This is a genomic window from Umezawaea tangerina, assembly GCF_003002815.1.
GTDB classification, from domain to species: Bacteria; Actinomycetota; Actinomycetes; order Mycobacteriales; family Pseudonocardiaceae; genus Umezawaea; species Umezawaea tangerina.
The window spans coordinates 114002-169658 of record NZ_PVTF01000007.1 but is presented as its reverse complement, the minus strand read 5'-3'; the positions used below and the strand labels follow the sequence as shown (position 1 = coordinate 169658).

At 73.6% G+C, this 55657-nt stretch carries 56 protein-coding genes and 1 pseudogene (2 of these 57 cut by a window edge); 25 read left to right on the top strand and 32 right to left on the bottom strand.

The features are described from left to right. Window positions 1-487 carry the 3' portion of a GntR family transcriptional regulator gene (locus CLV43_RS23945; RefSeq protein ID WP_106189510.1) on the top strand. Its footprint begins 188 nt before the window's first position, so only the last 487 of its 675 coding nucleotides appear in the window; the start codon falls outside the window, past its left edge; it ends in the stop codon at window positions 485-487. Between the two features lie 9 nt (window positions 488-496). On the opposite strand, the gene CLV43_RS23940 is transcribed toward CLV43_RS23945, so the two are convergent. The 3 genes from CLV43_RS23940 to CLV43_RS23930 all read right to left on the bottom strand — a co-directional run bounded on the left by CLV43_RS23940 (window position 497) and on the right by CLV43_RS23930 (window position 6278). Continuing rightward, complete coding sequence (locus CLV43_RS23940; RefSeq protein WP_106189509.1) at window positions 497-1708, bottom strand: PP2C family protein-serine/threonine phosphatase; 1212 nt, start codon at window positions 1706-1708, stop codon at window positions 497-499. Window positions 1709-1827: 119 nt separating this feature from the next. Continuing rightward, window positions 1828-2115: an STAS domain-containing protein gene (locus tag CLV43_RS23935; RefSeq protein WP_106189508.1), complete on the bottom strand. Its 288-nt coding sequence runs from the start codon at window positions 2113-2115 to the stop codon at window positions 1828-1830. Next, the gene (locus CLV43_RS23930; RefSeq protein ID WP_106189507.1) at window positions 2115-6278 is read right to left on the bottom strand and encodes a SpoIIE family protein phosphatase; all 4164 of its coding nucleotides are present in this window, start codon (window positions 6276-6278) and stop codon (window positions 2115-2117) included. Before CLV43_RS23930 ends, CLV43_RS23935 begins: the two co-directional genes overlap by 1 nt. Before the next feature lie 206 nt (window positions 6279-6484). On the opposite strand from CLV43_RS23930, the gene CLV43_RS23925 reads away from it, so the two are divergent. After that, on the top strand, window positions 6485-6841 hold the full coding sequence (locus tag CLV43_RS23925; protein ID WP_106189506.1) for an STAS domain-containing protein: 357 nt from the start codon (window positions 6485-6487) through the stop codon (window positions 6839-6841). A gap of 19 nt (window positions 6842-6860) precedes the next feature. On the opposite strand, the gene CLV43_RS23920 is transcribed toward CLV43_RS23925, so the two are convergent. Further along, on the bottom strand, window positions 6861-7244 hold the full coding sequence (locus tag CLV43_RS23920) for an STAS domain-containing protein (RefSeq protein WP_170155982.1): 384 nt from the start codon (window positions 7242-7244) through the stop codon (window positions 6861-6863). Window positions 7245-7449: 205 nt separating this feature from the next. Here CLV43_RS23920 and CLV43_RS23915 point away from each other — a divergent pair, with 205 nt between their 5' ends. From CLV43_RS23915 to CLV43_RS23905, 3 genes are read left to right on the top strand one after another with little or no spacing between them, the layout of a single operon-like run. Next, on the top strand, window positions 7450-8349 hold the full coding sequence (locus CLV43_RS23915) for an AurF N-oxygenase family protein (protein WP_106189504.1): 900 nt from the start codon (window positions 7450-7452) through the stop codon (window positions 8347-8349). 3 nt (window positions 8350-8352) lie between these two features. Then, window positions 8353-9834, top strand: coding sequence for an FAD-dependent oxidoreductase (locus CLV43_RS23910; RefSeq protein WP_106189503.1), 1482 nt, complete (start codon window positions 8353-8355; stop codon window positions 9832-9834). Window positions 9835-9891: 57 nt separating this feature from the next. After that, on the top strand, window positions 9892-10620 hold the full coding sequence (locus tag CLV43_RS23905) for an alpha/beta hydrolase (protein WP_211304519.1): 729 nt from the start codon (window positions 9892-9894) through the stop codon (window positions 10618-10620). A 119-nt stretch (window positions 10621-10739) separates the two neighbouring features. Here CLV43_RS23905 and CLV43_RS23900 read toward each other — a convergent pair whose 3' ends face one another. The 7 genes and pseudogenes from CLV43_RS23900 to CLV43_RS23870 form a co-directional block, all read right to left on the bottom strand. Next, window positions 10740-11072: a hypothetical protein gene (locus CLV43_RS23900; RefSeq protein ID WP_106189502.1), complete on the bottom strand. Its 333-nt coding sequence runs from the start codon at window positions 11070-11072 to the stop codon at window positions 10740-10742. Further along, entirely contained in the window at window positions 11069-11500 is a 432-nt protein-coding gene (locus CLV43_RS23895) for a VOC family protein (RefSeq protein ID WP_106189501.1), read from the bottom strand. Before CLV43_RS23895 ends, CLV43_RS23900 begins: the two co-directional genes overlap by 4 nt. Continuing rightward, window positions 11497-11973, bottom strand: a complete 477-nt coding sequence (locus CLV43_RS23890; RefSeq protein WP_170155981.1) for an STAS domain-containing protein — start codon at window positions 11971-11973, stop codon at window positions 11497-11499. Before CLV43_RS23890 ends, CLV43_RS23895 begins: the two co-directional genes overlap by 4 nt. Window positions 11974-12300: 327 nt before the next feature. Beyond that, window positions 12301-13116 carry a GAF and ANTAR domain-containing protein gene (locus CLV43_RS23885; protein WP_245886896.1) on the bottom strand — a complete coding sequence of 272 codons (816 nt, stop codon included), beginning with the start codon at window positions 13114-13116 and terminating at the stop codon, window positions 12301-12303. After that, the gene (locus CLV43_RS23880; protein ID WP_106189499.1) at window positions 13083-13838 is read right to left on the bottom strand and encodes a GAF and ANTAR domain-containing protein; all 756 of its coding nucleotides are present in this window, start codon (window positions 13836-13838) and stop codon (window positions 13083-13085) included. Before CLV43_RS23880 ends, CLV43_RS23885 begins: the two co-directional genes overlap by 34 nt. 28 nt (window positions 13839-13866) lie before the next feature. Then, entirely contained in the window at window positions 13867-14595 is a 729-nt protein-coding gene (locus tag CLV43_RS23875; RefSeq protein WP_106189498.1) for an ANTAR domain-containing protein, read from the bottom strand. A 149-nt stretch (window positions 14596-14744) separates the two neighbouring features. Further along, window positions 14745-14903: pseudogene (locus tag CLV43_RS23870) on the bottom strand (acyl-CoA desaturase); the annotation flags it as partial. A 111-nt stretch (window positions 14904-15014) separates the two neighbouring features. On the opposite strand from CLV43_RS23870, the gene CLV43_RS23865 reads away from it, so the two are divergent. The 3 genes from CLV43_RS23865 to CLV43_RS23855 all read left to right on the top strand — a co-directional run bounded on the left by CLV43_RS23865 (window position 15015) and on the right by CLV43_RS23855 (window position 16293). Beyond that, window positions 15015-15248 (top strand): CsbD family protein, encoded by a 234-nt coding sequence (locus CLV43_RS23865; RefSeq protein ID WP_425445773.1) that lies wholly within the window; start codon window positions 15015-15017, stop codon window positions 15246-15248. A gap of 199 nt (window positions 15249-15447) precedes the next feature. Beyond that, window positions 15448-15909 (top strand): cupin domain-containing protein, encoded by a 462-nt coding sequence (locus CLV43_RS23860; protein ID WP_211304518.1) that lies wholly within the window; start codon window positions 15448-15450, stop codon window positions 15907-15909. A 12-nt stretch (window positions 15910-15921) separates the two neighbouring features. Continuing rightward, entirely contained in the window at window positions 15922-16293 is a 372-nt protein-coding gene (locus CLV43_RS23855) for a nuclear transport factor 2 family protein (RefSeq protein WP_106189811.1), read from the top strand. A 152-nt stretch (window positions 16294-16445) separates the two neighbouring features. On the opposite strand, the gene CLV43_RS23850 is transcribed toward CLV43_RS23855, so the two are convergent. The 3 genes from CLV43_RS23850 to CLV43_RS23840 are packed head-to-tail and all read right to left on the bottom strand — an operon-like array spanning window position 16446 to window position 20220. Beyond that, window positions 16446-18737, bottom strand: coding sequence for a xanthine dehydrogenase family protein molybdopterin-binding subunit (locus CLV43_RS23850; protein ID WP_106189497.1), 2292 nt, complete (start codon window positions 18735-18737; stop codon window positions 16446-16448). Beyond that, window positions 18734-19717: an FAD binding domain-containing protein gene (locus CLV43_RS23845; RefSeq protein WP_106189496.1), complete on the bottom strand. Its 984-nt coding sequence runs from the start codon at window positions 19715-19717 to the stop codon at window positions 18734-18736. The genes CLV43_RS23850 and CLV43_RS23845 overlap by 4 nt, the downstream gene beginning before the upstream one ends. Then, window positions 19714-20220: a (2Fe-2S)-binding protein gene (locus CLV43_RS23840; protein ID WP_106189810.1), complete on the bottom strand. Its 507-nt coding sequence runs from the start codon at window positions 20218-20220 to the stop codon at window positions 19714-19716. Before CLV43_RS23840 ends, CLV43_RS23845 begins: the two co-directional genes overlap by 4 nt. Window positions 20221-20370: 150 nt before the next feature. On the opposite strand from CLV43_RS23840, the gene CLV43_RS23835 reads away from it, so the two are divergent. Next, the gene (locus tag CLV43_RS23835) at window positions 20371-21321 is read left to right on the top strand and encodes a LysR family transcriptional regulator (RefSeq protein WP_106189495.1); all 951 of its coding nucleotides are present in this window, start codon (window positions 20371-20373) and stop codon (window positions 21319-21321) included. A gap of 4 nt (window positions 21322-21325) precedes the next feature. Here the strand turns inward: CLV43_RS23835 and CLV43_RS23830 are convergent, their stop codons facing one another. Further along, window positions 21326-22009, bottom strand: coding sequence for a DUF998 domain-containing protein (locus CLV43_RS23830; protein ID WP_245886894.1), 684 nt, complete (start codon window positions 22007-22009; stop codon window positions 21326-21328). 35 nt (window positions 22010-22044) lie between these two features. After that, window positions 22045-23235 carry an SGNH/GDSL hydrolase family protein gene (locus CLV43_RS23825; protein ID WP_106189494.1) on the bottom strand — a complete coding sequence of 397 codons (1191 nt, stop codon included), beginning with the start codon at window positions 23233-23235 and terminating at the stop codon, window positions 22045-22047. Between the two features lie 128 nt (window positions 23236-23363). Here CLV43_RS23825 and CLV43_RS23820 point away from each other — a divergent pair, with 128 nt between their 5' ends. Continuing rightward, window positions 23364-26603, top strand: a complete 3240-nt coding sequence (locus CLV43_RS23820; RefSeq protein WP_106189493.1) for an ATP-binding protein — start codon at window positions 23364-23366, stop codon at window positions 26601-26603. Window positions 26604-26651: 48 nt separating this feature from the next. Here the strand turns inward: CLV43_RS23820 and CLV43_RS23815 are convergent, their stop codons facing one another. Then, window positions 26652-27746, bottom strand: a complete 1095-nt coding sequence (locus CLV43_RS23815; RefSeq protein ID WP_106189808.1) for an acyltransferase family protein — start codon at window positions 27744-27746, stop codon at window positions 26652-26654. A 114-nt stretch (window positions 27747-27860) separates the two neighbouring features. Here CLV43_RS23815 and CLV43_RS23810 point away from each other — a divergent pair, with 114 nt between their 5' ends. From CLV43_RS23810 to CLV43_RS23800, 3 genes are read left to right on the top strand one after another with little or no spacing between them, the layout of a single operon-like run. Beyond that, entirely contained in the window at window positions 27861-28538 is a 678-nt protein-coding gene (locus tag CLV43_RS23810; protein WP_170155980.1) for a response regulator transcription factor, read from the top strand. Further along, window positions 28535-29911 (top strand): sensor histidine kinase, encoded by a 1377-nt coding sequence (locus tag CLV43_RS23805; RefSeq protein ID WP_211304517.1) that lies wholly within the window; start codon window positions 28535-28537, stop codon window positions 29909-29911. The genes CLV43_RS23810 and CLV43_RS23805 overlap by 4 nt, the downstream gene beginning before the upstream one ends. Then, window positions 29908-30405: a hypothetical protein gene (locus CLV43_RS23800; RefSeq protein ID WP_106189491.1), complete on the top strand. Its 498-nt coding sequence runs from the start codon at window positions 29908-29910 to the stop codon at window positions 30403-30405. The genes CLV43_RS23805 and CLV43_RS23800 overlap by 4 nt, the downstream gene beginning before the upstream one ends. 69 nt (window positions 30406-30474) lie before the next feature. On the opposite strand, the gene CLV43_RS23795 is transcribed toward CLV43_RS23800, so the two are convergent. Further along, on the bottom strand, window positions 30475-30996 hold the full coding sequence (locus tag CLV43_RS23795; RefSeq protein ID WP_106189490.1) for a nitroreductase/quinone reductase family protein: 522 nt from the start codon (window positions 30994-30996) through the stop codon (window positions 30475-30477). An 87-nt stretch (window positions 30997-31083) separates the two neighbouring features. Here CLV43_RS23795 and CLV43_RS23790 point away from each other — a divergent pair, with 87 nt between their 5' ends. The 4 genes from CLV43_RS23790 to CLV43_RS23775 all read left to right on the top strand — a co-directional run bounded on the left by CLV43_RS23790 (window position 31084) and on the right by CLV43_RS23775 (window position 34311). Beyond that, on the top strand, window positions 31084-31746 hold the full coding sequence (locus CLV43_RS23790; RefSeq protein ID WP_106189489.1) for a TetR/AcrR family transcriptional regulator: 663 nt from the start codon (window positions 31084-31086) through the stop codon (window positions 31744-31746). Between the two features lie 39 nt (window positions 31747-31785). Further along, on the top strand, window positions 31786-32565 hold the full coding sequence (locus tag CLV43_RS23785) for a M15 family metallopeptidase (RefSeq protein WP_106189488.1): 780 nt from the start codon (window positions 31786-31788) through the stop codon (window positions 32563-32565). Between the two features lie 85 nt (window positions 32566-32650). After that, on the top strand, window positions 32651-33556 hold the full coding sequence (locus tag CLV43_RS23780) for an NAD(P)H-binding protein (protein WP_106189806.1): 906 nt from the start codon (window positions 32651-32653) through the stop codon (window positions 33554-33556). Further along, the gene (locus CLV43_RS23775) at window positions 33553-34311 is read left to right on the top strand and encodes a CPBP family intramembrane glutamic endopeptidase (protein ID WP_106189487.1); all 759 of its coding nucleotides are present in this window, start codon (window positions 33553-33555) and stop codon (window positions 34309-34311) included. Before CLV43_RS23780 ends, CLV43_RS23775 begins: the two co-directional genes overlap by 4 nt. Window positions 34312-34335: 24 nt before the next feature. Here CLV43_RS23775 and CLV43_RS23770 read toward each other — a convergent pair whose 3' ends face one another. Continuing rightward, window positions 34336-36162: an ABC transporter ATP-binding protein gene (locus CLV43_RS23770; protein WP_106189486.1), complete on the bottom strand. Its 1827-nt coding sequence runs from the start codon at window positions 36160-36162 to the stop codon at window positions 34336-34338. A gap of 172 nt (window positions 36163-36334) precedes the next feature. On the opposite strand from CLV43_RS23770, the gene CLV43_RS50100 reads away from it, so the two are divergent. Next, entirely contained in the window at window positions 36335-36457 is a 123-nt protein-coding gene (locus tag CLV43_RS50100; RefSeq protein ID WP_281262177.1) for a hypothetical protein, read from the top strand. Between the two features lie 150 nt (window positions 36458-36607). Here CLV43_RS50100 and CLV43_RS23765 read toward each other — a convergent pair whose 3' ends face one another. Further along, window positions 36608-37438 (bottom strand): helix-turn-helix transcriptional regulator, encoded by an 831-nt coding sequence (locus CLV43_RS23765; protein WP_106189485.1) that lies wholly within the window; start codon window positions 37436-37438, stop codon window positions 36608-36610. 121 nt (window positions 37439-37559) lie between these two features. Between CLV43_RS23765 and CLV43_RS23760 the strand changes: the two genes are divergently transcribed. Beyond that, window positions 37560-38624, top strand: a complete 1065-nt coding sequence (locus CLV43_RS23760; protein ID WP_106189484.1) for an aldo/keto reductase — start codon at window positions 37560-37562, stop codon at window positions 38622-38624. 108 nt (window positions 38625-38732) lie between these two features. Here the strand turns inward: CLV43_RS23760 and CLV43_RS23755 are convergent, their stop codons facing one another. Continuing rightward, window positions 38733-39329, bottom strand: a complete 597-nt coding sequence (locus tag CLV43_RS23755; RefSeq protein WP_106189483.1) for a TetR/AcrR family transcriptional regulator — start codon at window positions 39327-39329, stop codon at window positions 38733-38735. A 47-nt stretch (window positions 39330-39376) separates the two neighbouring features. On the opposite strand from CLV43_RS23755, the gene CLV43_RS23750 reads away from it, so the two are divergent. Continuing rightward, window positions 39377-40249 (top strand): SDR family oxidoreductase, encoded by an 873-nt coding sequence (locus tag CLV43_RS23750; RefSeq protein ID WP_106189482.1) that lies wholly within the window; start codon window positions 39377-39379, stop codon window positions 40247-40249. A 52-nt stretch (window positions 40250-40301) separates the two neighbouring features. Here CLV43_RS23750 and CLV43_RS23745 read toward each other — a convergent pair whose 3' ends face one another. The 5 genes from CLV43_RS23745 to CLV43_RS23725 are packed head-to-tail and all read right to left on the bottom strand — an operon-like array spanning window position 40302 to window position 44322. Beyond that, window positions 40302-41642: a cytochrome P450 family protein gene (locus CLV43_RS23745; RefSeq protein WP_211304516.1), complete on the bottom strand. Its 1341-nt coding sequence runs from the start codon at window positions 41640-41642 to the stop codon at window positions 40302-40304. Then, window positions 41639-42238, bottom strand: a complete 600-nt coding sequence (locus tag CLV43_RS23740) for a GTP-binding protein (RefSeq protein WP_106189481.1) — start codon at window positions 42236-42238, stop codon at window positions 41639-41641. Before CLV43_RS23740 ends, CLV43_RS23745 begins: the two co-directional genes overlap by 4 nt. Further along, a complete protein-coding gene (locus tag CLV43_RS23735; protein ID WP_106189480.1) occupies window positions 42216-42569 on the bottom strand; it encodes a DUF742 domain-containing protein in 354 nt (117 codons plus the stop codon). The genes CLV43_RS23740 and CLV43_RS23735 overlap by 23 nt, the downstream gene beginning before the upstream one ends. Continuing rightward, window positions 42566-42973, bottom strand: coding sequence for a roadblock/LC7 domain-containing protein (locus CLV43_RS23730; protein ID WP_211304515.1), 408 nt, complete (start codon window positions 42971-42973; stop codon window positions 42566-42568). The genes CLV43_RS23735 and CLV43_RS23730 overlap by 4 nt, the downstream gene beginning before the upstream one ends. An 8-nt stretch (window positions 42974-42981) precedes the next feature. After that, the gene (locus CLV43_RS23725) at window positions 42982-44322 is read right to left on the bottom strand and encodes an ATP-binding protein (protein ID WP_211304514.1); all 1341 of its coding nucleotides are present in this window, start codon (window positions 44320-44322) and stop codon (window positions 42982-42984) included. Between the two features lie 337 nt (window positions 44323-44659). On the opposite strand from CLV43_RS23725, the gene CLV43_RS23720 reads away from it, so the two are divergent. From CLV43_RS23720 to CLV43_RS23710, 3 genes are all read left to right on the top strand, one after another. Next, complete coding sequence (locus CLV43_RS23720) at window positions 44660-46186, top strand: FAD-binding protein (protein WP_106189479.1); 1527 nt, start codon at window positions 44660-44662, stop codon at window positions 46184-46186. 95 nt (window positions 46187-46281) lie between these two features. Beyond that, window positions 46282-48780, top strand: coding sequence for an ATP-binding protein (locus CLV43_RS23715; protein WP_146174885.1), 2499 nt, complete (start codon window positions 46282-46284; stop codon window positions 48778-48780). A gap of 89 nt (window positions 48781-48869) precedes the next feature. After that, window positions 48870-49262, top strand: coding sequence for a hypothetical protein (locus tag CLV43_RS23710; RefSeq protein WP_106189477.1), 393 nt, complete (start codon window positions 48870-48872; stop codon window positions 49260-49262). Window positions 49263-49642: 380 nt separating this feature from the next. Here CLV43_RS23710 and CLV43_RS23695 read toward each other — a convergent pair whose 3' ends face one another. The 4 genes from CLV43_RS23695 to CLV43_RS23680 all read right to left on the bottom strand — a co-directional run bounded on the left by CLV43_RS23695 (window position 49643) and on the right by CLV43_RS23680 (window position 52894). Continuing rightward, on the bottom strand, window positions 49643-50554 hold the full coding sequence (locus tag CLV43_RS23695) for an ABC transporter ATP-binding protein (protein WP_106189475.1): 912 nt from the start codon (window positions 50552-50554) through the stop codon (window positions 49643-49645). Between the two features lie 67 nt (window positions 50555-50621). After that, on the bottom strand, window positions 50622-51005 hold the full coding sequence (locus tag CLV43_RS23690; protein WP_106189804.1) for a GntR family transcriptional regulator: 384 nt from the start codon (window positions 51003-51005) through the stop codon (window positions 50622-50624). 48 nt (window positions 51006-51053) lie between these two features. Further along, the gene (locus tag CLV43_RS23685) at window positions 51054-52022 is read right to left on the bottom strand and encodes an ABC transporter permease subunit (protein ID WP_106189474.1); all 969 of its coding nucleotides are present in this window, start codon (window positions 52020-52022) and stop codon (window positions 51054-51056) included. Next, window positions 52019-52894: an ABC transporter ATP-binding protein gene (locus CLV43_RS23680; protein WP_106189473.1), complete on the bottom strand. Its 876-nt coding sequence runs from the start codon at window positions 52892-52894 to the stop codon at window positions 52019-52021. Before CLV43_RS23680 ends, CLV43_RS23685 begins: the two co-directional genes overlap by 4 nt. Before the next feature lie 147 nt (window positions 52895-53041). Between CLV43_RS23680 and CLV43_RS23675 the strand changes: the two genes are divergently transcribed. Next, entirely contained in the window at window positions 53042-53257 is a 216-nt protein-coding gene (locus CLV43_RS23675) for a hypothetical protein (protein ID WP_106189472.1), read from the top strand. A gap of 7 nt (window positions 53258-53264) precedes the next feature. On the opposite strand, the gene CLV43_RS23670 is transcribed toward CLV43_RS23675, so the two are convergent. Both CLV43_RS23670 and CLV43_RS23665 read right to left on the bottom strand, forming a co-directional pair. After that, window positions 53265-54752, bottom strand: a complete 1488-nt coding sequence (locus CLV43_RS23670) for a DUF1707 domain-containing protein (RefSeq protein WP_146174884.1) — start codon at window positions 54750-54752, stop codon at window positions 53265-53267. A 77-nt stretch (window positions 54753-54829) separates the two neighbouring features. Then, window positions 54830-55450 (bottom strand): flavodoxin family protein, encoded by a 621-nt coding sequence (locus CLV43_RS23665; RefSeq protein ID WP_106189470.1) that lies wholly within the window; start codon window positions 55448-55450, stop codon window positions 54830-54832. A gap of 117 nt (window positions 55451-55567) precedes the next feature. Here CLV43_RS23665 and CLV43_RS23660 point away from each other — a divergent pair, with 117 nt between their 5' ends. Next, a protein-coding gene (locus CLV43_RS23660; RefSeq protein ID WP_106189469.1) for a hypothetical protein crosses the window boundary here: on the top strand, window positions 55568-55657 show its 5' portion. The gene runs 231 nt beyond the window's last position; 90 of the gene's 321 nt are visible here — the first part of the coding sequence; it begins with the start codon at window positions 55568-55570; its stop codon lies beyond the right edge, outside the window.

Sequence of the window (55657 nt, the reverse complement as noted above, 5' to 3'; positions counted from 1 at the left end):
GCTCACGCCCAACCGCGGGTTCCGGGTGGTCGAGGTGTCGCGGGCCGACCTGCTGGAGCTGGGCGAGCTGCTGCAGCTGCTGGCCGGGCTCGCCCTGGAGAAGTCGATGCGCCTGGGCGACCTGCGGTGGGAGGCGCGGGTGGTCTCCGCCCACCACGTGCTCGAGCACACGGCCCAGCTCCACCAGGACGGCAGCCCGACGGACGAGTGGGTGCGGGCGCACGCGGACTTCCACAACGCCCTCGGCGAGGCCTGCGGCAGCCCTCGGCTGCTGGACTACCTGCGGACGCTGCTGCACAGCTCCGAGCTCTACCAGCAGCTGGCGGGCACCCCGGACGTCGACATGGCCGAGCACGCGCTGGCCGAGGACCGCGAGCTCATGGTGCTCGCGACCACCCGCAAGACCGACGAGGCCCGCGCGCTGCTCGACCGGCACGTCCAGCGCAGCGTGGACTGGCTGCTCGACAACCTGCCCGTCGAGGACTGACCCGCCGACTCAGGGCAGCGGGCTGTGCCGGACCGCCAGCAGCGCGATGTCGTCGGGCGCGGGCCGGTCGCCCACGAGGGCGGCCATCACCTGGATGCAGGCGGTCTCCGCGGGCTCGGGCATGACGGCCAGCCGGAGCATCTCCAGCCCGCTGTCCAGGTCCTGCTCGCGGCGCTCCACGAGCCCGTCGGTGTAGAGGACCACGAGCGCGCCGCGAGGCACGTCGACGCTCCCGCTCCGACGGCCGGTGACGGCGAGGTCGTAGCCGACGGGCGGGCCGACCGGGGCGTCGACGAACTCCGCGGGGCGGCCCGGCACGGCGAGGACCGGCGGCGGGTGGCCCGCCAGGGCGAGGTCCATGCGGCGGGCCGCCGTGTCGATGACCGCGTAGGCGACCGTCGCCATGGTGTTGTCCTCGAAGTGGCTGGCCTTGCGGTCGAGCTTGCCGAGCACCTCGGCGGGGTCGGTGAACTCCAGGGCGTAGGCGCGCAGCGCGCTGCGCAGCCGCCCCATGACGATCGCGGCGGACAGCCCGTTGCCGACCACGTCGCCGATCACCAGTCCGATGCGGTCACCGGGCAGGTGGAACACGTCGTACCAGTCGCCGCCCACCCCGCTGTCGGTGCCGGGGACGTAGCGGGCCGCCATGTCCCAGCGGTCGGTGGCGGGCAGCCGTCCCGGCAGGAGGCTGTCCTGGAGCATGGCGGCCGCGGCCCGCGCGGAGCGCGACCGGTGCGCGTGCGCGGCGGTGGCGAGCCGGTCGGCGACGATCTGCAGCAGGTCGACCTCCTCGTCGGTGAACCGGCGGGCCGCGGTGCTGCCGACGTGCAGGACCCCGGTGAGGTCGCCCTGGGCGACCATCGGCACGCCCACCATCGACCGCAGACCCCGTTCCCAGAGCAGGGGGTTGACCACCGTGGACCGGTCGACGTGCTCCAGCCGCACCGGCTCCCGCCCGTGGGCCACCCGCCCCGCGAAGCCGGTCCCGACCGGGATCCGGACGCCCTGGAAGATCTCCTCCTCCAGGCCGATGGTCGCCTTGGCCACCAGCTGCTGGCCGCTGGGGTCGGTCAGCAGGATCGTGGCGGTGTCGATGGACAGCAGCTCCTGCACCCGCCGGAGCAGGACCTCCAGGAGCTTCTCCAGGTCGAGCTCCCGCAGCGAGCTGTCCGTCACCGCCTCCAGCACGCGCTGCCGCAGCCGTGAACTCCGAACGCCCATCCACCAACCTCGTCCCACCCGACCGTGCGCCTCCGGAGAACACTACGAGCACGGGGCGGTGCGGTGCGCACCTGTCCGGGGGAACGGACAGCGAGGCCGGTAACGCTTCGGGTACCCGCCTACGAGCCGCGGACGGTGACCATGGTGGCCAGTCCGGAGAAGGTCAGGACGGGCACCAGCACCGGTGAGGCGACGACCTCGATGCGGGAGGCGTGGGCGAACAGGACGCTCAGCCCCGCGCTGTCGAGGTACTCGCACTCGGAGAGGTCGACCACGAGCCGTCCCTCGATGCCGTCGAGGGCGGCGTCGAAGGCGTCGGTGTTGCTCATGTCGATCTCACCGACGACCTTCAGGACCGCGGCCCCGTCCGGGGCACGACCGGGCGTGAGGGTGAGTGGAGTGGTCATCAGGGGATCCTCAGGTGCATGTCGACGGTGGTGCCGTTCGGGCCGGGGGTGATGGTGACCTGCTCCATCATCGCGTGCATCAGGGCGACACCGCGCCCGCGGTGCGCGTTGGCCTCGGGCTCGGGCGCCTGCCAGCGGCCGGTGTCCGCGACCGTCAGGTGCAGGTCGCTGACCAGTGCCTCCGCCCGCAACCTGACCTCGTCGGGGGTCGTGCCGCGGTACCCGTGCTCGACGGCGTTGGCGCACGCCTCGCCCGCCGCGACCAGGACGCTCTGCACGGCCCGAGGGGGCAGCCCGCACTGGGCGAGCCATCCGCGCAGGGTCTTGCGGACCGGCGCGAGCCGGGAGGACTCGGCGGGGAAGGTCAGGTCCAGCGGGGCCGGGTGGCGGTAGAGCAGCAGGGCGACGTCGTCGTCGTAGCCGCCGGTGGGGGCGAGCCGGTCCATCACCTCGGTGGCGAGGTCGTCGAGCGCGGTGTCCCGGCCCGCCTGGACGGCCTCCCCCGCCTCGTCGATGCCCGCGGTCAGCGGACGGCGGCGGCGTTCGACCAGTCCGTCGGTGTACATCAGCAGGGTGGCGCGGGCGGGCAGGTGGCACTCCGCCTCCGGGCGCTGGGCACCGGGCCGCACGGCGAGCGGGGTCGAGCCCGCCTCGTCGAGCAGCCGGGTCGTGCCGTCGGGGCTCGCGAGGATGGCGGGCGGGTGCCCGGCGCTGGAGTAGGTCAGGCGACCGGTCTCCGGGTCGAGGATCCCGCAGAACACGGTGGTGCACAGCGCGCCCGGCAGGCCCGCGGCGAAGTGGTCCAGTGCCATCAGGGTGCTGGCGGGGCCCGTCTGCTGCAGGAGCAGGGCGCGGCAGGCGCTGCGCAGCTGCCCCATCACGGCCGCGGCCTTGAGACCGCGGCCCACGCAGTCGCCGACGACGATGCCGATGCGGCCGTCGGGCAGCGGCACGGTGTCGTACCAGTCGCCGCCGATCTCCAGCGGCTGGGCCGCGGGCTCGTAGCGGACGGCGAAGCCGTTGGGCAGCTGCGAGGGGCCGAGGATGGCGCGTTGCAGCGCCAGCGCCGTCTCCCGCTGCTGGTCGATCTGGTGGGCCCGTCCCAGGCCGTGCGCGAGGTGTCCGGCCAGCAGCGACAGCAGGACCTCGTCCTGGTCGGTGAAGGGGCGGCGGCCGTCCAGGTCCAGCCAGAGCGCCATCAGGCCCTCGGGGTGCTCCAGGGTGATCCCGGCGCCGCTGCCACCGTGGACCACGGGGCTCAGCACCGGGCGCTCGCGCAACGCGCCGAGCCGGGCGCGCGCCTCGACGTCCAGGTCGCCCCAGGACAGGTCGGGGTCGGTGCCCGTGACCGTCGGCGTGTCGCGGTCGCCGAAGACGACAGCGAGCACCCCGCGCGCCTGCCACAGCCCCTCGAGCTCCTCCAGGGCCCCCGACAGGGCCTGCGGCAGGCTGGTCGCCTCGGACAGGCGTATGCCCAGGGCCGCCAGCGCGGTGTCCCGCTGGATCGCGTAGTGCTCGGCGGTGACGTCGCGGAAGGTGCCCACGACCACGGTGCGCCCGGTGTCGGGGTCCTGGGCCGGGTTGAACATGACGCTGATCCACAGCAGGTGGCCGTCCCGGTGGGTCGCCGGGATGGTGTGGCTGCCCCGGTTGCGGCCGAGCAGGTCGGAGAAGGCGTCGGCGAACCGCCGGTGGCCGTCGGGGTGGGCCTCGGCGTCGGGCCACCACGGGTGGGCCGGCGTGTAGGGCAGGTTCTCGGGCCCGTAGCCGAGGATGTCGGTGAACGCGGTGTTGATCTCGACGACCGCGCCCTCCTCGTCGCAGACGAAGAACGCCTCCTGCAACGAGTCGATCAGCGCGGTGTGCCAGCGGGCGTGGTGGTGGCGCAGGCGGGACAGCTCCACGTTCGCCCGCACCCTGGCCAGCAGCTCGGCCGCGGCGAACGGCTTGACGAGGTAGTCGTCGGCACCGGCCTGGAGGCCCTCGATGGACGCCTCCTGCCCGGCGCGCGCGGACAGCAGCAGCACCGGCACCGCCGCCGTCCTCGGGTCGACCCGCAGCGCCGCGACCAGGGACAGCCCGTCGAGGCGGGGCATCATCACGTCGCTGACGACCAGGTCGGGCAGCTGGGCGCGGACCGCCTCCAGCGCCTCCACGCCGTCGGTCACGGCCCGGACGCCGTAGCCGGCGTCGGACAGCAGCCGGGAGAGGTACTCGCGCATGTCGGCGTTGTCGTCGGCGACGAGCACCGTCGCGGGCACCGCGGGGCCCGACGCGGTCGCCGCGTCGTCCGGCGCCTTGACGTCCGCGAGTGCCGCGTCGCCGTGCCCGGTGGGCAGCCAGCGCAGGGCCTCCTGCACGTACGGGGCGGCCGTGGTGGACACGGCGGTGGAGCCCGCGACGTCGGACAGCGCCTCGGCGGGCAGGTGGGCGGTGCCGAACGGCACCCGGATGGTGAAGCGGGTGCCGCTCCCCTCCGCGCTGTCGGCGGTGATGCTGCCGCCGTGCAGGCCCACCAGCTCCTGCACCAGGGCGAGCCCGATGCCGCTGCCCTCGTTGGAGCGCGAGCGGGAGTTCTCGATGCGGTGGAAGCGCTCGAACAGCCGGGGCATCTCCTCGGGCGGCACGCCGACGCCGGTGTCGGCGACCGTGACCACCGCCTCGCGGCCGTCCGCGCGCACGGCGACCCGGATCGAGCCCTCGAAGGTGAACTTCAGCGCGTTGCTGAGCAGGTTGAGGACGACCTTCTCCCACATGCCCTGGTCCAGGTGCACCGGCTCGGGCAGCGGCGGGCAGTCGACGTCGAAGTCCAGCCCCGCCTTGTCCACCGCCGAGCGGAACACGCTGGCGAGCTCGGCGGTGACGGCGGCCAGGTCGACCGGTTCGTAGCGCGCCTGCGTCCGGCCCGCCTCGATGCGGGAGAAGTCCAGCAGGGTGTTGACCAGCTTGCCGAGCCGCAACCCGTTGCGGTGCACGATCTCCAGCTCGCCGCTGGTGCGCGGGTCCGACTCGGCCAGCCGGTCGCGCAGCTCCGCCACCGGCCCCATGATCAGGGTCAGCGGGGTGCGGAACTCGTGGCTGATGTTGGAGAAGAACGCCGTCTTGGCCCGGTCCAGCTCGGCCAGCTCCTCCGCCCGGCGCTGCTGCGCCTGGTAGCTGCGGGCGGAGGCGATGCCCGCGGCGACGTGCCCGGCGACCAGGTCGACGAACCCGCGGTAGCCCTCGTCCAGCTGCCGGTAGCGGTTGAGCCCGGCCACCAGGAAGCCGTACGGCATGCCGCCCTGCTGCTGCAGCGGCACCACCAGCGCCTGCACCGGTGGCAGCGGCCAGCCCCCGGCGGGCAGCCCGTCGAACGCGGGCCCGTCGAGCTCCACCAGCGCGGACTCGCCGCGCGCCAGCTCCGCCGCGGGCCACAGCGCGTCGGGGACGCCGGCGGGCAGCACTTCGGGAGCGCCCGTGTGCCCGGCGGTGACGCCGGTGGCGCCCGCCAGCCGCGCGGAGCCGTCCTCGCCGAACAGGTAGGTGGCCGTGAACGGCAGGTCGCGCGGGTTGCGGGCGAGCTGGTCGCGGGCGAAGGCCAGGGTCTCCTGCTCGGTGCGCACCACGCTGGGGTCCGACCCCAGGTCCCGCAGGGTCGCCATCCGCCGTTCGGCGATGACCCGGTCGGTGTCCTCGCTGACCACGCACAGCATGCCCACCACGACGTCGAGGTCGTCGCGCAGCGGGCTGTAGGAGAACGTGTGGTAGCTCTCCTCGGGGTAGCCCGACCGCTCCAGGAACAGCAGCAGAGCCTGGTCCCAGGTTGCCTTCCCGGTGGTGAGCACGTTGTCGATGCGGGGGCCGATGTCGCCCCAGATCTCGGCCCACACCTCGTCGGCGGGCCGCCCGAGCGCCCAGGGGTACTTGCGGCCCAGCGTGTCGCGCCGGTAGGCGGCGTTGCAGAAGAACGTGAGCTGCGGGCCCCAGGCCATCCACATCGGGAACCGGGAGGACAGCAGGATGCTCACCGCCGTGCGCAGGCTCTGCGGCCAGTCGGCGGGCGGCCCCAGCGGCGTCCTCGTCCAGTCGACCGCCGCGAGGTCGGGCCCGACCTCGTCGTCGGCGGCGAACACCTCGGCCACCGCCGCCGTCGACTCGTGCCCGGCGTCGTCGGAACGCGTCACCGCAAACCCCTTCGTCCACGCCGACCACACCGGAGCCGATGCCCTGGCACTGGTGGCCGCCCAGCTCCCGCCACCACCGCGCGCCGGTGGGGCGATCCGTAGGATAGGTCAGCCGTCCAGGGTGCGCGTGATCGTGGCAGACCCCCGGAGCACGGGACATCGCCATCCGTCCACGATCCAGCCCGAACCGCGACACAGGAGCACCGGTGACCGACGAGACGTTCACAGTCACCCTCGACCAGCACCCGGCGGGCTCCACCGTGCTCCGGGTCGAGGGCGAGCTGGACCACCACACCGCACCCAGGCTGACCGAGCTGCTCGACACCGTCCCGGTCGGTCCCGGCGGCGGTCTGGTCATCGACCTGACCGGTCTCGCCTACTGCGACTCCACCGGGATCAGCGTGCTCGTCCTGGCCTACCAGCGTTCCCAGGCGGCCGACAGCCCGTTCGGCCTCGCCGGGCTCAACCAGGAGCTGACGCGCGTGTTCCAGATCGTCGGGCTGGACAAGGTCCTCCCGTTCCACCGCACGGTCGAGGAAGCCGTCGACTCCCTGCGGTCGTGAGGTCCCGCCCCGCGCCGCGCTAGGTACCGGACAGCGCCTCGGGCACGGTCCGGTACAGCTCCAGCGTCTGGTCGAGCATGGTGGCCCGCAACGCGCGCAACGGGTTGCGGGCCGGTGCGACCACCCGCAGCGGCCTGCTCCGGCGGACGCCGAGCAGGTGGTACTCCACCAGCAGCGACAGCCCGACCGAGGCGAGGAAGTCGACCCCGGTCAGGTCGACCACCACCGGACCCGCGGCACCCGCCGCGTCGCCGTACGCCGCGGCCAGCTGCTCACCCAGACCCGCCGCGGTGTGCGAGTCCACCTGCCCGGCGGCGCTCACGACGACGGCGTCGCCCCGCACCTCGCGCTCGACCCGCAACGGGTCGACGTGCCCGTCCTGACGACCATCACCGATCGACACCCGGCCTCCTGACACCTCTGTTCCGCCCACCGCAAACCTAGCCGTTCGGCACGCCCGCGGCTGGTCGCCGCGGTGCCGCGACCAGCACCGGGACGCCGAATCGCCCGGACGGTCCCAGCTCAGGGCTCGAGAGGAACGCGCGGTTCATGTTACCTTGAGTAACTGCAACTTCGGGTAACACCAACCTCGTCATCAGGGAGTCCTCGTGACCAGCGCAGATACCCAGGACCGAGACCGCCGAGCCGTCGCACGCAGGTTGTTGGAGTCGTCACGCGCGCTGTCCTACGACCCCGTCGAGGAGGTCGACTGGGAGACGCCGCTGGACAAGGGTTTCCACGGCGCGAGCCCGGAGTGGAGCACGCTGTACGGGACCTCCTACTGGGAGGAGATGTCGGCGGCGCAGCAGCGCGAGCTCACCCGCCAGGAGGCCGCCTCGGTCGCGAGCACCGGGATCTGGTTCGAGATGATCCTGCAGCAGATGGTCCTCCGGGACTTCTACGCGAAGGACCCGACCGACCCCGCGTTCCAGTGGGCGCTGACCGAGATCGCCGACGAGTGCCGCCACTCCGTCATGTTCGCGCGGGGTGCCGCGAAGCTGGGCGCGCCCGCGTACCGGCCGCGCCGACTGGTGGTCGAGCTGGGCCGGGTGTTCAAGACCGTCGCCGCCGGCGAGGCCGCCTACGCGGCGATCCTGGTCGCCGAGGAGGTCCTCGACGTCATGCAGCGGGACTGGATGCGCGACGAGCGCGTGGCGCCCTTCGTCCGCACCATCAACAACATCCACGTGGTCGAGGAGTCGCGCCACATGGAGTTCGCCCGCGTCGAGACCAGGGACCGCCTCAGGGGGGCGGGCCGGCTGCGCAGGCAGGTCAACGCACTCGTCGTGGCGGTCGCCGCGTACTGCATCGTCACCAGCATGGTCAGCGCGCGGGTGTACGCCAACGCCGGGCTCGACACCGAGCGGGCCCTGCGCGAGGCGGGGGCCAACGAGCACCACCGGGCGATGCTGCGCTCCAGCTGCTCGGGGCTGATGGGGTTCCTGCACTCCGCCGGCCTGCTCACGAAGGCCGCCACCTGGTTCTACCGACGCGCGAACCTGATCTGACCCATGGCCTACGCGATCACCCAGACCTGCTGCAACGACGCCTCGTGCGTGGCCGTGTGCCCGGTCAACTGCATCCACCCGACGCCGGACGAGCCGGACTTCGGCACCACCGACGTCCTGCACGTCGACCCGCGGGCGTGCATCGACTGCGGGGCCTGCGCCGACGCGTGCCCCGTCGACGCGATCTTCCCCGTCGACGCCCTCGCCGGCCCGCTCAAGCCGTACGCGCGGATCAACGCCGACTACTACGCCGACCACCCGCCCGCCGGGGCGTCCGCGCCGAACCTCCACGCGTGGGGGCCGCCGGTGTTCGCCCGACCCACCCCGAGCGACCTGCGACCGCTGGACGTGGCGGTCGTGGGCACCGGTCCCGCGGGCATGTACACCGTCCAGCACCTCCTGCTGCGCACGAGCGCCCGCGTCACCCTGTTCGACCGCCTTCCGGTCGCGGGCGGTCTGGTCCGCTACGGCGTCGCACCCGACCACCCGTCCACCAGGAGGATCGGCGAGTCCTTCGCGCGCCTGCACGACCACCCCCGGCTCCGGCTTCGGCTGGGCGTCGAGGTCGGGGTGCACGTCACCGCGGACGAGCTGGCGGCCCGGCACGACGCGGTGGTCTACGCCGTCGGCGCCGCGTCGGCCAAGCCCCTCGGGGTCCCCGGCGAGGACCTTCCGGGCAGCATCGCCGCCACGACCGCGGTGTCCTGGTACAACGGCCATCCCGACGTGCCGGACGACGCCGTCGACCTGTCGTGCGACCGCGTCGTGCTGGTGGGCAACGGCAACGTCGCGCTGGACGTGGCGCGGATCCTGACCGCCGACCCGGAAACCCTTGCGGGGACGCCGATCGCGCCGCGGGCGTTGGCGCGGTTGCGGACCAGCCGTGTGCGCGAGGTCGTCGTGCTCGGCCGCCGCGGCCCGGCCGCCGCCGCGTGCAGCGCGTCGGAGCTGCTGGCCCTCGTCGAACGCGACGGCGTCGACCTGGTGGTCGACGCGCAGGACCCCCGCACCGCGCACGCCGTCGACACCTCGGCACGGGACGGCAAAGTCCTTGTGCTGCACCGGGTCGCGCGGGAGGTCGTCGACTGGTCGGCGCCTCCCCCGGCCGACCGGCGTCGCGTCGTGCTCCGCTTCCACTCCGCGCCCGTCGCCGTGCTCGGCGACACGCGGGTGCGCGGGCTCCGCGTGACCGGCCCCGTCGGGGACGTGGAGATCGCCGCGGGCCAGGTCGTCCGGGCGGTCGGCCACCGCGGCACCCCGTTGCCCGGACTCCCGTTCGACGAGGACACCGGCACCGTCCCGCACACCGCGGGACGCGTCCGGGACCGGCCGGGGACCTACGTCGTCGGGTGGGCCAAGCGCGGGTCCACCGGCGGGATCGGCGCCAACCGGACGTGCGCTGAGGAGACCGTGGACGCGCTCGTCGAGGACGCCGCCGACGGCGGGCTGCCCGCACGGGGGCGACGCTCCGGCCGGGCCCGCTGAGGCCCGGCCGCGGTCGTCGCCCCGACTTCCGCGTAACTTCGCCTCCATCCACCGCCGGTGCGGACGGCGGATGTCGACGTGGAGGTGGCGATGAGGGTCGTGTTCGTGCACGGGGCGTGCGTGCGGGACGGGTCGTGGTGGTGGCACCGCATGACCGGGCTCCTGCTGGCGCACGGGGTGTCGAGCGCGACCCCGGCGCTGCCGAGCTGCGGCGAGGCCGGTGTGCCCGGAGGCGCCACTGGTCCGGGGCTGCCCGAGGACGTCGGCGCGGTCCGCGAGGTGCTGCTGGAGGGCGACGAGCCGACCGTCGTGGTCGCCAACAGCTACGGCGGCATCGTGGCGGCGGAGGCGGCCGCGGGCGTGGCCTCGGTGCGCCACCTGCTGCTGGTCTCCAGCTACCTGCCCGAGGTGGGGCAGTGCCTCGCCGACTTCGGCGACGGCACCCCGGCCCCGTTCCTCGACGTCGACCCCGACGCCGGGACGTTCGGGGTGCGGCCCGAGCTGCTGGTGGACACGTTCCTGCACGACTGCGACGCCGACGTCCGGGCGCAGGCCCCCGACCACCTCGCCCGGCAGAGCGTGCGGGTCACCGGGCAGCCGGTCGGTGCCGCCGCCTGGCACGACATCCCCTCGACGTACCTCGTGTGCACGCGGGACCGGGGCACGCCCGTCGCGAAGCAGCGCGAGCTCGCCCGTGCCGCGGGCCGCGTCGTCGAGGTCGACGCGGGCCACCACCCGTTCCTGTCCCGGCCCGAGGTGGTCCGCGACCTGCTGCTGGACCTGTAGGGCGACCCCGGCGAGGACGACCCCCGCGGTCGGTCGGCGATCAGGTCCTCACCCGCGGACCGCTTCGGGCCGGTCCCGCGGGATCGTCGGTGACCACGCCCGGAGCCGTCGACGACCCGTCATCCACGGCACCGGCCGGGCGACGCGGTCTCGGCGTCGACCTCGCGCTGGTCAGCCCTCTCCTCGCGCCGGTCCGCCCTCTCCTCACGCCGGTCGGCTTCCTGCTCGCGGTGACGGGTCACCGCGTCGCGCGCGCCTTGGGCGGCCTGGCGGTCGTCGAGCTGCCGCTCCCGGACGTCGAGCCTGCGCTCCTGCTCGTCCGAGGCGACCTCGCGGATGTCGAGGTGGCGGTTCCGCGCGTCCGCGTCGGCGCCCGGTGCCGACGCGGCCACCTCGTCGTCGATCTCGTTCTGCTGGCGGATCCGGTCGTCGTCGTCCGGACGTCTGGTCATGCCCCACCTTTCCGCCGAGCGGTCGCGCCGTCGTCCCGAAAGGTCGGTCGGCGCGCCCGCGGCGCGCCCGCCGTCCGGCTGATCACCACCAGGTTCCCGTCGGGGTCGCGCACCTCCAGCCTGCCCCGCGCGGCACCGGCGCCGGTGTCGATCCCGAGCGCGCGCAGCCTGCGGCACAACAGGTCCGGGTCGGGACTGGTCAGGTCCATGGCCGAAGGCGGCTCACGACGAGCACCCTGGACCTTGACGAGCACGAACCGCGCGTCGCCCTGGCGCAGCCGCACCCACCCGTCGTCGACCAGGCAGACCTCGCAGCCCACCGCGAGGTAGAAGTCCACGGCCGCCGGGATGCTGCGCACCCCGAGCCGCGGCTCGCCCTGGTCCACCGCGCCGCGCGAGAACCCCCGGTTCGCTCCGGAGCGGGTCATGACCGGTGGACCGGGTCGGCCAGGGCCCCGGCGCACGTCCCGTAGACGGACAGGTAGCCGTCCAGGCCAGTCAGCGCCAGCGGGCGGCGCGTCACCCGCGTACCGGCCACCACCCGCACGCGGGTGCGGTCCTCGGCCAGCCGGTGCGCGGCGACCAGCGCCGACAACCCGGCGCAGGCCAGCAGGCGCACCGCCGTCAGGTCGACCACCAGCAGCCTGGGACAGGTCGTCAGCACCGACCTGAGGGCCCGGTGCAGGTGTGGCGCGGTCTCCCGGTCGATGCTCCCCGCCACGGTGAGCAGCACGGCCTGGGTGCTCTCCCGCACGACGACGGACAGGGGCGGCGGGTGGCCGTCCGGGACGACGTGCAGCACCCTGCGCGGAATGGGCACGGTCGCGGACGAGGTGGTCTGCCGGTGGAGGTCGGAACGCGGGTGGACCCGCCCGACGGGGTCATGTCCAGGAGAGGTCACGGCGAACTCCTGGTCGACCGCTCCCCCGGCGCACGGCGGAGGCAAGGGGACGGTCGACTGCTCACGGTACGAACGGCACGTCGTGAGGGCGAGGTCAAGGCGCTCCCGGCGGGGACCCGATGATCGTACTACCCCGCCTACCCGTTCGCCCCGCGTCGGCATCACCCATTCCGGTGACAAACGGCCGCGGTACCAGGTCGTGTTCCCAAGGCATCCGATGACGAGCACGGGTCAGCTTCCCTTGGCGGGGCTTCGCTGTTGTCCACGGACCTGACGGACCGTCCGCGGGCTGTTCCGACACCGACGCGGACGGCAAGTGCGGTACACCTAGGCCTTGCGGCGCCCGAGGATCACGTCGGGGTCCACGGCGCCCTCGACGACGGCGAGCGCGAGCGGGGTGAGCGGTCGGTTGTTGGCGCGCGCGTGGCCGCGCAGCAGGGTGAACGCCTCGGCCATCGACAGCCCGCCGCGCTCGGCGATCATCCCGCGGGCCTGTTCGATCACCACGCGGCTGGTGAGCGCGGTCTGCAGCTGCTCGGCGACCTGGTCCCCGCGTTCGATGGTGCGGTGCTGCAGGATCCCGATGGTGGCGACGTCGGCCAGGGCCTGGCCGAGCTGGACGTGGTCGTCGCCCAGCGGTCCCGGTTCGGTGTTGAGCAGGCTGAGGGCGCCGACCGCCTGGTCGCGCAACCGCATCGGGAGCGCCTGCACGGCCCGGAAGCCGCATTCGCTCGCGGCGGCGGCGAACCTGGGCCACCGCTGCCCGTCGGTGGCCAGGTCGTCGCAGGAGGCCGGGCGACCGGTGTGGACGCACTCGATGCACGGCCCGTTCTCGGTCTGCACCGCGAACAGCTCCAGCAGCTCGGCGCGCTGCGTCGAGGTGGCCACGACCCGCAGGCCGCCGCCGCGCTCCGACAGGATGACGCCCGCCGCGGACACGTCCAGCAGGTCGACGCAGCGCCGGGTGAGGATGTCGAGGAAGTCCGCGATGTCGAAGTCGGCCACCAGCGTGTCGGCCAGCGCGACGAACGTGCGCGAGACCAGCTGCTCCCGGCCGCCCGACGTCGGGTCGGAGGACCCGGTGCGCGTCGCCCGTCCCCGGTCCGCCGTCACGACCCGGCCGTCCGGGCGTCGGCGTCCCACGCGACCATGTCCGCCGCGTCCACGGCGCCGGTCGCGACGTCGCGGGCGAGGTCGGACAGCCTCAGCTGGTGGGCGCGGGCGTAGTCGCGCAGCAGCACGTAGGACTGGTTCATGTCGAGCCCGCCGACCTCGGCCAGCACCCCCTTGGCCTGCTCGACGACGGTGCGGTGGTGCAGCGCCGCCTGCAGCTGCTCGGAGACGACCTCCTCGCGGCGCACGGCCCGCTGCTGCAGGATCCCGATGGTGGCGATGTCGGCCAGCGCCCGCCCCAGCGCGACGGTCGAGTCGTCGATGGTGATCGGCTCGACGTGCAGCAGCGTCAGCGCCCCGATGATGTCGTCGCGCAGCCTCATCGGCAGCGCGCACGCCGCGCGGAACCCGGCCTCCACCGCGGCGGGCGCGAACAGCGGCCACCGGTCCTGCTCGGCGACCAGGTCCGCGCTGGCGACCACCTCGCCGGTGCGCACGCAGTCCAGGCAGGGACCCTCCCTGGTCTGGGCGGCGAGGACCTCGACCAGCTCGGCGTGCTCGGAGGACCCGGCGGCGGGCCGCCAGCCGCCGCGCTGGTCGGACAGGATCACCCCGGCGGCGTCGACCTCCAGCAGCTCCACCGCCCGTTCGGTCAGCAGGCCGAGGAAGTCGAGCACGTCGAAGTCGGCGACCAGGGTGTCGGCCAGCGACACGAACGTGTCGGCCAGCCGCTGGTCCCGTCCAGTGCTCATCAAGACGCCCTCTCCTCAAGACACATCATTATCGGCCCTCGTCCCGTGCGAAGCGCAGCGTGCGGGCGACGACCCGGCGGGCGACCTCGGCCAGCGGCAGGTCGTGGGTGAACGCGTGGCCCCGCAACCTCATCAGCGCCACGTCGGTGCTCACGCCGAGCTGCGCCTGCACCATGCCCGCCGCCTGGTGCACCTCGACGTGCGGGTCCAGCAGCCAGCTCAGGTCCGCGGTGGCATGCCCGTCGAGGTCCTCGACGACGCCCTGCGTGGCCATGTCGGAGAGGATCAGCGCGTCGGTCACCTCGGTCCGGGTCAGCGGGCCGGGCACGTCGCGGTAGAGGTCCAGCGACCCCAGCCGCACCACGCCGAACTGGAGCGGGAACGAGAACACGGCCGCGGCCCCCAGCGCCAAGGCGCCGGGCGTGAACGCAGGCCACCGCGCGCCGTCCGCGGCCAGGTCCGCGACCAGCACCGGACCGCCCGACTCGAAGCTGTCCAGGCAGGGCCCCTCGCCCACGGTGAGCTGCAGGTCCTCCAGTCCGGCGCTGACCGGGTCCGTGGCGTGCACTAGGCCCCGGTTCGCCGGCGCGGCGCGGTCGCCGTCGACATGGTGCTCGCTGAGCACGGTGGCACCGGCACCGGTGACCGACAGCTCCACCACGCACCGCGCGCAGACCAGCGCGACGGTGGAGACGGCACCACCGGCGGCGCGGTCGGCGACCAGCAGCTCCCGCAGGCGGGCACGGCGGTTGTGCACTGCGCCACCCTCCGCGCTGGACGCCCTCACGACCTGACGAACCCTAGTGGTCTGCCGGCGGTCCCGTGGTCCGACCCGGCCGGGGCCCCGTGACCGGGCGGTCCAGGTCAGGGCTTGAGCAGCCGGGCGAAGCGCTCGGGCTTGGGCCAGCGGACCTTGCTCGCCCAGAGGAACGCCGTCAGAGCGCCCCACCAGCTCCAGCCCAGCAGTCCGCCGGCCACCGCGGGGGCGAGCAGGGTGACCGCGGTCAGCAGCGGGAAGAGCCGGTCCACGCGGTGGATGTCCTTGTCCGCCAGCAGGTCCGGGGCAACCGGGCGAGGGTCGGAAGGCCGACCCCCGCCGTCATCGGGTACCCCCGCCACCTCCGATCGAACCCGTTCGCGTCAGACCCGTTCGTGTCGGAGGTGTTCGGTTTGCCCGTGCCCGACGCGGGGCATCCGGACCTCGGAACCGCCACCGCGACGGACGAGGAGCAGACCATGGGGCTCGACGGCAAGTTCGACGCCAAGACCGACCAGCTCAAGGGCAAGGCCAAGGAAGGCGTCGGCAGCGCGACGGACGACCAGGGCCTGGAGGCCGAGGGCAAGGGCGACCAGGCGAAGGGCCACCTCAAGGAGGCGGCCGAGAAGGTCAAGGACGTCTTCAAGAACTGATCCACCAGCACTTCCGTGGCCGGGCGGCGTCGCGTCGCCCGGCCACGACGTGTTCGGGGGGCTTTCCCCTCCGTCCACAACGGACCGCCGGTCGACTTGTCCCGGCCAGCGGGACCGCCGCGTGGCGATCGGCGCGGGCGAGCCCATACTTGGAAGATCATCGGCGCGGCACCGGGTGCCGGACTTCCAGGAGGTAGACGTGGGCGAGGCGCACGACGACGTGCTGCGGCCGGGCGACGGGGAGGACGTCGGCGCGATCGGGCTGGGCATCCTGGTGAAGCTGACCGGAGCCGACACCAACGGCGCGTACTCGCTGTTCGAGTACGTCGTCCCACCGGGTCTCGGCGGTCCGCCCACGCACGTCCACAGCCGCGAGGACGAGCTGTTCACCTGCGTGGCGGGCAAGGTCGTCGTGGAGCTCGCGGGCGTGAAGCACGTGCTGGAGCCGGGATCGGTGCTCCTCATGCCGCGCGGGGTGCCGCACATGTTCTACAACCCGTTCGACGAGGAGACCAGGGTCGTCGCCGTCGTCTCGCCGCCGGGGCTGGAGAACTACTACCGCGACCTGAGCCAACTGCCTCCCGGTCCCCGCGACATGACCAAGGTCGCGGCCGTCATGAGGGAGCACGGCCTGTCGCTGGCTCCGCGGGACGAGGCCTGAGCCGTGGACACGATGACCGACGCCGAGCGCATGGTGCACACGATGTGCGCCGCGGCCGACGCCGACGACGCCGAGACGTTCGCGTCGTTCTTCAGCGACACGGCGTACTTCCGCTTCGCCAACGCCGAACCGCTGACCGGCCGGGCCGCCATCGCCGCGGCCACCGCCGCCACGGTCTCCGCCACCCTCCCGATCCGGCACCGCGTCGACCAGGTGGCCCAGGTCGGCTCGCAGCTGTTCTGCCGCTTCACCATCCAGGCCAGCAGGCCCGACGGCGAGGTGCTGGACCTCCCCTGCGTCACCGTGATCGGGATGGAGGACGGGAAGATCGTCGACTACCGGGTGCACATGGACATCGCGCCCGCGCTGCTCGACGTGCGGTAGCGGGGACCACCGGCCACAGCGGAAGTCCACAACGGACGGCGTGACCTCCTTGCCCGACAGGCCTTTCGCCGACTGTCCACTCGGGCGCGCGGTGACCGGAAGCCGTGGTCACCGCGCGCCCGAACCGACTGCGTGGCCTGCCCACGCCCCGGTCAGCCCAGCAGCTCGGCCGGTCCGATCGGCAGGCTCCGCACGCGCTTGCCGGTGGCGTGGTGCACGGCGTTGGCGATGGCCGCCGCCACCCCCACCACGGGCAGCTCGCCGACCCCCTTGACACCCAGCGGGTTGACCAGCGGGTCGGGCCGGTCGAGGAAGTGCACGTCGATGTCCGGGACGTCGGCGTTGGTGGGCAGCAGGTATCCGGACAGGTTCGGGGAGGTGTACTTGCCCAGCCGCGGGTGGGTCGTTGTCCGCTCCATGAGCGCCATCCCGATCCCCCAGGTGATGCCGCCCACGGCCTGGTTCCGCGCGGTCCTCGGGTTCAGCACGCGGCCGATGTCGTACACCCCGACGACGCGGGAGACCCGGACCACGCCGAGGTCGGGGTCGACGCGGACCTCGACGAACTGCGCCCCGAAGTCGTAGGTGGAGTACCTGCCCGCGAACGGTCTCGTGGCGACGCGCAGCAGCGGCCCGACCGGCCACGGCGCGATGCCGGACGCGGTGGAGTGCAGGAAGGGCATGACGCCGTAGCCCTTGCGCTCCTCCACGTGCCCCAGGCCCGCGCGCTCCAGCACGTCGACGAAGGTGTCGTACCGCTCCGGGTCGTCGGCCCTGGCGAGCCTGCCCCCGCCGATCGCCCGCACGGTGGCCGCGTCCGCGCCGAACAGCGGCGACTCGCGGTCCTTGACGGCGAGCCTGGCGACCCTGGTGCGCACCGCCAGTGCGGCCGCGCGGACCGCGGGGCCGATGCTGCGCGCGCCCGACGAGCTGACCGGCGGGAAGGCGAACGGGTAGCGCGTGTCGCCCGCCTCGAACGTGACGTCGCCCGGCCGCACGCCGAGCGCGTCCGCCGCCACCTGGGCCATCACCGTGTACGTGCCGGTCCCGATGTCGGTGGTGGCGCACCGCACCACCGCGGTCCCGTCGGCCCTGATCCGGACCCGCGCGAACGTGGGCCACGTGTGGCTGGAGTACGCGGCGGTCGCCATGCCGTACCCGACGAGCCAGCGACCGTCCCGCATCGAGCCCGGCTCGGGGTTCCGCGCGCTCCAGCCGAAGCGTTCCGCTCCCTCGGAGTAGCACTCGCGCAGGCCTTTGCTCGACCACGGCCGGTCGTGCTCGGGGTCGGTCTCCGCGTAGTTGCGCAGCCGCAGCTCCAGCGGGTCGAGGGACAGCTCGCCCGCCAGCTCGTCGAGGGCGGACTCCAACGCGAACGACCCCGGTCCCTCGCCGGGCGCGCGGGTGAAGGTCGGCACCCCGACGTTCTGGCGCACCAGGCGGTGCGTGCCGGTGACGTTCGGGCAGGCGTAGAGCATCTGGGTGATCTGCGCGCAGGGCTCGGGGAACTCCCCCATGTCCGACCCGGTGGAGGTGCTCTCGTGCACGATCGAGCCGAGCCTGCCGTCCCGGTCGGCGCCGAGCCGGAGCCGTTGCACCGTCTCGGACCGGTAGCCGCCGGAGGTGTACATCTGCGCGCGGGTCAGCTCCAGCTTCACCGGTCGGCCGAGCAGGCGGGCGGCGACGGCGGGCAGGATGTTGCGGGGCCACATGAACCCCTTGCCGCCGAAGCCGCCGCCGAGGAACTTCGAGACCACGCGGATCGACCCGGCCTTGCGGCGCGGGATGCCCAGCGCCTCCGCGAACCCGAGCCGCATCATGTGGACGCCGCCCTGGGCCGCCTCGTGCACGGTGAGGCCGCCGTCGTCGTCCCAGCTCGCGATCGTCACCGGGGGCTCGATCGGGTTGTGGTGGTGGACGGGGGTCCGGTAGGTCCGCTCGACGGTGACGGCCGCGTCCGCCAGCGCGCGCTCGGCGTCGCCCCGGCGGTAGTCCGGCGGCTGACCGTTCACCTTGGCCGGTGGGTACGCGTCGCCGTGCAGCCCGACGGCGGGCGGCTCCTCGTCGTACTCCACGCTGATGAGCATGGCGGCGTACCGGGCCTGCTCCTGGCTCTCGGCCACGACGAACGCGACGGTCTCGCCCGCGAAGCGCACGCGGTCGTCCTGCAGGGCCGGGACGGTCTGCTGGGCGCTGCCGCCCTTGGCGAACGCCCTCATCCGCGGGAGCCTCGGCGCGTTGAGGTGGGTGAGCACCAGCAGCACCCCCGGCGCGGCCTCGGCGGCGGAGGCGTCGATCGAGGCGATCCGGCCACGGGCGATCGTGGCCTGGAGCAGGACGGCGTGGGTCAGGTCCTCGAAGGGGATGTCCGCGGTGTACCGAGCGGTGCCGGTCGCCTTGAGCAGACCGTCGACGCGCGGCACCGGTGTCCCGACGCTGGTCATCCCCGTTCCCCGATCTCTTCGAGCACGCGGCGCACGGCGCCCCTGGCGATCGCGACCTTGTACCTGTTGCCGGGCAACGGGTCCGCGTCCCGCACGGCGGCCTCCGCGGCGTCCGCGACGCTGCCGTCGGCGAGCGGCCGACCGAGCAGCGCGTCCTCCGCGGCCCGCACCCGCCACGGCCGGTGGGCGACGCCGCCCAGCGCGATCCGCGCCGACCGGACGACGCCCTCGACGACCTCGACCGCCGCGGCGACCGACACCAGGGCGAACGCGAACGACCCGCGCTCGCGGACCTTCAGGTACCCCGACGTGCGGGCCCTCGGCCCGGAGGGCACCCCGATCCCGACGACCAGCTCCCCGTGCCGCAGGGCGGTCTCGCGCCTCGGGTCGTCGCCCGCGTGGGGGTAGAAGTCCTCGATCGCGACCTCGCGGCGGCCGTGGACGCCGAGGACCTCGACCCGCGCGTCCAGCGCCAGCAGCGCCACGGCCAGGTCGGAGGGGTGCACCGCGACGCACGCGTCGCTCGCGCCCAGGATGGCGTGCATGGCGTGGTCTCCGTCGCGGGCCGGGCACCCGGTGCCGGGAACCCTCTTGTTGCAGGGGAAGGACGGCTCCCGGAAGTACGCGCAGCGCGTCCGCTGGAGCAGGTTGCCGCCGAGCGTCGCCATGTTCCGCAGCTGCGGCGAGGCCCCCGCCTCCAGTGCCCGCGCGAGGACCGGGAACTCCGCGCGGACGTGCCGGTCGCGGGCGACGTCGCTCATCCTGGCACCGGACCCGAGCCGCAGACCGCCGTCGGACACCTCGACCGCGTCGAGGCCGAGGCGGCCGACGTCGACGAGCAGCGCCGGGTCGGCCAAGCCGTCCTTGAGCCAGTTGAGGATCTCCGTCCCGCCTCCCACGAACGCCGCCGACAGGTCGCCCGCGACCAGCGCCGCGGCGGCCTCCGGGCTCTCGGCGCGGACGTAGCCGAACGGCCTCACGACGCACCGCCCGCGGCGGCGCGCACCGCGGCGACGATCCCCGGGTACGCGGCGCACCGGCAGAGGTTGCCGCTCATCCACTCCCGGATCTCGTCCTCCGACCCGGCGTGGCCCTCAGCGATCAGGGCGACGGCCGACACGACCTGCCCCGGCGTGCACATGCCGCACTGCATGCCGTCGTGCTCGACGAACGCCGCCTGCACGGGGTGCGGCGACTCGGGCGTGCCGAGCCCTTCGACGGTGGTCACCCGCCGCCCCTCCTGCATGACCGCCAAGGTCGTGCAGGAGTAGATCCGGCGGTCGTCCACCAGCACCGTGCACGCGCCGCACTCGCCGTGGTCGCAGCCCTTCTTCGCGCCGGTCAGCCCGAGGCGCTCGCGCAGCGCGTCCAGCAGGGTCACGCGGGGCTCGACGACGAGCCGCCGGGCCTCCCCGTTCACGACCAGCCCCACCTCGACCGCGGCGGGCACCACACCGCCCTCGGACGGGACAACTTCGATCATCGTCACAGCTCTCTTCGACTGGTCGGCCCCCGGAAACCCCTGGGAGGGAAGGGCTCGACCTGGTTCGCCACCGACTGTAGGAACGGCGACCACCCGGCACAAACGATCTCTGACGATGACCGGCATCGATGGGATCGATACCCTGGGCGGGTGGACCTCAGGCGCGTGGACCTCAACCTGCTCGTCGCGTTCGACATGCTGATGACGGAGCGGAGCGTGACCCGTGCGGCGCGGCGGCTCTCCATCGGGCAGTCCTCGATGAGCGCGACGCTCGCCAGGCTGCGCAAGCTGTTCGACGACCCGATCCTGGTGCGCGACGGGCGGGGCTCGGTGCCCACCCCGCTCGCCGAGTCGCTGGCGACCCCCGTCCACGACCTGCTGACCAGCGTCGAGGCCGTGCTGGAGCCCCAGGACTCGTTCGACCCGGCCACGGCCGTGCGCTCCTTCTCCGTGATCGCGAACGACTACCTCACGATGACGTTCCTCCAGCCGTTCATCGCGGGCCTGGCCACCGCGGCGCCGGGCATCCACCTGACCGTCCAGCCGATGGGCGACGACGCCGTGGACCGGCTGCGCCGCCACCAGGCCGACCTCCTGGTCATCCCGCGCGAGGAGCTCCAGGAGCACGCCTCGTTCCCGCACCGCACGCTCTTCCACGACCGGTACGTGGTCGCGGCCGACCGCAACCACCCGGAGATCGGCGACCGGATCACGCTGGAGCAGTTCAGCACGCTCCCGTACCTGGCCGCCTCCTCCGGCCGCCGGCGCTCGCTCGCCGACAAGCAGCTGGACTTCCTCGGCATCCCCCGCAACGTCGGGATCACCACGGGGCTGGGGGTCGCCCCGTTCCTGATCCGCGACACCCGCCTCATCGCGCTGGTCCACGAACGGCTCGCCAGGCTGATCGCCGACGCCGCGGGCATCCGCCTGCTCGACCCGCCGATCCCCGACCTGCACCCGATCACCGAGATCATGGTGTGGACACCGCGCACCGAGTCCGACGCGGGCCACCGCTGGCTGCGCGACGCCCTCACCACCCTCGCCGAGACCGACCCCGTCGGCGGCCGGACCTGTCCGAGCGGGGAGGGGTCGGCCTCGTGACGGCTCAGCCCTTGCGCAGCGCCGCTCCCAGGACGATGAAGCCGATCAGGAACGGGTAGACGATGCCGCGTTCGACGAGGCCGATGAGGATCCCGGCCTCTGAGGAGGCGACGGACAGGTAGGCCGGGATGGACACCAGGCCGTAGATGCCAGCCACCACCAGGCCCCTGCCCAGCCCGCGGGAGAGCCCGAGGGTCCGGTGCGCCCTGCCCAGGACGATGGCGAGCACGTTGCCGCTGACGAACGCCAGGAGGGCGCCCAGGCTGTGGAAGTCGGTCGAGCCGTTCTCGGCCGTGTCCCCGGATCCGGGGAAGAAGCCGAGCACGACGGCACCGGTCGCCAGCAGCACGCCCAGTGCGAGCACGACGCCGCGACGTCGACCGGGAAGTCCCCGCAGCAGCAGGACCGCGGTCAGCGCGACGAGTCCGAACAGGACGAAGCCGGAGTTCATCACCCAGAACAGCGGCGAGCGCATGAACTGGCCGAACGCGGTCGTCGGACCGCGGACCCCTAGGTTGCTGATGAAGTGGTGGGTGTAGCTGTAGGGCGGGTCCGACCAGGCCGCCGCGGCGATGAACTCGGCGGTCAGGTAGACGACGCCGCTGGCCATGAGCGCCGCCCCCGCCTTGCGGTTGCGCGGGGTCGTGGCCGGTCGGTGGACGGCTGTCTCGGACGTGGTGTCGTGCACGGTCTCCCCTTCGGGGTCAGTGGTCCACGGGTGGCTCAGGCGAACAGCGACAGGTCGACGGAGTCGGCGAGGGCCCGGTAGCCCGCGTCGTTGCCGTGCAGGTGGTCGCCCGCGTGGAGGTCGTCCCTGATCCGGCCGGGGTGGGCCGGGTCGCGCCAGACGGCGTCGAAGTCCAGGACCGCGTCGAAGGCGCCGCTGGTGCGGATCCACTCGTTGACGGTCCGACGGGCGTCCTCGCCCTCCGGCGTGTAGAGGTCCGCACCCTCGAAGGGCGCGATCGTGGTGGCGTAGACCAGGACGCCGCGGTCGCGCGCCCTGGCGACCAGCTGGAGGTGGCCCGCGATGACGTCGTCGGTCGTGACCGGGTCGCCGGGGAACATCTTCAGGAAGTCGGCGAGGGGGCCGTCGTGCGGGACGGCGGAGATGAGGAGGTCGTTGCCGCCCACCGAGAGCACCACGCGGCCGAGGCCGGGTGTGGCGAGCACGTCGCGGTCGAAGCGGGCCAGCGCGCCGACCCCGATGCCGTCGTGGAGCATCCGGTTGCCGCTGATGCCCTGGTTGGACACGTAGCTGTTGGCCATCCCCCGCTCGACCAGGCGCGCGGCCAGCAGCTCGGGCCAGCTGTGGTTGGTGTCCGGGGTTGACCCGGCGCCGTCGGTGCGGGAGTCGCCGACCACGACGACGGCACCGGCCGGGACGTCGGGGAGCACGTCGACGGCGGAGATCAGCGCCCGCACCGGCAGGACCAGGGCGCCCTCCGGCAGGGCGGGGGCGGCGACCGCGTCGCCGGGGATCGTCCAGCCGGTCTCCAGCGCCGGGTCGTGGCAGGTGCAGGTCTCCACCCGCCCCGGCACGTGCAGGCTGACCGACAGCTTGGCCAGCGCGGGAACGGGCAGGTCGACCGGGTCGCTCAGCAGCGGCGCGCCGACCGGGACGGTGGCGCCCGGCGCCCCCGCGAAGGTCAGCACGCGCTCGCTGCCCGGCCGCACCCCGCCGCCGGGCAGCGCGAGGCCGACCCGCGCCGCGCCGACGGTGAGGGGCGCGGTCCCGAACTCGTTGGTGAGCCGGACGCGCACCCGGCTCCCACCGCCGCTCAGGCGCACCACCTGGCGCAGGGTCACGTCGGCGAGCGGCGGGTAGCCCTCGAGGGAGCCGATGCCGTCGTGCGCCGACTGGGGCGAGGCGCCCCAGCTGCGGACCCAGCCCGCCGTGTTCTTCGTGGTCATCCGTGCCTCCGTTGTCCGTGGTGTCGGTGCGACGGGCGAAGACTGCGGCGGGTCGCTCACACGGGACGGACACCGCGCTGACACGACCTGGTCCGGGGTCTCGCGGGCCGGAGCGCGAAGATCTGGGGATGGACGAGGGCGCACGACTTCGCGTCACGCTGCTCGGCGCCTTCCGGGTGTCGCGCGGTGACGTCGACCTGCCCGTCCCCGGCGCGCGGTTGCGGGGCCTGCTCGTGCGGCTGGCGCTGGCCGGTGGCCGCGCGGTCGAGCAGGACGTGCTGGTGGACGCGGTCTGGGCCGAGGAGCCGCCCGCCGGCACCGCGGCCGCCCTGCAGACCCTCGTCTCCCGGCTGCGCCGCGCCCTGGCTCCGACCGACCCGGCCTCCGACGTCGTCGCGAGGACCGCGGGCGGGTACCGGCTGGCCGTGGACGCCGCCGACGTGGACGCGCTGCGCTTCGAACGGCTCACCGCCGCCGGTCGGGACGCCCTGCGGGCGGGTGACCCGGCCGCCGCGGGCGCCGCGCTCGCCGAGGCCGTGGCGTTGTGGGGTGACCACCCCGGCGTCGAGCCCGCGGTGGTCGCCGCGGCGGCCCCGGCGGCCGCGACCCGGTTGGCGCGGGTGTCGGTCGAGGCGGTCGTCGACCTCGCCGACGCCGAGCTGTCGTCGGGGCGGGCCGACCTGGCCGCCGCCCGGCTCGGCGCGCTGCCCGCCGAGCAGCAGGTCCACGAGCGGGCGGCCGCGCTGCTGATGGACGCGCTCGCCGCGCAGGGCCGCCAAGCAGAGGCCCTGGCCGTCTACGAGCGGGTCCGCGGGAACCTGGCCGACGTCCTCGGCGTCGACCCCGGCACGGCCCTGCGGGAACGCCACCTGCGCCTGCTGCGCCCCGGAGGACGTGTCCCGGCACCGGACACCGGCCCCGGCGGGCCGAGCGCGCTGCCCGCGCCACTGACCAGTTTCATCGGCCGTGACGACGACCTGGCCAGGATCACCGCGCTGCTCGGCTCCGGGCGCCTGGTCACCGTGCTCGGCCCAGGCGGGGCCGGGAAGACCCGCCTCGCCCTGGAGGCCGCGCGGCGGCACCACCACGAGTACCGCGACGGCGCCTGGATGGTCGACCTCGCGTCCGTCACCGAGCCGTCGAAGATCGCCACGGCCGTGCTCGCCGGGATCGGGCTGCGCGGCGGCGCGATGCTCGACGCCCGCGGGCACCACGGGGGTGACGGGCTCGACGTCCTCGTCGGCGAGCTCGGCGGCCGGGAAAGCCTGCTGCTGGTGGACAACTGCGAGCACCTGGTCGACGCCGTGGCCCACCTGCTCACCGGGCTGCTCACCCGCTGCCCCTCGTTGCGCGTGCTCGCCACCAGCCGTGAACCCCTGGCCGTGGACGGCGAAGCCCTCGTGCCGCTGGGCCCGCTCGCCCTGCCCGACCCGGACGACGACGTCGAACAGGCGCGCAAGGCGGCGTCGGTGCGCCTGTTCACCGAACGGGCCGCCGCCGTGCGCCCCGGTTTCACCGTGGACGCCACGACCCTGCCCGACGTCCTGCGCGTGGTGCGCGGCCTGGACGGGATGCCCCTGGCCCTCGAACTCGCCGCCGCCCGCCTGCGCACCCTGTCCCTGCCCGAACTGGCCGACGGACTGTCCGACCGCTTCCGCCTGCTCACCACCGGAAGCCGCACCGCGCTCCCCCGCCACCGCACCCTGCGCGCCGTCATCGCCTGGAGCTGGGAGCTGCTCGACGAGCACGAACGCACGGTGGCGCAACGGATCTCGATCCTGCCCGGCGGCGTCACGACCGCCTCGGCCGCCGCGGTCTGCGCGGGCACCGCCGTGCCCGCCGCCGCGATCCCCGACCTGCTCGCCGCCCTCGTCGACCGGTCGCTGGTGCAGCTCGCGCCCGGCCGCCACCGGATGCTGGAGACCATCCGCGAGTACGGCACCGAACGCCTCGCCGAGGCGGGCGACCTCGGCCCGACCCGCGACCTGGCCGCCGCGCACGCCGCCGCGCTGATGGCCCACCACGACCCGCGGTTGCGCGGACCGGACCAGCTGGCGGCCATGCGGGTCATCGGCGCCGAGTACGACAACACGCTCGCCGCCCTGCGCCACCTGTGCGCCACCCACGACGCCGCGGGCGCGACGGCGCTGGCGTTGTCGCTGACCTGGTACTGGCAGATGTTCGGCCGCCACTCCGACGGCGCCTTCTGGCTGGGCGAGGCGCTGGCGGTACCCGGCGGCGCGCCGAGCCCGGAACGCGACTGCGCCCGAGCCGTCCACCTGCTCAACCGCGCCGACGCCCTGTCCGGGACCACCACCGGGACCACTCCGGGGGACACCGGCGACGACCGGGCGGAGATGCGCGGGCTGGCCGACCGGCTGCTCGCGCACCGGGACCTGCCCGGCCACTACCGGGTGTTCGGCCCGATCCTGCTCTTCCTGCTGGACCCGGACGCCGCGCTCGCGACCTTCCGGCGCCTGGCCGACGGCGACGACGAGTGGCTGGCAGGCCTGGCGCACCTGTTCCTGGCCGAGATCGCCGAGGGCTCCGGCGACCTCGACCGGACGCGCGTCCACGTGACGGCGGCACTGGCCTGCTTCCGGCGGGTCGGCGACCGCTGGGGCCAGTCGGCCGTGCTGCCGATGCGGGCCCAGCTGCGGCGCTACGACGACCTCGACGGCGCGTTGGCCGACCTGCGCGAGGCCAGGGCACTGGCGGGCGAGTTCGGCTCGCTCAGCCTCGGCGACCAGCTCTACAGCGACCTGCGCTGGGTCGACGTGCACGTGCGGCGCGGCGACACCGACCTGGCGCTGGCGCTGGTCGACGCGGCCAGGCGGCGGGCGTCCTCGGCGGAGATGCTGGTCGTCGTCGACGCGCGGGAGGCCGACCTGCGGGTGCGGCTCGGCGACCTGGCGAGGGCGGGCGAACTGCTCGACGCCGCCGAACGGGGCCCGCACGGCGACACCGGGGTCCACACCCGGTCACTGGTCTGCGGCACGCGGGCCGCGCTCCGCTTGGCGCTGGGCGACCTGGCCGGCGCGGACAGGGCCCTGCGGGAGGCGTACACGGCCGCGCTGGCGACCCGTGAGCTGCCGGTCCTGGCCCCGGTGGCGGTCACGGCGGCCGCGCTCGCCGAGGCGTCCGGCAGGCACCACGAAGCAGCCGTCCTGCTCGGCGCCGCCTCCCGGCTGCGCGGCACCCACGACCGCACCGACGGACAGGTCCGCGACCTCAGCCGCCGCGGCCGGGCCGCGCTGGGCGAGCAGGAGTTCGCCGCGGCGTACGCGAAGGGCTGGGAGCTGGACGCGAGGTCGGCCGTGACCGCGGTCGACCCGACCTCGGCGGGGTACGGCACCACCGAGGGGTGACGGCCGGCTCGCCCGAGCCTGCCGACGCGGTCGGCCGCGGTACCCGGCTCAGGCGCCGACCAGTTCGTCCCGCGGGGTGCCCGCGAGCCGGAGTCGCCTGCGCTCCACGAGACCGCGGCCGACGGCGATCATCGGCTGCTCCACCAGCCGGTGCGCCAGGTGCGCCATGGCCAGCGCGACCGCGCACACCAGCGCGGTCCGCGCCGCGCCGGCCACCGGGAGCAGCGCGACGGCCAGCCCGGCGAAGTTCTGCACCAGGTAGACCGAGTACGACCGGGCGCCCACGAAGGCCATCGGCCGGGTGGACAGCACCCACCGGACCGGTCCCCGTGCGAGCACCGCGGGCAGCAGGAACGCCGCCGCCACCGCGTACACCGGGGTCACCGCGATGTGGCCGGGCATGTGCAGCCACCCGCCGAGGAGCCCGGCGCACGCGGCCACCGACAGGTGCGCGCCGACGAAGGCGACGCCGATCCCCAGCGCCACCAGGGGATGCGTCAACGGGCGCACGAGCGCGAAGCCGCGCGGGTGGTGCATCACGACCGCCAGCAGGCAGCCGGCCAGGATGGAGAAGTAGCCGAGCGTCCAGTTGGGAGTCGACTGCGGCAGGGTGACCGGCAGCAGCGCCAGCGCGAGGACGAGACCGGCGACGGCGACCAGCAGGCGGCGCGCCGTCGAGACCGCGCCCACGAACGCGAGCAGCGGCCAGCACAGGTAGAACTTCTCCTCGGTGCCCAGGGTCCAGGAGTGGCCGAACGGGTTGTTCTGGGTGAACTCGTTGAGGAACGTCAGCTGCAACGGCAGCGAGGCCGCCATCCCGCTGCTGCCGAACGTGCCCGCCAGCAGGCAGCCGGTCACCGTCAGCACGAGCACCACCAGGTACACCGGCAGGATCCGGAAGGCGCGGCGCAGGTAGAACTCCGGCAGCGACACCCGCCCGGCGCGCTGGTGCTCGCGCAGCAGCAACGTGGTGATCAGGAAACCGGAGAGCACGAAGAACAGGTGCACGCCGATCCACCCCTGCAGGACCTCCGGGCCGCCGAAGTGGAACAGCACGACCATCGTCGCGGCCACCGCGCGCAGGCCGTCCAGACCGGGAAAGCGCCGTGCGGCAAGGAACTCGTCGTGGGTGAGCGTCTGCATGGCGCCCACCATCGGCAGCGCACGTCCGGGTCTCGTCAGGGTCGTGTCATGGTTTCGCTACAGACCCGATCACCCGCGCGTCGGGTGCGGGGCGCCCCCTCCATACTCGCCACCGTGGCCAAAGTTCTGCTGATCGAAGACGACCGCGCCGTCCGGGACAGCCTGGAGTTCGCCTTGCGCCGCCAGGGACACGTGATGGCGTCGGCGGCCAGCGGCGAGGCCGGACTGGCACTGCTGCGCGACGCGCCACCGGACATCGTGGTCCTCGACCTGATGCTGCCGGGGATGGACGGCTTCGAGGTGTGCAGACGGGTGCGCGCCATGGGGGACGTCCCGGTCGTCATGCTCACCGCCCGCGGCGACGACCTCGACGTGGTCGGCGGACTGGAGGCGGGCGCGGACGACTACGTGGTCAAGCCGGTCGAGCCGAGGGTCCTGGACGCGCGGCTGCGCGCCGTGCTCCGGCGCAGCGAACGCGACACGACCAGGACCGTGGCGGCGTTCGGCGACCTGGTGATCGACCGGGCCGCGCTGACCGTCCACAAGGGCGGCACCCAGGTCGGTCTGACGCCCACCGAGCTCCGGCTGCTGCTGGAGCTGTCCGGGTCGCCGGGGCAGGTGCTGTCGCGCGAGCAGCTGCTGCGGTCGGTGTGGGAGCACGACTACCTCGGCGACTCGCGGCTGGTCGACGCCTGCGTCCAGCGGCTGCGGCTCAAGGTCGAGGACGTCCCGTCCGCGCCGGTGTTCGTGCGGACCGTGCGCGGCTTCGGCTACCGGTTCGGTCCGGTGTGAGGGCGCTGGGGCTCCGTTCGCGGCTCGTCGTCGCGTTCGCCGTGGTGTCCGTCCTGACCGGACTGGGCGTGGCCGCGGTGAGCTACCTGATGGTGCGCGACCTCGTGCTGCAGAGCGCGCAGGACGCGATGGTGGAGCAGCTGCGGGCCGACGTGTCCCGGCAGACCACGCCCGCCCACCCGCCGACCCGCGCCGAGCTGGACACGTTGGCGTTGCGGTACAACGCGGTGGTGGTGTTCGGGAACCTGCACGCCAACGGGAACGGCATCCGGCTCGAGGACGTCCCCGACCACCTGCGCGGCACCGTCCACGCCGGGAGGTCGGTGGTGGTCCAGCGCGCCGAGCTGGCCGGTCTCCCCTACGCCTTCGTCGGGACCGCGCTGCGCGCCTCGACGGGCCGCAGCACCGGCATCGAGCTGTACCGGGCCCAGGGCCTGACGGTGCAGCAGGGCACCATCAACGAGCTGCCGGCGTTGGCGCGGATGGTGATCCTGCTGGCGCTGCTGCCCGCGGTCCTGCTGGCGCTCATCGCCGCGCGGGGTGTGCTGCGCCCGGTCCGGGACCTGCGGGCGGCCGCCCTGCGGGTCACCGGCGGCCACCTCGACACCCGGTCTGTCGTGCGCGGCTCCGACGAGCTCACCGACCTGGCGCGGTCGTTCAACACCATGACGGCCGAGCTGGAGCGCACCGTGGCCGAGCTGCGCCGGATGGAGGAGAACGCGCGCCGGTTCGTCGCCGACGTCTCCCACGAGCTGCGCACCCCGCTGACCGCGATGACCGCCGTCGCCGAGGTCCTCGACGACGAGGCGCTGGAGCTGACCGGGGACGCCGCGACCGCCGCCGGGATGGTCAGCGGCGAGACGCGCAGGCTGCGGCGGCTGGTGGAGGACCTGGTGGAGATCTCGCGGTTCGACGCCGGGGTCGCCTCGCTGCGACCGGAGTCGGCCGACATCGGCGAGATGATCGCCTCGACGCTGCACGCCCGCGGCTGGACCGGCCGCGTCGAGACCACCCTGCCCGCCGAGGTCGTGGCCCCGGTGGACCGGCGCAGGCTGGACGTGGTCGTGGCCAACCTCGTCGGCAACGCGCTGCGGCACGGCGACGCGCCGGTGACCGTCGACCTGGTCGCCGTGGGCCCCGAGGTGGTCATCACGGTCACCGACGCCGGTACCGGACTGCCGGAGGAGGTGCTGCCGCACGTGTTCGAGCGCTTCTACAAAGCCGACTCCGCGCGTGCCCGGTCCGAGGGCAGCGGGCTCGGGCTGGCCATCGCCTGGGAGAACGCGCACCTGCACGGCGGGTCGCTGGCGGCCGACAACTCCCCCGGCGGCGGCGCCCGGTTCACCGTCCGACTCCCCCGAGGCCGCTCATGACCCGCCGTCGGCCCGCCGTCGCCCTGCTCGGCCTGCTGCTGGCCGGGTGCGGCATCTCCGGCACCGAACCGTTCACCTACGGCGAGCCCCTCAAGGGCGACGACGAGGGCGGCGGGGTGCAGCTGCACTTCGTCCTGCGCCACGCCACGCACCCGGTCCTGCGGCCCGGTGCGGCCGACCTGCCCCTGCAGGACCGGCTCGACCTGCTGGCCGCGGGACCGACGGACACCGAACGGGCGGCCGGGCTGGAGACCTCGCTGCGGCCGGGCGTCCGGCTGTCCCCGGAGGACGTCGGAGTGCCCACCGCGGACCACGCCACCGTGCGGGTCGACGGGGCCACCCTCGACGACCTGGACCCGGTCGCGTCCCTGCAGATCGCCTGCACGGTCGGCGCGTTCCTCATCCCCGCCCACCAGGCTCTGGGGATACCCGCCGTCATCGTGATCAAGGCCGCCGGGCAGGAGGAGGTCGTCAAGTCCACCTGCCCTGACTGACGCCCGTGCCACCGCCGGGAGACCGGGTCGTCCCGGTCTCCCGGCGAGCGCGCTCGGACATCGGCGGGTTCACCGGGCCGCGGGGTCGTCCCCGTCGGAGGCGGGGACGCGGTCCAGCACGACGACGGGGATCTGCCTGCCGGAGGCCTCCTCGAACTCGGCGAACCTCGGGACGAGCGCCACCTCGGCCGCCCAGAGCCGCTCGCGCTCGGCGCCCTCGGCGAGCCGGGCCACCACCGGCACCGTCTCCGTCCCGGTCTCGACCGCGGCCCGCGGGTGGGCCATCAGGTTGTGGTACCAGACCGGGTTCCGCGGACTGCCGCCGTGGGTCGCGAAGACGGCCCAGCCGTCGTCGACCGGCTGGAAGAACAGCGGGCTGATCCGCTCGCGCCCGGTCTTGGCGCCCGTGTGGTGCACCAGGACCAGCGGCACGCCCCGGTCGGCGAAGCCGGGGATCCGGGGCGGGAGCGGACGCCCCGCGGCGAAGTCCTCGTCGCTGCTCCACGACACGTACCCGCCGTTCGCCCGGAACTCGGCGATGATCCGGTCGTTCCAGCCGGTGGTGCCCTGTACCTCGGTCTCGTCGGACACTACGTCCTCCCCACTATCCGGAGCAGTTGCTCCGCCAAGGTAGCAGAGGGGAGCACATGCTCCGGATAAGGAGGTAGACTCGGCCGCATGGCACTGGCCGACCCGCAGGACACCGCACGGCGGCGCGCGCCGCGCGTGGACGCGATCCGCAACCGGGAGGCGATCGTCGAGGCCGCCGCCGAGGTGCTGGCCGAGCAGGGCACGGCGGTGGACGTGCGCGAGATCGCCCGCCGCGGCGGGGTGGGCATGGGGACCCTCTACCGGCACTTCCCGAAGAAGGAGGACCTCGTCCGCACGGTCCTGCACCAGGACTTCACGAGGTGGGCGGACTCCGCGCGCCGGGCGGCCGCCGACGCCGAGGACCCCTGGGCGGCGCTGACCGACTTCTACGAGCAGGCCCTCGCCGGGTACGCGCGCCACCGCGCGATCATGGAGAACTTCGAGCTGACCTGGGCGGAACCCGACCTGGACGGCATCCGGCAGCTCCGCCTGGTGATCGACGAGCTGTGCGCCCGCGCGGGTGCCGCGGGCCTGTTGCGCCCCGGCGTGACCACCGACGACCTGCTGCTCCTGCTGGTGTCGCTGGGCCACGCCGTCCGGATCACCGACGACTGCCGCCCCCGGATGTGGACCCGCCTGCTGCACATCTCCCTCGACGGCCTGCGCCCCGACCACCGCGGGCCGCTGCCCGACGGCACCGCGCCCGTCGGGCGGACACCCGAAGCCCCCGAAAGCCCACCGTCTCATTAGCACCGCCCGCGGGGCGCACGCGGTAGAACCACTCGCGTGATGCGAAGCCGTTCCAGAGCACTGTGCGCCCTGCTGGCCGCGCTGGCCCTCGTCCTCGTCCCCGTCCCGGCCTCCGCGCGGACCGCGCAACCGGGGTTCGTCGCCCTCCGGTCGGTGGACCCGACGATCGTGCAGGAGATCCGCTACCACACCCGCCACAACTTCGTCGGCGTCCCGATCGACGGCTACCTCGAACCGACCTGCCTGCTCACCAGGCAGGCGGCGCAGGCGCTGCGGACCGTGCAGCAGCGGGTGCGCCCGCTCGGCCTGACCCTGAAGGTCTACGACTGCTACCGCCCGCAGCGGGCCGTGGACCACTTCGTCCGCTGGGCGGAGGACCTGGCCGACACCACGATGAAGGCCGAGTTCTACCCGCAGGTCGACAAGACCAGGCTCTTCCTCGACGGCTACATCGCCGCGCGCTCCGGGCACAGCCGGGGCAGCACGCTGGACGTCACGCTGGTGCGGCTGCCCCCGGCGCCGCAGCGGCCGTACGTGCCCGGCGAGCCCCTGACGCCCTGCTACGCGCCGGTCGGGGTGCGCTTCCCGGACAACATGGTCGACATGGGCACCGGGTACGACTGCTTCGACCCGCTGTCGCACACCGCCGACCCGCGGATCACCGGTGTCGCGCGACGGAACCGCGACCTGCTGGTGGACGCGATGGACGCGGCGGGCTTCACCAACCTGGCCGAGGAGTGGTGGCACTTCACCCTGCGCGGCGAGCCGTTCCCGGATACCTACTTCGACTTCCCCGTCGCCCGGTCGTCCGTGGGGTGACCGCCACCGGGGAGCCGCGGCGGCGCGGCTCCCCGGCCGGTCGGCCAACCAGCGGAACCCGGTCCGGTGCACCAGGCTGGTGGTCGTGCGCGTACTCGTGACCGGAGCGTCCGGATTCATCGGCGGCAGGCTGTGCCCCGTCCTCGTGGAGGAGGGGCACGACGTGCGCGCCATGACGCGCCACCCCGAGGAGTACCGGGGCGAGGGGACGGCGGTGCGCGGCGACGTGCACGACCCGGACTCCCTGGCCGACGCCCTGGAGGGCGTCGAGGTCGCCTACTACCTGGTGCACTCGCTGGACGACCCGCGCTTCGCCGACCGCGACGCCGAGGCCGCGCGGACCTTCGCCAAGGCCGCCGCGGACGCGGGCACGCGCCGCATCGTCTACCTGGGCGGCCTGGGCAACGACTCCGACGACCTGTCCGAGCACCTGCGCAGCCGCCGCGAGGTCGAGTCGCTGCTGGGCGGGTCCGGTGTGCCGGTCACGACGCTGCGCGCCGGGATCGTCGTCGGGCACGGCGGGATCTCGTGGGAGATGACCCGCCAGCTCGTCGAGCACCTGCCCGCGATGATCGCGCCGCGCTGGGTGCGCACCCGCTGCCAGCCGATCGCCGTCGCCGACGTCGTGCGCTACCTCGTCGGGGTGCTGGACGTGCCGGAGACCGAGGGGCGCCCGTTCGACATCGGCGGCTCGGAGGTCCTCGAGTACGTAGAGATGATGCGCCGGGTCGCCGCGATCGAGGGCCGCCGCGTGCCGGTCGTGCCCGTGCCGCTGCTCACGCCGGGACTGTCCTCGCGGTGGTTGGCCCTGGTCACCGACGTGGACGTGCAGACAGGGCGGTCGCTGATCGACTCCATGGCCAACGAGGTCGTCGTGCGCGACGACTCGATCCGCTCGCTGGTCCCGTTCACACCGGTGGACTTCGACACCGCCGTGCTCACCGCACTGGGCGAACGGGCGAAGGCCCGGCGCGGTGGTGACCGCGGATGACGCGGACGCTGCGCGAGCGCGTCGTGGCGCGGATGCCCGCCTGGCTCGTCGAGAAGGTCCCGCGCGAGCACACCGAGTCCGACGAGGCGTTCCACCGGCGCCGCCGGGTGGTCGCCGCGACGTCGCTGGCGGGTGCCGGGCTGCTCGGGGCGTCCCTGCGGTCCACACCGGACTCGACCCGGTTCTACGGCCTGACCGCGGCCACCGCGGCCACGTGGGTGGTCGGCGGTCTGGCGTCCGGGCCGCTGCACCTGGGCCGGACCCGCTACCGCGACGCGCTGCGCCGCCCGGTCGTGACGCCGGTGCTGGTGGGCGTGGGCGCGTTCGGCGTGTTCTACGGGTGCGCCCTGGTGTGCAGGCACGTCCCGTTCCTGGACCGGGCCATCTCGCGGGTCCTGCGCTACGCCGACCGCGGCTCGACGGCGCCGGTCCTGGCCACGACCCTGCTCAACGGCGCGGCCGAGGAGGTCTTCTTCCGCGGCGCGCTGTACGCGGCGACCGGCAGGCGGCACCCCGTGCTCGCCTCCACGGCGGTGTACGCGCTGGCGACCACCGCGACCCGCAACCCGTCGCTGGTGCTGGCGTCGGGGGTGATGGGGGCGCTGTTCGGCCTCCAGCGCCGGGCGACCGGCGGCATCCAGGCCCCCCTCATCACCCACCTGACCTGGTCGGTGCTCATGCTGCGGTTCCTGCCGCCGCTGTTCCGCCGCGACGGCCTCCCGGTCGACCCGACCGAGCCTTCCGACGCCCCCTGACCCGCGCGGCGGACACCGCGCGGGTCACTCCGCGATCCGCACCCCGGACAGCGACTCGTCGAACACCGCCTCGTCGAGGAAGCCGCCGGACTGGTGGCGCCACAGCTTCGCGTACATCCCGTCGGTGGTCAGCAGCTCCGCGTGGGTGCCCTGCTCGACGATCCGGCCCCGGTCCAGCACGATCAGCCGGTCCATCTGCACCACGGTGCTCAGCCGGTGCGCCACCACGATCGCCGTGCGGCCCTCCATGAGCCGCCACAGCGCCTCCTGCACCAGCACCTCGCTCTCCGAGTCGAGCGCGCTGGTCGCCTCGTCCAGCAGCAGGATCGGCGCGTCCCGCAGGATCGCGCGGGCCAGCGCCACCCGCTGCCGCTGCCCGCCGGACAGCTTCACGCCGCGTTCGCCGACCATGGTGTCGAACCCCTCGGGCAGCGCGTCCGCGAACTCCGTCACGTGGGCGGCGCGCGCGGCGCGGTGGACCTCCGCGTCGGTCGCGCCCGGCCGGGCGAACGCGATGTTCTCCCGCAGGGTCCGGTGGAACATCGCCGGTTCCTGCGGCACGTACGCGATCAGGCCGCGCAGGTCGGCCTGCCGCAGGGTGGCGATGTCCTGGCCACCGACCAGGATCCGGCCCCGGTCGACGTCCATCAGCCGCAGCAGCAACCGGGTGAGCGTGGTCTTGCCGCCGCCGGAACGGCCGACCAGCCCGATCCGCGTGCCCGCCGGGATGTCCAGGTCGAGCCCGTCGAACAGCGGCTCGCCGCCGCCGTGCGCGAACACGACGTTGTCGAACCGGACGGCGGAGTCGGTGGCGCGCAGCCGTTCCGGGTGCTCCGGGTCGATCACGGTCGGCGGGTCGAGCAGCAGCGCGGTGAACTGGGCCGCCTCGGTGAGCGTGCTCTCCACCCGCCGGTAGATCTGGTTGAACTCGAACATGATCCGCGTCGCGTTGCCGAAGTAGGCGAACGTCACGACGATCGCCTCCACGCCGAGGCCGCCGCTGACCCCGACCGCGACCGCGAGGCCGAGGGCGTTGGTGAGCACGGACAGCGGCGCGATCACGGTGTCGATGCGCAGGTTGCCGTAGTCCCACGAACGCAGCATCAGCGTCCGCTGCTCGGCGGCGCGGGTCCGGTGCTCCGCGCTCTCCCGCGGCTCGGCGGCGAACGCGCGCACCGTCTCCATGTTCATGAGCGTGTCGGAGACGTGGCCGGACACCTTGGCGATGGCGGCCTCGCGCCGGTCCACCAGCCGCTGGCGGCGGCGGATGAGCGGCGCCACCACGAAGCCGGTGAACAGGATCAGGCCGAGCAGCACCAGCACCAGCAGCGGGTTGTAGCCCCACAGCACGACGCACGCGAAGCCCAGCGGGACGACGTTCGCGACGATCTTGAACGACAGCGCGTCCACGAAGTCCTCGAAGCGGAACGCGAAGCTCAGCACCCGTTTGGTGAGCGACCCGGCGAAGTTGTCGTGGAAGAACGCCGCGTCCTTGCCCAGCAGCTCGTCCATGGCGAGCGCGGACAGGTGCTCGATCCCGTGCCCGTCGGTGCGGTTGAGGCAGTGGATTCCGATGCGCCACAACAGCTCCGAGAGGAGCATGAGGCCACCGAAGGCCAGCACGTACGGCAGCACGACACCCGTGCTGGTGTCGCCGCCGGCCGCGAGCTTCCCCACGAGCGCGCCCACCGCCAACGGCGCGAGGTAGAGTTGGCACGTGACGCCCAGCGCGGGCGACACCAGGGCTCCGACGGTGACGAGCCCGTGGCGGCGCAGCTCCTTCCCGTACAGGCGCAGGGCCAGTAGTACAGCGTTCTTGCGGGCAGGTTTCTCCGAACCCGGCGCGACCATCCGACTCCCTTCGGGGCACCTTTCATGGTGCCGCAGAAGTCCTCGTCGCAGCGATCGAATATCGGCCCCTCGCGAACCGCCGGGAACAAAGTCGTCACGACAGGTTTGAACGGCCGCTCCCGAGCCGATCTGGTGTGCGCGACATTCGTTCCGACGATGGTGGAGTGGGCCGATGTGGGACACGCTTTGGCAGTACCTGCCGCTGATCGTGCTCGCGATGAGCGCGACGGTCTGGATGCTGCGCGACCTCGCCCGCTCGACGACCAGGCCGACGACGCGCTCCAAGACGGGCTGACGCCGGCGGTGCGGTCGGCCGCCGCGGCGACCTCGGACCGTCCGGACACCGCGACCGGTCGAGTGGTCCGGCCGCGGTGAAGCCCGCCGGTGACCGCGTGGGCGGCTCGGCACACCCGTCGTCCGCTTCGGCGGCGGGGAAGCCGGTCGGTCAGCGGGCCCAGAGCCGTTGCAGCGCGACCCGGCTCCGCTCGTCGGACGGGCGGTGGATCGCCAGCAGCTGGTCCGGGTCCTGCAACGGCGTCAGCACCTCGAAGTCCACCGAGACCAGGCCTGCGACCGGGTGCCGCATGAGCTTGCGCCCCCGGCCGCCCACCTTGACGGGCTGCCGCGTCCACTGCCGCGCGAAGTCCTCGACCTCGGCGCTGAGCTCGGCGATGAGGTCGGTCAGCTCCCGGTCCTCCGGGTGCGCGGCCCACGCGGCGCGCAGGTGGGCGACGCTCTCCCGGACCACCTGGTCGCGGTCGACGTAGAGGTCGCGGGTCCGCGGGTGCAGCAGGCAGATCCGGATCGAGTTGCGCTGCGCGGGCGGCAGCTCGCCGAAGTCCAGCACCAGCTCCGCCATCTCGTCGTTCCAGGCCAGGATGTCGGAGCGGTGGTTCATCAGCATGGCGGGCAGCGGCGCCAGGTCGGCGACCAGCCGGGCCAGCGGCGGTGCCGCGGCCGTGGCGGGCTTGTCGGTGGCGGGCTGCCGCTGCTGGGCCAGGTTGAACAGGTAGGTGCGCTCGTCGGGGGTCAGGCGCAGGGCGTCGGCCAGCGCCTCCACCACGTCGGCCGAGGGCCGCAGGCCGCGGGCCTGCTCCAACCGCACGACGTAGTCGACGCTCACCCCGGCCAGCTCGGCGACCTCTTCGCGGCGCAGTCCCGGCGTCCGCCTCGACCGCCTGCGGACCGGGAGACCGAAGTCGTCCGGGTCCAGGCCTTCGCGCCGGGCCCGCAGGAACGCGGCCAGCTCCTGGGTCGTGTCCACGGTGCGGGTCATCGCCTCCGATGCTACCGGCAGGGTGGGACCGGCCTTCCCAGGAAGTCCTTTCCCTTATCCCCGACCGGTGGCGCTCGCAGACTTGATGCTCGACAACGGATCACGAGCACTGGAGAACACGATGCCTCTCACCCTCGACAGCTACCGGCTGCTGGGCCGCTCGGGGCTGCGGGTCTCACCGCTGGCGCTGGGCACGGCGACCTTCGGCACCGAGTGGGGCTGGGGCGCCGAGAAGGCCGAGGCGCGCAAGCTGTTCGACACCTACGTCGGGCGCGGCGGCAACTTCCTGGACACCGCCAACACCTACACCGGCGGCAGCTCCGAGCGGCTGCTGGGCGAGTTCGCCCGCGACGACCGCGAAAGCCTGGTGCTGGCGACGAAGTACACGACGCTGCGCAGGCCGGGCGACCCCAACTCCACGGGCAGCGGCCGCAAGAGCCTGTTCGCGTCGGTGGAGGGCAGCCTGCGGCGGCTGGGCACCGACTACGTCGACCTGCTCTACCTGCACGTGTGGGACTTCACGACGCCGGTCGAGGAGATCCTGCGCGGCCTGGACGACCTGGTCCGGCAGGGCAAGGTGCTGCACGTGGCGATGTCCAACGTGCCCGCCTGGGAGGTCTCGCGCATGCAGGCGATCGCCGACCTGCGCGGGTGGACGCCGCTGGTGGCGCTGCAGATCGAGTACAACCTCGTCGACCGGACCGGGGAGCGCGACCTCATCCCCATGGCGCGGGAGATGGGCCTGGGCGTGACCCCGTACTCGCCGCTGGCGGGCGGCCTGCTCACCGGCAAGTACAGCCGCGCGGACCTCACCGGGTCGGGCGCCGACGCGGAGGGGAGCAACCGGAAGAGCTTCAACACCGGTCTCGGCCTGGTCACCGAACGCACCCTCGCCATCGCCGACGTGGTGCGGGAGGTCGCCGACGAGCTGGGCCGCCTCCCGGCCCAGGTCGGGCTCGCCTGGCTCCTGCACAACCCCGGCGTGACGGCACCGGTCCTCGGCGCCCGCACCCCCGCGCAGCTGGAGGACAACCTGGGCGCCCTGGACGTCGAGCTCACCGCCGATCAGCTCGCCCGCCTCGACGCCGTCAGCGCGATCGCCCTCGGCACCCCGCACGACGCGCTCGCCGGCGACCACATCCGCGCGGTCATGCGCGGCGACATGACGTTCGAGCCCCGCCGCTGACCCCGCCCGACCCGCACCGCGAACCCGTTCGGGCCGCGGTGCGGGTCGCACCCGGAAAGCGTTGCGGCACTGGAGGATCATCCACAGGTCCATTGTGGACGGAGAGGGTCAGGCGTCGTCCCCGGTCGACCGGTCGGCGGCCAGCAGGCCGATGAGCCGCCGCAGGAGCTGGTCGCCGGTCGCGTGCCACTTCTCGACGCCGAGGTGGCCCGCGTTCTCCATGCTGACCACCCCGTGGACGCTGGTCATGAGCAGCGCGCCGGACTGCCGGGCGCGGGCGGGGTCGCCGATGACGCCGGACACGATCGAGAGGAACTGGTCGTGCGTCCGCGACACCGCGGCAGCCGCGCCCGCCGACGCGTTCGAGGCCGGGCCGAACATCAGGGCGTAGGCGTGCGGGCGGCGGCGGCCGATGTCCAGCAGTCCGGCCAGTGCGCGCTCCAGGCGCTCCGCGGGAGGCAGGTCGTGGTCGGCGAGCAGCCGGTCCAGCTCGTCGCCGATGCCGGTCCAGCACTGCTCCGCGACGGCGGCGAGCAGGTGCTCCTTGTCGGGGAAGTGCCCGTACGGAGCGCCGCGCGAGACGCCCGCCCGTGCACCGACCGCCCTCAAGGTCACCCCCTCGGGGCCGCTCTCGTCGAGCAGTTCGGCCGCGGCGGCGACGAGTTCGCGGCGGGTGGCCGCGGCGCTCTCCGTTCTGCTGACCACCGCCGCAGTCTACTTGACGCTGTCACACGAACTGCTACGGTCTTCATATGACAACGTCACATGAACTAAAAGAGCTCGTCCTGATCAGCGGCGCGTCCACCGGGATGGGCGCTGCCGCGGCCCGCGAGCTCGCGGGCCGCGGCTACCACGTGCTCGCGGGCGTGCGGCGCGAGGAGGACGGGGCCGCCCTGCGGACGGGGAACCTGGAGCCGGTCGTCCTCGACATCACCGACGCGGAGCAGATCGACGCGGTCGCCGCGCGCATCGCGAACGACCCGGCGGGCCGACCGCTGCGGGCCGTGGTCAACAACGCGGGCATCGCGATCAACGCGCCCGTCGAGGTCCTGTCGATGCCGGAGTGGCGTCGGCAGTTCGACGTCAACTTCTTCGGCCACGTCGCCGTCACCAAGGCGGTCCTGCCCGCACTGCACGCCAGCGGTGGGCGGGTGGTCAACATCAGCTCGATCGGCGGCCGGGTCGCCATGCCGACCTACGGCGCCTACGCCGGGGCGAAGTTCGCCATGGAGGCGATGAGCGACGCCCTCCGGCGCGAGCTGGAGCCCCACGGCGTGCAGGTCGTGGTCGTCGAGCCCGGCGGTGTGCGGACGGAGATGACCGGGCGCGGCGTCGAACGCGCCGAGAAGGTGCTCGCCTCGATGAGCCCGGTGAACGCCGCCCGCTACGGCGGTCTGCTGCGCGCGATCATCAACCAGGCCAACGCCTTCACCGCGTCCGGCCTGCCCGCGGCGAAGGCCGCCCTGGTCATCGCCGAGGCCACCACGGCCAAGCGGCCCCGTTCCCGCTACACCATCGGCCGCGACGCCGCGTTCCTCACCCGCGTGGCGCGGTTCGCGCCCGACCGCGCGCTGGACCGCATCCTGGCCGCGAACCTCCGCCCGCACTTCCCGAGGGCGTCCTGACCGACGGCCCGCGCACCGCGGAACGCCTGCGCGCCAACAGCGGGCACCCGCCTCACCGCCCGTGCCACCACCGCACGACCGGGTTGCGCGAGCGGGACCGCACGCCGACCTCCCCGGTGACCGGGCTCGGCGGAACCGGCGCGGCGGGCGGCACCACCTCAGGTGCCACCGGATCCGGCACCGGCACCCGCACCGGTGTGAAGCGCGCGGGCAGCGCGAGCAGGCCGCGGCTGAACGGGCTCTCCCGCCACCGGACCGGTCCCGCGCCGCCGTCCAGGCCGAGTCCGGGCAGCCTGTCCAGGACCCGCTCCACCGCGGTCGCCCCCAGCAGCCGCGCCAGGTCCGGGGCGGGACAGGCGTGCGGGCCCGCGCTGAACGCCAGGTGGGACCGGTTCCCCGTGCGGTGCGCGGGGTTCAGCGACGGGTCGGTGTTGGCGGCGGCCATGCTGATCACCACCGGTTGGTCGGCGGGCAGCAGGACACCCGCCAGCGCCACCGCCTCGCGCGGGTAGAAGGTGCTGTAGTTCGCCATCGGCGGGTCGACCCACAGGACCTCGTCGACCGCGTCGTCGACGCGCACGACACCGCTGGACAGCCCGCCGCCGAGGCCGTCGTCGGACAGCATCCGGTACAGGGCGTTGGCGATCAGGTCGGCGGTCGGCTCGGACCCGCCGCCCATCAGCACCAGCACGGTCTGGCGCAGCTCCTCGTCGCTCAGGTCGGCCGCCAGCAACCGGGTCACGAGGTCGTGGCCCGGTCGGCGCCGCTTGAGCTCGACCAGCTCCTGCAGGGTGGCGTTGAGGGCGCGGTCGGCGGCCTCGGGGTCGCACCCGTCGAACAGCGCCTTGGTGTTGGTCGCGAGCCGTTCGCTCAGCTGCGGCGGGCACCCGAAGAGGTTCGTGAACAGGATGAACATCAGGGGCCGGGCGTAGTGCGCGAGCAGGTCGACGCGCCCGGTCCCGGCGAAGCCGTCGATGAGCCCGTCGGCGACGCGCACGGTGTCCGCGCGCAGGGCCGTGCGGTCGACCCGCTCCAGGCAGGTGGTGATCGCGCCGCGCAGCCGGGCGTGCTCCGCGCCGTCGGCGAACATGCAGTTGGGCCGGTACCGCATCACCCCCAGCGCCGGGCTGTCCGGCGGGACGCCGTCCTGCCAGCGGCGCGGGTCCCTGGGGAAGGTGGTCGGGTCGCGCAGCACCTGCAGCGCGGTCCGGTAGCCGACGACCAGCGACGCCGGGACGCCCGGTGCGAGCTCGACCGGCGCGATGTGGCCGTGCTCGCGCAGCGCCGCGTACGTCCCGGCGGGATCGGCCGCGAACGCCGGGCCGTGCAGGGCGGTGCGGTTGTGCGCGGGGCATCCCGGCGGTGGCGCGTCGGCGGGGAGGTGGCGGGTCACGGGTGCTCCTGCGGGAGGTGGAGGAGGAGGTGGTCGACCAGCCCGATCACCGCGCGCACCGACGAGGGGCGGTCACGCGCGTCGCAGGTCACCAACGGGGTGTCGGGCAGCAGGTCGAGGGCTTGGCGGAGCTCGTCGTCGGGGTAGCGCGGGGCGCCGTCGAAGTGGTTCACGGCCACGGCGTAGGGCAGCGCCATGTCCTCCAGGCGGGCGACCACGTCGAACGAGTCGGCGAGCCTGCGGGTGTCGACCAGCACGAGGGCACCGAGCGCGCCGTGGGCGAAGCCCTCCCACAGGTGCACGAACCGGTCCTGGCCCGGTGTGCCGAACAGGTACAGCACCAGGGTGTCGCTCAGCGTGCGGCGGCCGAAGTCGATCGCCACGGTGGTCGTCGTCTTGCCCTCGACGCCCGCGAGGTCGTCGACGAGCTCGCCCGCCCGCGTCATGACCTCCTCGGTCCGCAGCGGCTCGATCTCGGACAGCGTCCGCACGAACGTCGTCTTGCCCACGGCGAAGTGCCCGGTGACCAGGATCTTCGCCGCGCGCCGCACCGTGGGCGGCAGGTAGGCGGGGTCAGAGGAGAGCGCGGAGCCCATCGAGCACGTCCTTCAGCAGCTGCGGCGAGGGGGCACCCGCCGGCGCGGCGGGCGCGGTTGCGGTGACGTGGCCGCTGTCGACGAGGTCGGCGACCAGCACCTTGGTCACGCTGACCGGCAGTCCCAGGTGGACGGCGGCCTCCGCGACCGACAGCCAGCCGCCCAGGCACAGCCGCACGAGGCGCCGCGTCTCCGGCTCGAGGCCCTCGACGTCCTCCCTGCTCGCGGTGATCAGGGTGACGTGGTCGAGGGTGTTGCGGCTGGGGGTCCCGCGTCCGCCGGTGACCACGTGGGAGCGCACCAGTGCCCTGCCACCGGGGACCGGGGTCATGACGGGCTGCCGGTGTCCTGCCGGGGAGGACTGGTCAGCTCCTTGCCGACTCTCTGCACCAGCTTCTGGAGCTGGTAGGTCAGCTCGCCCAGGTTCACCCGCGTGCTGGCCGTGGCGGCGAGCATCGCGCCCGGTCCGGCAGCCATGAGCAGCCGGTAGCCGCCTTCGTACTCGTCGATGCTCTGCCGCCACCCCCGCGGTCCGTCGGCGAGCGTGCCGCTGTTCTGCCTGGCGAGCGCGGCCGAGGCGGACAGCCCGGCCGCGAGCGGTTCGGCGTCGTCCCGGCCGAGGCCCGCGGAGTGGGCGATGAGCAGTCCGTCGGTGGAGAAGAGGATCGCGTCCAGCGCGTGCGGCACCCCTTGCAGCGCCTGGTCGAGCATCCAGCCGAGGGCGTTGTCGGTCACGGCGGGCATCATGGTCGGAGGTCCTCCGTTGGCTGGTCGCCGAGGTTCCCGGCGAGTGGTCGATCGGTCATGCCCGTCGCGCTGGCCCGCTGCCACGACCTGATGGCCGACGCCGTCTCCTCCGCGGTCCGCGGTTCGTCCCGGACCTCGTGCCTCGGGGCCGACGGGACCGACGGGGCCCTGGGGGTCGGGGCGCTCGCGGTCACCGGGCGGTGCCGTCGGCGGATGGGCAGCCCGTTGGGCGTGGTGCCGTTCGCCGCGGCCGACGTGCCGGGCACGACGCGGTCCGGTCGGGACGTGGGCGTCGCCCTGGTCCGGCCCGCGGGCGCCTGCGCGTCCGCCTTGGCCGTGACGAGCAGCGCGTTGGGCAGGAACAGCACGGCGCGCACGCCGCCGTAGGGCGAGTTCCCGTCGACGGAGACCTGGAAGCCGTACTTGCCGACCAGCACGCCGCACACCGCGAACCCGGTCTGCGGCGGGTTGCCCAGCCTGCGGATGTCCACCGGTTCGCGGCCGGACAGCAGCCGGGTCGCCCGTGCGATCTGCTCGGCGGTCATGCCGACGCCCGCGTCGTCGATGATGACCGACGTGCCGTTGTGGCCGAGCTCCGCGTGGACCCGCACCAGCGTGCCCGACTGCGACGAGCGCGCCGCGTTGTCCAGCAGCTCCGCGACCGCCAGCACCACGGGCTCCACGTGGGTGTCCACGACGGCGACCGGCAGCTCCACCCGCACCTCGATGCGCAGGTAGTCGCGGATGCGCGAGACCGCGCCGCGCACGACGTCGGACAGCTCGGCGGCGGAGCGCTGCGTCCCCGGCCACGCGCCGCACAGCACGGCCAGCGCCTGGGCGCGACGGCCGAGCTGGGAGTTGGCGTGGTCGATGCGCAGCAGCCCCTCCAGCACGGCGGGGTCGTTGTGCTGGTCCTGCATGCCGGACACCGCGACCTGCTGCTCCGCGGCCAGGCTCTGCACGGCGGCGGCCATCCCCCGCACCGTCTCCTTGGCCTCGTCGCTGGAGCGCTTGTGGGCGTCGGTCTCGTAGGTGCCCGCCATCACGAGCAGCGCCTGGCACAGGTCCCCGAACCGGGTGCCCCTCAGCTGCGGGTGGCGCGCGGCGGGCACCTCGACGTCGGCGCCGCCCGCGCGGTCGACCTCCGCGGGCAGCCGGCTGTCGACGAGGTGCGCCAGCTCCTCCTCGCGCATCGAGATGCCCAGCTCGGCGGCCAGGGTGCGCTGCCGCTGCACGGTCGTGACGTGTCTTTGGCGGACCAGCAGCACCAGGAGGACGACGACGAGCGGCAGCCCTGCGGCCAACACCCACGGATCGGTCGTGGTGAAGCGGGTCAACAAGTCATGCCCTTCGGGAACGGGGACGCGTCGGGAGCTCCCGCGGGGCAACGACTTCCGCCGCCTCGGGAGCACCGCGCAATCCTTGCGGACCCCGCGGCCGCGCGGGTACGTGCTTCCCGCAGTTTCCCGGTCCCGGCGACACGCAGGCGCCCCGGCCGACACGTACGTGCTCGACCCGCCCACGTACGTGTGCCCGCCGTTCCCGCTGGGCCGACCGGAAAACGCCACGTGACCCACCCGGTCGGAGAACACGTACACCTCCGGCAGTCCCGAGGACGATCATGTGGAACGGCTCCCCCGAGCCGATCACCCCACTGCCACAAGGAGAACTCCCGTGCCTGGTCCTGTCACCGCGGCCGAGGTCGACCGCGTCGTCGGCGTCGCGTTCGACCCGCTGCGCCACAAGTGGGTGTTCGTCGCGGACGCGGCGGAGGGCCAGGTGGTGCCGACACCGAAGCTGGCCGGGTCCTTGCTGATGTCCGGGACCGTGCTCGACGAGCACAGCGGGGACATGGGCAACATGGTGTTCGGCCGCCCCGGCGCGGTGCTGCGTCCCCGCGGCGTCGAGGACGTCGCCGCCATGGTCGCCTTCTGCGCCGAGCGCGGGATCTCCGTCGCCGCCCGCGGTGCCAAGCACACGGTCTTCGGCCAGGGCCTCGTGCCCGACGGCCTGGTCGTCGACATGACCTCCCTGCGCGCGGTCCACACCATCGGCGAGGGCGTCGCCGACGTCGACGCGGGTCTGCTGTGGCACGACCTGGTCGTCGAGGCCGCGGGCCGCGGGGTGCGCTTCCCCGCGCTGACCCACTTCCTGGGCCTCACCGTCGGCGGGACCCTCAGCGTCGGCGGCATCTCCGCGGCCTACCGGTTCGGAGGGCAGGTGGAACTGGTTCGCGAGATGCAGGTCGTGACCGGTCGCGGTGACGTGGTGTGGTGCTCGCGGGAGCGGCAGCCCGACCTGTTCCGGGCGGCGCTGGCGGGTCTGGGGCAGGTCGGGATCATCACCAGGGTCCGCCTGGAGGTGGTCGCGATGCCGGACACCGTGCACACCCACGAGCTGGTGTTCGGGGCCGAGCGCATGGGCGACGCCTTCGCGGTGCTGCGCGAGCTGATGGATCGGCGCGAGGCCGACGAGCTGTTCCTCTGGGTGTGGCCGCCCACCGGGTCCGGCGGCCCGGAGTTCCGGGTGCACGTGGCCCGGTTCGGGGACGGCACGACCGGCGACCGGCACCTGCTGCGCGACCTGCCCGAGCCCGACCGGCACTCGCGGGGCGAGCAGGACTACCTGTCCTTCGCCCTGACCCACGACACGATGTTCGAGCAGGTCCGCCGGGACGGCGCGTGGGACCGGCTCAAGAAGCCGTGGTTCGACGTGTTCGTGGCCGACGAGGACGTCGAGGACCACCTGGGGGCGCTCATCCGGTCGATGTCGCCGGAGGACTGGTCGCCGGGCACGGGGTTCGTCCTGGCCTTCCCCCACGAGGCCGACGGGTTCACGGCTCCGCGCCTGCGGGTGCCCAAGGGGACTTCGCGCGTGTGGCTCTGCGACGCGCTGACGACCAACAGCGCCGACACCGGCTCGCCCGCGACGTTCAGCGCCCGCGCGTTGGCGCGCAACGCCTTGTGGGAGCAGCGGTTCGACGTCGTGTCCGCACCGGACACCGGCGCCGACCCGGACGAGGGGTCCTTCGTCTACCCCATCGGCGCCAAGGAGTGGACCGCGCGGGCGTGGCGGCGGCACTACGGCAGCACCTGGCCCGAGGTGGTCGCGGCCAAGCACCGCTACGACCCGCGGCGGATCCTCACCCCCGGTCCCGGCATGGTGTTCGACGCCGACCCCAGCGGCCCCGCGGCGCCGTGAGCCGACGGCCCGGCGGTCGTCCCCTCCGGGCACGGGCCGCCGCCGGGCGCGGTTGAATGGACCGGTTTCCCGGCGATGGAGTGCGGACGAAAGCGATGATCGTGGCGAGTGGGGTCGAGACGACCAGGAGGGACCCGTCGAGGTCCAGTGCGGCGCTGTCGCGGCTGGTCGGGCGCGACGAGGCGGTGGCGGAGGTCCTCGGGGCGCTGCGGGAGGTCGACGCGGCCGGGCGGCCGGTCCGGCGGCTGATCACCCTGGGCGGTCCGTCCGGCATCGGCAAGACGCGGATGGCCCAGGAGGTCATGACCGTCGTGGCCGCCCGGCAGCGCCGCACCGCCTTCGTCTACCTCGCCGACCTCGACGGCGGGCAGGACCGGGCACCGCAGCAGGGCGACCTCGACCTGGACACCATCGCCCGGATGACCCAGGAGGCGCTGGGCATCACCAACGTGTCCTCCCAGGACCCGCTCGACGTCCTCGTCACGCACCTTGCGCAGCACCAGGACCCAGAGGACGCAGAGGACGCCCAAGACACCGCCGACCGGTCACCCGAGGAGCTCGCCGGGCCGCTGCTGGTGCTGGACAACTGCGAGAAGGTGCGCGACGCCGTCGGGGACCTGGCCTCGATCCTGCTGTCGGAGGCGCCCGCCCTGCAGATCCTCGCGACGTCGAAGATGGAGGTGGGGCTGCCGCTGGAGCTCCTGGTCCCCCTCGCGCCGCTGTCGATCCCCGGTGAGCACGCGGACGTCGACGACACCTCGGAGTCGATGACCCTGCTGCTGCACCTCGTCACCGCGGCGGGGCGCAAGATCCCCGTCGAGCAGCTGCCCGACGCGCTGGACCTGGCCCGGTGGTCCGGCGGGCTGCCCCTGGTGCTCGAGTTCATCGCCGCGCGGATCAAGTCCGGCTTACCGCCGGCCGTGGTGCTGCAACGGCTGGCCGGTGGCGCGCTGCTCACCAGCCGTGGCACGCGACGGCCCCAGCCCCACCACAAGACGCTGCGGATGGCCCAGGACGACACGTTCCAGCTGTGCACCGAGCCCGAACGCGTCCTGCTCGGCCGCATCGCGGTGTTCACCGGAGGATGCGACCTCGAGGACGTCGAGCACGTGTGCAGCGGCGACGGCATCGACCGCGACGAGGTCATCGACCTGCTCGGCGCGCTGGTGGACCACACCATGCTCCAGGTCGACACCCCCACGGGCCGCTACCGGATGCTCCCGCCGACCCGCGACTACGCCCTGGGCAAGCTCAGGGAGAGCGGTGGGGAGGCGCGGGTCCGCGATGCGCACGCCCGGCACTTCGGCGGGCTGGCGCGCCGGGCCGCCGACTCGTGGCTCAACGCCCGCGACGGGATGGACGAGGTCGCGTGGCTGGCCCTGGGCGCGCGCGAGCTGGACAACTTCCGCAGCGCCATGACCTGGTTGCGGGACAACGGGGAACCCGAGCTCGGCCTGGAGATCGCGCTGGACCTGGCCCGGCTGCGCTTCTGGTGGTTCTCCGGCCTGCTGCCCGAGGGCGGCACGTGGCTCAGGCGGCTGATGGAGCGGTGCCCTCCCGACCCCAGCCCGCTGCTCGTCTCCGCCGCGGCCATGCGCGGCTGGATCCTGCTGTGCCAGGGCGACCACGAGGAAGCCGCGGCCATGCGGGACCGCTGTCGCGACATGGTCGCGGCGCTCGGGCTGACCGCGTGTCCGCCCGCGGCCGCGGACTTCGTCGACGGCGCCTACGGCCTGCTCGCCCTCGGCGAGCCGCGGTCGCTGGACCTGCTCAGGCGTGCCGTCGGGAAGCTCACCGCCGCGGCGCGGACCGCGACCGAGCTCACCGGTGACAAGCACCAGGCCACGCTGGTGCTCAGCCTCGGCGCGGGCCTGCTCGGCCAGGACCGGCACGAGGCGGAGTCCACGGCCCGGACGTGCGTGGCCGAGGCCGAGGCGGGCGGTGCGCGGTGGGCCGGGAGCTGGGCGCAGTGGGTCACGGGGCTGGTGCCGCTGCGGTTCGGCGGCGACCCGGAGGACGCCCTGCGGCGGTTCCAGGACGGTCTGCGCACCCAGGTCGCCCTCGGTGACAAGTGGGGCAGCGCCTGGTCCGGCACGGCCATCTACTGGGCACTGGCCCGCACCGCGTCGGCCGAGCTGGCCGCGACCCTGCACGGGGGCGCGGTCCGCCAGCAGGTCGACGCCGGGTCGAAGGTCAACTACCTGATCCCGCTGCGGGACCAGACCGCGGTCGCCGAGCGGATGGTGACCGACCGGATCGGGCGCAGCCGCTTCAGCACCCACTACGACACCGGTCGGCGGCTGCCCACCGACGACGTCCACGCCCTCGCGCTGCGCCCTCCGTCCGCCGGGGCGCCGCCTGCCGCCCGCGGCACCGCGGGCGGCTGGCAGGACCTCACGCCCCACCAGGAGCGCATCGCCCTGCTCATCGCCCGCGGCCTGAGCAACGAGGAGATCGCGCGGGAGGTGAAGGCCACCAAGCGCACCGTCGAGACCCACCTCAGCCGGATCTACACCAAGCTGCGCGTGGCCAACCGCCTCGCCCTCGCCGCGTGGGTCGTCCAGCGCGCCCCCGACCGCCCGCCGCGGCGTTAGGGGCTGTCTGGGATTCGGATCCAGGTAGGGGCCGGTGGTGAGCTGGTCGGGCTGGTAGAACACGGATGTGGCGCGTTTTGATCTGACCGATGCCCTGGTCCACCGTCTACCCCCGGTTCAACGCCTGGGTCAAGGTCGGGGTGTTCCAGGTGTTGATGGACGCGCTGATCGCCGAGGCCGCGTCTCGTGGACAGGTCGGATTGGAGTTGGTCAGCGTGGACTCCACGATCGTGCGGGCCCATCACGAATCGGCCGGGCTCGCGATCGCCGGTGAGACCCTCGATGCGCTGGAACAGGCACTGACCGAGGAAAAAGGGGCTCCATTGCCTACGCGGCAGCGGGTGCTGCGGGTGATCAGCCGCAGGCCAAGGCGGACAAGGACTGCGCGGGCACATCCATCGGTCAGGATCGTGCCGGTCTCCGGCGACGTCGCAAGGCGCGGGCGGAGGCGGCCGGGCTCGGCCGGTCCCGAGGCGGGCTGAGCAGCAGGATCCACGCCGTGGTCGACGCGGGCGGGATGCCGCTGGCGTTCGTGCTCCCGCCCGGTCAGGCCGCGGACTCCCCACGGTTCCAGGCCGTGCTGAACAAGATCCGGGTCCCCGGCGAGGCCGGTCGGCCTCGCACCCGTCCAACCGGAAGAGGAAGGGCTCCACTGGAGGACGGCCGGTCTCGTCCGATCCCGTGCTTTACGCACAACGCAACACCGTCGAAAGCTGCTTTCAGAAGATCAAGACATGGCGTGGGCCGGCCACTCGCTATGACAAGTCAGCGGAAGGCTACGAGGCCGGGTTACGTCTACGAGCTGCGGTCATGTGGTTGAGGACCCTGACCCCAACCACATGATCCAAACCCCAAACAGCTCCTAGGACGGGTGTGGGGCGCCGGTCCGGGACCTCTCCCGTGCCGGCGCGCGGCGTGCCCTGGAGGCCCGGAGGTAGCGCATCACCAGCGACACCAGGTCGGGGTGCTCGGCCTGCCAGCCCTCGGGCTCGGGACCGCCGCGCAGCAGCACCGTGGTCTGCCTCGACGTGTGCGAGACGTCGACCACCGCGCCCTCGGTCGGCAGCGCGGTGCCGACGGGGCCGACCAGCACCCGGTGGTCGGCGAGGATCCCGTCGACCTCCCCCGTGAGCTGCACCCGGCCCTCGTCGAGCAGCAGCAGGTGGTCGCACACGTCGCCGAGGTCGGTGAGCAGGTGCGAGGACAGCAGCACGGTGGTGCCGCGCTCGGCCACGTCGGTCATCACGATCCGCAGCGTCTCGTCGCGCGCCAAGGGGTCCAGGTCCGACAGCGGCTCGTCGAGCAGCAGCACCTTGGGCATCCGGCCCAGCGCCAGCGCGATGGAGACCTGGGTGCGCGCGCCCGCGGACAGCGCGCCGACCTTGGCGTCCCGGTCCACTCCCGCCAGCAGGTCGAGCACCTCGTCCGCGCGCTCGGCCGACCAGCGGTCGTTCAGCGCGCCGCCGGCCCGCATCATCTCGCGCACCGTGATCCGGTCGTAGAGCGGACGGCGCTGGATCAGGAACGAGACGTCCGGGTGCATCCGGCCGCGCACCGGGGTGCCGTGCACGGTGATCTCACCGCGGGTGGGGGTGACGAGCCCGGCGACCAGCGACAGCAAGGTGCTCTTGCCCGCGCCGTTCGGGCCCACCAGCGCCGTGACGCTGCCCTCCGGCAGGGTGAAGGTGCAGTCGCTCACCGCGGCCTTGCGCCCGAAGTGCTTCGCCACACCCCGCACCCGCACCAAGCCGTCGTCCGGACGCGTCGAGTTCATGACCGGTGTTCCCCTCCGAAGTCACCATGACGTCCACAGGGACCCTCCACTGTGGACACGGGCGGCGCTAGGCCTCGTAGTGCGCCGATCGCACGTCGGTGTAGATCGCGTCCACCACGTCGACCACGAGGCCGTCGGACACCGCGCGGCCCATCCACAGGTCCAGCTCCTCCCGCAGCGGGGCACCGGCCTTCGCCGCGTCGGTCGCCAGCGAGGCCATGACGAAGGTGCCCACACCGCGACGGCCCTCCACGAGCCCCTCGTGCTCGAGCTCGCGGTACGCCTTGAGCACGGTGTTGGGGTTCACCGTGGTGCTCTCCACCACCTCCCGTGCCGTCGGCAGCTGGTCGCCCGGCCCCAGCAGGCCCATCCGCATCGCCTGCTTGACCTGTGCCGCGATCTGGAGGTAGGTGGCCACCCCGGAGTGCCGATCGATGCGAAACTCGATCATGCCGTCCAGCATAGGTCTCCCCCCGTCCCGCGCTCGCCACCAGCACCTTCAGACCTGCCTGCGCACCGCCCACACCGTGCCCGCGACGAACACCGCCGACAGCGCCACGAAGATCGACGCCTCGGCCAGGTGCAGCGCCCCCACCGCGTCGGCCGGGATGATGTCGTAGAACGACTTCACCAGCCCCTTCTCGTGGTAGCACGTCGTGGAGTCCTTGGTCGCGCAGTCGCTGAAGTCATACCGGGAGGTGTCGGTGACCTCCTTCCCGTCCGCGGTGAGCCAGCCACCGTCCACCGTCAACCCCGCGCTCTTGTCCACCCGTTCGAACGGGTCGTCGAAGGTCACCCGCGTGGTCGTGCCGAGCGACTCCCTGAACCCGTCGACCACGAAGCGGATCACGACGAACGCGCCGAGCGCCAGGCTCATGCCCACGAGCGTCCGCTTGGACACGGCCCCGACGAACATGCCGAGGGTGTAGGCGCACAGGGCATAAGCGGCGGGTGACACGCCCGCGACACCGAAGCTGATGGCGGTGAACGGGCCGGACTGCTGCGGCCCCAGCTCCCCCGCCGCCGCGACCCAGTGCGCGACCGCGAGCTGGATGACGACCACCGCGGTCAGCGCGGGCAGGACCGTGACGAGGAACTTGGTGACCATCCACCGGGTGCGGCTCACCGACTGCGTGAACGCCAGCGCGTGCGTGCCCTGCTCGTACTCGCGGGCGAACAGCGGCGCGCCGACGAAGACCCCGACCAGCACGGGCAGCCCGAGGACCAGCACCTGCGCGACCCACATCCGGTTGCCCCAGGCGTTCTGGAACTCCATGACCTGCCTGCTGCCGCACGCGCCACCCACGCCCCGCTGCAAGCCTTCCCGGACGCAGTCCGCCAATCCGGCCGCGGCGATATCAGCGGTCATCACGGCCCGCAGCAGCAGCGCGCCCCCGACGGCAAGCACGATGCCCGCGGCGAGGGTGATGAACAACGGGCGTTGCAGGCGCCAGACGATCCAGGTCATGCCGCCACCTCCGCGGAACCACCGCTGCGCATGTAGGCGAGCGTGAGCTGACCCAGCCGCGGTCGCAGCGACCGCCAGCCGTGCTGCGGGGGCATCGGGTGCGCGACGGCGTGTACGACCTGCGCGCCGTCCACCGTCTGCACGTCCACGACCGACGCGGGCGGCGCGGGGCACGGCACGCCGAGCGGGCCCACCAGCAGGACGTGGCCGTCGAGCAGCGCGGTCACGTCACCGGCGAGCTGGATCCGTCCCTCGGACAGCAGCACGAGGTGGTCGCACACCCCTTCGAGCTCGGCCAGCACGTGCGAGGACAGCAGCACCGTGATGCCCTGGTCGCGGCACTCCGTCAGCAACGTCCTCAGCACGACCTCCCGCGCGAGCGGGTCGAGGTCGGCCAGCGGCTCGTCGAGCATCAGCATCCGCGGCCGCTTGCCCAGCGCCACCGCCAGCGCCACCCTGGTGCGCTGCCCGCCGGACAGCGTGCCCACCTTCGCGGTGAGCGGCACGCTCGCACGGGCCACCAGCTCCTCCGCGTACGCCTGGTCCCAGCCGGGGTTCGAGTTCCTGCCGAACCTGAGCGTCTCGGCCACGGTGATCTGCGGGTACAGCGGCTTCTGCTGCGTCAGGTACGACACCGCCGGGTGCATGCCCCGCCCGTTCGGCGTGTCGCCGAACACCTCGATCCGCCCCGTCGTCGGCCGCAACAACCCGGTGACCAACCCCATGAACGTGCTCTTGCCCGCCCCGTTCGGCCCGACGAGCGCCACGACCCGCCCCGCCGGGACCTCCAGCGCGCACTCCCGCAACGCCCACCCCCGCGGGTACTTCTTCCCCAGCGCGTCAGCCCGCACCGGCAGCTGTTCGTCCGTCATGCGACCACCGTAGCACTTGTTCCCTAGGTAACTAGTGAAAGGGTGTTCTCCCCCTGCACCCGAGGTCCCGCACCGGTTTGCGCACCACCCCCACCGGGGACCCTCCGACCGCCAGGGCACCCCGCCCGGCCCGAACGAGGAGCCCACATGGCCGAGGACAAGCCGGACGTCGACATCGAGGCCATGGAAGAACGGCTCGCCGACAACCAGGACCTCATCGACGAGGCCAAGGCCTCCGCCGAGGAACTCGCCAAGACCAACCCCGACCCCTACGAGACCGACCGCGAGGACGACGCTCCTTCGGGGTTCGAGTCGTCCCAAGACGACTCGGTCGACTCGCACGGGGACGTGCGAACGCGCTGAACCGCCGCTACCAGCCGGGTGGCAGGTGGTCCGTCACGGGGGCGAGGTCCTGGAAGGTGCGGGCGTTGACGGCCGCGTCCAGGCGGGTCTCGTACTCCCACAGGGTGAGCGCGCCACCGGCCATCGCGCGGTCGAGGCGGTCGAGCGCGGTCTGGCGCTGGGCCGGGGTGAGCAGGTCGTCGGCGTGCGCGTCCGGTCTGCGGTCGCGCAGCGGCTCGTCGGCGGGCAGCGGTAGGTCGACCACGAGTTCCGCGAGGTCGTGGGAGGTGGTCGCCGACCACACGGCGACGGTCCGGGCGGAATACTCGCCCGGACCGAGCCGCTCGTCGAACAACGCCTGCTCCAGGTACTTGGCGATCCGGGCGCGGTCCAGGTCGAGCGCCGGCGGCTCAGCGGCCACGGGGGCCACAGCCGGCTCGATGTCGACGGCTCGCTCGGGTTCGGCGGCAGGCTTGGATTCGGCGACCGGATCGGACTTGGCGACTGGCCCGACTTCGGCGACCGGCTTGGCCCGGACGACCGGGCAGGCCTCGATCTCCGGGTCGACCTTCGCGACCGTCTTCGGCTTGGCGACTGGTTCGGGCTTGGCGACTGCTCTGGCCTTGGGCACCAGCTTGATCTCGACGGGCGGCACCGGCCTGATCACGGGCTCGGCCACCGGCTCGACCTCGGCAACCGGCTCCGGCTCAACCACCGGCTCCGGCTTGGCCCCAGGCACCCGCCTGGTCTCGACCCGCGGCTCCGGCTCGGCAACCGGCTCCGGCTTGACGACCGGCTTGGCCCTGGGCACCCGCCTGGTCTTGACGCGCGGCTCCAGCGTGGCCACCGGCTCGACCCCAGCTGGATCCACTTCGGTGGGTTCCGCCTTGGCGCCTTCCCAGGTCACGTGGTTCGACGACAGGTCCGCGGAGCCCGAACGGTCGGCCTGACCGGGGTTGTCCACCTCCGCACGCAGCACGTCGAGGTCATCACCCGCGGCCGTCCGTTCGAGGAGGCCGTCGAACTCGGCTCGACTGAGCCTTCCGCGCCCCCTGGCCTTGAGGATCGTCCGCACGAAGGCCAGCCGGTCCAGCCCCGCCACCATCGCCGGGTCGTCGCGGCGGTGCCGCAGGTGCGGTTCGAGGTCGAGGAACAGCACGAGCAGGTCGGCCGCCGTCCGCGCCTTGGCCGCGAACGCGGTCCGCCACCTGCGGTCCGAGCCGTCCACCAACCCGTACCGCGCGGCGATGTCCAGCAACGTGGCCGCGAACGCGCGCTGGTGGTCGTCCACGGGCGCGCCGACGGGCATCGTGTCCCACCTCGGCGCGGGCACGTCGGCGACCACGGCGGGCAGGTCGTGGTAGTCCGCCGTCAGCACCACCTGCCGGAGACGCGCGTAGCGGTCCTGGTCCAGGCCTCCGCACGCCAGCCCGTAGTCCAGCACCGCCACCGCGTGCAGCCGCCTAGCCCCCTTGCGCGCCTGCGCGTTCCACCACGCGACCACAGAAGCCCGCACCCCCCGAAACACCCGGCCGGACACGAGTGTGGCGGGGGCGGGGTCGTGGATCAACACCCGCGTGGCGGCACGGGCGGTCAGGTCGCCGGGTACTGCTCCGCCTTGAGCAGCCGGGCCAGGTGGGCGGCGTTGGCGGCCAGGGTCTTCGTCGTCCCGGCGGTGGCCTCCGGGGTCTCGTCGAGGTCCTTGTAGTCCTTGCCCTGCATCGCCTCGCCGTTCCAGTACGTCACGCCGCCCGCGGGGATCGTGAAGCCGACGTCGTTGAGGCACTGGTAGAGGTCCGCGCTGATCTTGTGCGCGCCGTCCTCGTTGCCCACTACGGCCACGACACCGACCTTGCCGTAGGTCAGCAGCCTGCCCTCGTCGTCCTTTTCGGACAGCTCGCCGTCCAACCGCTCCATCGCCCGCTGCGCCACGCTGCTGGCCTGGCCCATCCACGTCGGGGTCGACACCAGCAGGATGTCGGCGGCGAGCATCCGCTCCCGGATGGACGGCCAGTCGTCGCCCTCGCCCATGTCGGTGAGGACACCCGGCTTCACGTCGTGGTCGACCAGCCGGACGCTCTCCCCCGTCACCCCGTGCTCGGCCAGCGCTCCCAGCACCTGGTCGGCGATGAGCTGGCTGCTGGACTCGGACGGGGAGGGCGACAGGGTGCAGACGAGCGCGAGTGCGCGCAGCGGCGGTTTCGTGGTGGTCATGCCCGGCGAATACCCCGGCCTCGCGGGTTCACACCGCCGCGACCCGATCGGGCGGTGTCGGTGTGGAGCGCGGCCCGCCGGGTAACCGGTCCGCGGAGGACCGGGGCAGGAGGTGCGATGGCCGGGAAGGAACCCCCGCCGAAGACCGACGACGGGCACTTCGTCGTCATCTCCGGCCGTCGCTGGCGGGCCACCGACCCGGAGGTG

Excerpts from the sequence above, each read along its gene's own strand:
- CLV43_RS23940 (WP_106189509.1), bottom strand. The coding sequence starts at position 1,708 with ATGGGCGTTCGGAGTTCACGGCTGCGGCAGCGCGTGCTGGAGGCGGTG.
- CLV43_RS23935 (WP_106189508.1), bottom strand. The coding sequence starts at position 2,115 with ATGACCACTCCACTCACCCTCACGCCCGGTCGTGCCCCGGACGGGGCC.
- CLV43_RS23910 (WP_106189503.1), top strand. The coding sequence starts at position 8,353 with ATGGCCTACGCGATCACCCAGACCTGCTGCAACGACGCCTCGTGCGTG.
- CLV43_RS23900 (WP_106189502.1), bottom strand. The coding sequence starts at position 11,072 with ATGACCAGACGTCCGGACGACGACGACCGGATCCGCCAGCAGAACGAG.
- CLV43_RS23895 (WP_106189501.1), bottom strand. The coding sequence starts at position 11,500 with ATGACCCGCTCCGGAGCGAACCGGGGGTTCTCGCGCGGCGCGGTGGAC.
- CLV43_RS23880 (WP_106189499.1), bottom strand. The coding sequence starts at position 13,838 with ATGAGCACTGGACGGGACCAGCGGCTGGCCGACACGTTCGTGTCGCTG.
- CLV43_RS23855 (WP_106189811.1), top strand. The coding sequence starts at position 15,922 with ATGACCGACGCCGAGCGCATGGTGCACACGATGTGCGCCGCGGCCGAC.
- CLV43_RS23850 (WP_106189497.1), bottom strand. The coding sequence starts at position 18,737 with ATGACCAGCGTCGGGACACCGGTGCCGCGCGTCGACGGTCTGCTCAAG.
- CLV43_RS23840 (WP_106189810.1), bottom strand. The coding sequence starts at position 20,220 with ATGATCGAAGTTGTCCCGTCCGAGGGCGGTGTGGTGCCCGCCGCGGTC.
- CLV43_RS23825 (WP_106189494.1), bottom strand. The coding sequence starts at position 23,235 with ATGACCACGAAGAACACGGCGGGCTGGGTCCGCAGCTGGGGCGCCTCG.
- CLV43_RS23820 (WP_106189493.1), top strand. The coding sequence starts at position 23,364 with ATGGACGAGGGCGCACGACTTCGCGTCACGCTGCTCGGCGCCTTCCGG.
- CLV43_RS23815 (WP_106189808.1), bottom strand. The coding sequence starts at position 27,746 with ATGCAGACGCTCACCCACGACGAGTTCCTTGCCGCACGGCGCTTTCCC.
- CLV43_RS23800 (WP_106189491.1), top strand. The coding sequence starts at position 29,908 with ATGACCCGCCGTCGGCCCGCCGTCGCCCTGCTCGGCCTGCTGCTGGCC.
- CLV43_RS23790 (WP_106189489.1), top strand. The coding sequence starts at position 31,084 with ATGGCACTGGCCGACCCGCAGGACACCGCACGGCGGCGCGCGCCGCGC.
- CLV43_RS23785 (WP_106189488.1), top strand. The coding sequence starts at position 31,786 with ATGCGAAGCCGTTCCAGAGCACTGTGCGCCCTGCTGGCCGCGCTGGCC.
- CLV43_RS23775 (WP_106189487.1), top strand. The coding sequence starts at position 33,553 with ATGACGCGGACGCTGCGCGAGCGCGTCGTGGCGCGGATGCCCGCCTGG.
- CLV43_RS23770 (WP_106189486.1), bottom strand. The coding sequence starts at position 36,162 with ATGGTCGCGCCGGGTTCGGAGAAACCTGCCCGCAAGAACGCTGTACTA.
- CLV43_RS50100 (WP_281262177.1), top strand. The coding sequence starts at position 36,335 with ATGTGGGACACGCTTTGGCAGTACCTGCCGCTGATCGTGCTCGCGATG.
- CLV43_RS23765 (WP_106189485.1), bottom strand. The coding sequence starts at position 37,438 with ATGACCCGCACCGTGGACACGACCCAGGAGCTGGCCGCGTTCCTGCGG.
- CLV43_RS23760 (WP_106189484.1), top strand. The coding sequence starts at position 37,560 with ATGCCTCTCACCCTCGACAGCTACCGGCTGCTGGGCCGCTCGGGGCTG.
- CLV43_RS23750 (WP_106189482.1), top strand. The coding sequence starts at position 39,377 with ATGACAACGTCACATGAACTAAAAGAGCTCGTCCTGATCAGCGGCGCG.
- CLV43_RS23740 (WP_106189481.1), bottom strand. The coding sequence starts at position 42,238 with ATGGGCTCCGCGCTCTCCTCTGACCCCGCCTACCTGCCGCCCACGGTG.
- CLV43_RS23735 (WP_106189480.1), bottom strand. The coding sequence starts at position 42,569 with ATGACCCCGGTCCCCGGTGGCAGGGCACTGGTGCGCTCCCACGTGGTC.
- CLV43_RS23715 (WP_146174885.1), top strand. The coding sequence starts at position 46,282 with ATGATCGTGGCGAGTGGGGTCGAGACGACCAGGAGGGACCCGTCGAGG.
- CLV43_RS23710 (WP_106189477.1), top strand. The coding sequence starts at position 48,870 with ATGCCCTGGTCCACCGTCTACCCCCGGTTCAACGCCTGGGTCAAGGTC.
- CLV43_RS23695 (WP_106189475.1), bottom strand. The coding sequence starts at position 50,554 with ATGAACTCGACGCGTCCGGACGACGGCTTGGTGCGGGTGCGGGGTGTG.
- CLV43_RS23690 (WP_106189804.1), bottom strand. The coding sequence starts at position 51,005 with ATGATCGAGTTTCGCATCGATCGGCACTCCGGGGTGGCCACCTACCTC.
- CLV43_RS23685 (WP_106189474.1), bottom strand. The coding sequence starts at position 52,022 with ATGACCTGGATCGTCTGGCGCCTGCAACGCCCGTTGTTCATCACCCTC.
- CLV43_RS23680 (WP_106189473.1), bottom strand. The coding sequence starts at position 52,894 with ATGACGGACGAACAGCTGCCGGTGCGGGCTGACGCGCTGGGGAAGAAG.
- CLV43_RS23675 (WP_106189472.1), top strand. The coding sequence starts at position 53,042 with ATGGCCGAGGACAAGCCGGACGTCGACATCGAGGCCATGGAAGAACGG.
- CLV43_RS23665 (WP_106189470.1), bottom strand. The coding sequence starts at position 55,450 with ATGACCACCACGAAACCGCCGCTGCGCGCACTCGCGCTCGTCTGCACC.